This window comes from Duganella sp. LjRoot269 (genome assembly GCF_964254095.1).
In the GTDB taxonomy this organism is placed as follows: domain Bacteria; phylum Pseudomonadota; class Gammaproteobacteria; order Burkholderiales; family Burkholderiaceae_D; genus Rugamonas; species Rugamonas hordei.
In genome coordinates this window covers 1,031,210-1,088,463 of the sequence record NZ_CAXUSL020000001.1, presented here as the reverse complement: position 1 = coordinate 1,088,463, position 57,254 = coordinate 1,031,210, and the positions used below count along the sequence as shown (strand labels likewise).

The following is a 57,254-nucleotide window of genomic DNA, read 5'->3' as shown; positions in this document are numbered from 1 at the left end:
GATGGCGGATCTGCGTCGCCACCACGCCCGGATACGCCAGCGTCACGCTCACGCCCGCCGCTTTGAGTTCCGCCCGCAGCGCCTCGAAAAAGCCACCCATGGCGAACTTGGTGGCGCTGTAGGCGGTGCGCCCCGGCACCCCGACCAGCCCCGCCAGCGACGACACCGCGACGATGGCGCCGCGCGACTGCTTCAGATAAGGCAGCGCCGCGTGCGTGCACCACACGCTGCCCCACAGGTTGATCGTCATCAGTTCCTGGTACCACGCCAGGTCCGCGACCTCCTCGAACAGCGCATGCGCCGAGCGGCCGGCGTTGTTGACCAGCGCGTCGATGCGGCCGTAGCGCGCCACGCAGGCCTCCACCAGCGCCGCGCACTGCGCCTGCACCGCGACATCGGTCGGCACCACCAGGGTCTGGGCGCCGGCCGCCATGCATTCCGCAGAAACCTGCTCCAGCGTGGATCGATTGCGCGCCGCCAGCACCAGCGCCACGCCCGCGCCGTGGCGCCGCGCCAGCTGCCGCGACATCTCCGCGCCGATGCCGTCCGAACCGCCGGTGATGATGATGACCTTCATATGTCTCCCTGATTGTGTTGAACTACCGTGTAAGATAACCGGCTTCAGCATCGAATCACATCTTTTCGGAGTCAACATGCGTCTTCCCTTGTTCGCCATCGCCGCCACCCTCGCCCTGCAAGCGAGCGCCCAGCAAGCCCCCAAAGTGACGGAAGCGCCGCTGCGCGCCCACTTATCCTTCCTGGCGGACGACCTGTTCGAAGGCCGCGGCACCGGACAGCGCGGCGGCGACCTCGCGGTGCGCTATCTGGAGACCCAGGCCGCCATCATCGGCCTCAAGCCGCTGGCCGGCGGCGGCTACCGCCTGCCGGTGAAGATCGAGGGCACAAAGCTGCTGGAACGCAGCTTCGTGCGCTTCGACGCCGCCGGCGGCAAGAGCACGACGCCGAAGAACGGCAGCGAGATCGTCTTCGGCACCGCCGGCGGCAAGACCGACGTCGCCATCGACGCGCCACTGGTGTTCGTCGGCTACGGCGTCATCGCGCCCGAGGAAAAATGGGACGACTACAAGGGCCTCGACATGAAGGGCAAGATCCTGGTCATGATGGTCAACGACCCGCAGCCCACCGCCGAGGAACCGAACCGCTTCGCCGGCAAGGCCTACACCTACTACGGCCGCTGGCTGTACAAATATGAGGAGGCGGTGCGCCAGGGCGCCGCCGGCGTGCTGCTGATCCACACCACGCCGTCCGCCTCCTATCCGTGGAGCGTGCCGGCCAATGGCTTCAGCCACGAGCGCTTCCACCTGGCCGGCGGCGGCAATCCGGTCGAAGGCTGGCTGCAGGAAGACACCGCCCGCGCGCTGTTCGCCGCCGGCGGCCATGACCTGGACGCGCTGCGCGCCAGCGCCGAACGGCGCGACTTCAAGCCGGTCGACCTGAAAACCACGGTGCACGCCGAAGTGCACAGCGCGATCCGCCAGATCGAGCAGTTCAACGTGGCCGGCATCGTGCCCGGCAGCGACGCCAAGCTGAAGGAGCAGGCCGTGGTCTACTCGGCCCACTGGGACCACCTGGGCATCGACGAAGGCACGCGCCGCGACGACAAGACCGACCACACCTGGAACGGCGCCATCGACAACGCCTCCGGCGCCGCCGCGCTGCTGGCGATGGCGGCCGAAGCGGTCAAGCATCCGGCCAAACGCACCCAGGTCTTCCTGTGGCCGGCCGCCGAGGAACAGGGCCTGCTGGGCAGCGCCGCCTACGTGCAGAACCCGGCCTGGCCGCTGGCCCGGACCTCGGCCGACCTCAACCTCGACAGCATGAACTTCGTCGGCCTGACCAGCGACATCGGCGTCGCCGGCGCCGAGCGCAGCAGCCTGTATGAGGCGGCCGGCACGGTGGCCAGGCAGATGGGCCTGAAGCTGGCGCCAGCCATTCCCGACCTGTCCGGCGCCTACTTCCGCGCCGACCACTTCAACTTCGCCCGCGCCGGCGTGCCGGCGTTCAACGTCGGCTCGGCGGTGTTCTCCGGCGACGGCCACTTCAGCTTCGTCAAGGATCCGGTCAAATCGGCCGCGCGGCTGGTCGCCTTCAAGCAGGACTACCACCAGGTCACCGACGAATACCACGCCGACTGGGACCTGTCGGGTATGGTGCAGCAGGCGCAGTTCACGCTCAACCTGGGCTACGCGGTGGCCAACGCGCCGGCGATGCAGACCTGGAAGGCGGGCGACGCCTTCGGCAAGGTCAAGCGCTAACCCTGAGCAGGCGCATCGTCGTCGGATATATGCCACACGGCAACGCCCGGGAAACGCCTATAATTCAGGCAGGAATTTTCCGGTGTGAGCGGTGTGGGATATGAAACTCAAATTCGCGTGGCTTGTTCTTTCGACCATGTTGCTAGGAGGCCTGGCGCAGGCCGCCACGCTCGACTTCAATGGCGGCGCCGTGGCCGGCTGCACGTACAACAGCCCGACCAGCACCTATACCTGCAGCGCGCTGCTGCTGCCCGTCTATAACGACAGCGTGGCCATCGCCAGCGGGTATACCGTGGTGGTCAACTCGGCGGTGAGCCTGGCCTACAACCAAAGCCTGCAGATGAGCGGCAGCGCCAGGCTGCAAACTTCCGGCAGCAACAACCTGGACCTGTCGCAGATCAACCCCAGCCTGCTCAACGCCACCGGCAGCCTGGCGGCGGGCGGCAACTTTCTGCTGGGCTCCGGCACCTTCGGCGGCGCCGTCAGCGCCAACGGCCAGGCCAGCGTGGCCACCGGCGGCGCCATCACCGGCAGCGTAACCGCGGCCTCGCTGCAGACCGGCTCCTCGGTCAACATCGGCGGCACGGTGGGCGTCAGTGGCACCATCGACCTCGGTTCCAGCACCACGATAACGGGCGCCGTCAGCGGCGCCTCGATCAGCACCAACTCCAACGTCAACATCGGGGCGCTGACGGTCGGCGGCACCGTCAACCTGGGATCGGGCAACACCATCAACGGCCCGGTGGCCGGCAGCAGCATCAGCACCAACGCCAACGTGGTCATCACCGGTTCGGTCAGCGTCAGCGGCCTGGCCAACCTCGGCTCGGGCAACCAGATCGGCGGCAGCCTGAGCGCCGGCTCGGTGCAAACCAATTCGGGCACGCGCGTCGGCGCCGGCATCACCTCGGCCGGCATCGTCGACCTCGGCTCCGGCGCGACCGTGGTCGGCAGCATCAGCGGCACCACCATCACCAGCAACTCGTCGCTCAGCGTCACAGGCAACGTCAACGCCAGCAACTCCTTCACGCTCCCGTCCGGCAGCAGCGTGACCGGCAACATCACCGCGCCGACGGTGACGCTGAATCCGGCAGGCTCCACCGTCAAGGGCGATATCGTCGCCTCCAGTTCGCTCGAAGTCGGCAGCGGCAGCACCATCACCGGCAACATCTCTGGCGGCTCGCTGACCCTGCACTCGGCCAACGTGACCGTCAACGGCAACGCCACCTTCACCGGCGACGTCGACATCGGCTCCCAAGGCACCATCAACGGCGACCTGTCGGCCCGCGACGTCACCACTCACGCGTCGGGCGACTACATCAGCGGCAACGCCGCGGTCAATTCGATTTATCTGGACCACGGCGCCACCGTCGGCAAGACCATCACCTGCACCGGCGCCGGCGCCAGCAACTGCAGTTGCGTGACCAAGCCCAGCTCGTACAACTACAACCCCACCTGCGGCGCCGCCACGCCCAGCGGTCCCGACCACTTCCAGATCACCCACAACGGCACCGCGTTGACCTGCCAGCCGCAGACGGTCACCGTCACCGCCTGCGCCAACAGCGCGTGCACCGCGCCGCACTACAGCGCAGCGACCCAGGTCACGATGTCGCCGGGCGGCCAGGTGGCGACCATCAGCGGCAGCGGCACGGCCAGCGTGCAGCAGTTCACGGCCGGCAACGCCACGCTGTCGGCCAGCGCTGCCGGCGTGGCCAGCGCCAGCACCTGCGTCAATGCCGCCGCCAACAATACTTCGTGCACGATGGCCTTCAGCACCCAGGGCCTGACCGTGTCGGTGCCCGACCATCTATCGATGGCCAGCGGCGTCAATATGGTGGTGCAGGCGCTGCAGGCGCAGGGCAACAACCCCAGTTGCGTACCGCTGCTCAGCAACGTCACCGTGCCGGTCGCCTTCGGCTGCGGCTACACGGACCCCTCCAACGCCGCCGCGACGCCGGTGCAGATCCAGAACCAGAGTGGCAGCTACACCAGCGTGGCCTGCGGTGCCGCCACCAGCAACGTCACGCTGCACTTCGATGTCAGCGGCAGCGTCAGCACCGGCTTCCAGTACCCGGAGGTGGGCAAAGTCGGTCTGACGGCCAGCTACACCGGCACCAGCGCCCCCAACACTGGCTTCACCGCCACCGGCAGCACCTCGTTCACTGCGGCGCCGGCCCGGATCAAGATCACCGTGCTGCGGGTGAATAACACGCCGGTGATGGGACCGGGCATGTTCGCCAACGCCAGCGCGCCGTTCACCGTCACGCTGTCGGCGGTCAATACGCCAGGCAATGTCACCACCAACTTCGGCAAGGAAAGCACGCCGGAAAACTTCAAACCCACCTCGTCCATCCCCGCCACCAATCCGTACGGCGCCATCACCAGCGGCCTGTTCGGGCCGATCTCCAACGGTGTGTCCACCAGCGTCAGCGGCGCCACCGGCCAGTGGAGCTACAGCGACGTCGGCTACATCACGATTTCATCAGCGCTGACGAACGTCACCTCCAACTACATGGGCAACCCGGCGGCCGGCTTCAACACCCAGGGGACGCTGCAGGTGGGCCGCTTCATCCCCGATCACTTCGACGTACTGCTGCCGCCCAAGGCGGTTGCGCCGGCCGCGCCGGTGTGGGGCGAACTGCCATCCAGCCAGAATACCGGCGTGACCATGAAATGCTCGCAGGCAGGCGGCATGAACAACCCCTGCCCGGCGCCGTACGACGTCAGCGGCAGCTTCATCTACTCGAAGCAGCCGTTCTACGTGCTGATCAAGGCCTACAACGGCGCGGCCACGCCGGCGCTGACGCAAAACTACAGCAGCGCTCCGCCGTCGCCGGCCACCGCGTTTGCGAAAGCCATCACGCTGTCCGCCTGGACCGCGGCCGGCGGCAGCACCGCATGGCCGGCCGGCACCCTGGTCAATGCCAATACCGCCCCTCCCCCCCCGACCACCCCCGTCACCTTCGACAAGGGCGTCGGCATGGTGCTTGCCGCCAGCCTGCCCAACCTCGCCTTCACCAGCACGCCGACAGCGCCCAGCCTGGTCTACGTGCGCGCGATCGACGCCGACCTGGTCACGTCGGCACGCAGCAGTCCGGCCACGTCGACGGAAATCCCGCTGACGGTGGTCAGCGGCCGCATGCAGCTTGGCAACAACTACGGTTCCGAAACGTCCAGCATGCCGATGGCTGTGCAGTCGCAGTACTATTCGGCCGCAGCCGGCGCCTACGTGTTCAACGCCGCCTATACGGCCGACGCGCAGGGCATCGGCGCCAGTCCCGGCATCACCTTCACCAATTGCAAGAACGGCCAAGGCGTGGCGATCGCCTGCCCGGCGTTTACGGTCAAAAGCCCAGGCAGCCTGACTTTCAACAATGGCAAGGCCAGCTTCCTGATGGCCGCCCCCAACACGGCCGTCTCGACCGACGTGACGCTGAATCCCGCCAGCTGGTCCAACCTGTATCTGCCCGCCGTCCCCGGCCGCGCGACCTTCGGCGTCTACCGTTCCGGCCCGGTGATCTACACCCGCGAAGTGCACAACTGAGCTCCGCTGCAGCGCCGCGCAAAACGGAGTACGATGGCCGCTTTCTAAACCTGCGGTCAGTGCCGACATTGGCACACGAGTTCGTGCGCCAATGTCGGCACTGACCCCGCATTAAGGGAACACCATGGAAACCAACACCCAGTGGATCGATATCGCCGTCGCCGACGGCAGCTTCGGCGCCTACGTGTCGCTGCCGCGCGGCGGCAAGGGCCCCGGCATCGTGCTGTTGCAGGAGATTTTCGGCGTCAACCAGCATATCCGCAACGTGGCCGACCAGTACGCGGCCGACGGCTATGTGGTGATCGCTCCCGACCTGTTCTGGCGCAACGGCGCGCGCATCGAACTGGGCTATGACGACGCGGGCTGGAAGCGCGCCGTCGAACTGATGAACGCCACCGACTTCGCGCTGGCGCAAACCGACATCGCCGCCACCGTCAAGACGCTGCGCGCGCTCGACGGCGTGGAAGGCAAGATCGCCTCGATCGGCTACTGCTTCGGCGGCCGCCTGTCCTACCACACGGCCGCCAACGGCCTGGTCGACGCGGCCGTGTGCTACTACGGCGGCGGCATCCAGAACGCGCTGGAACGCGCCGGCCAGATCAAGGTGCCGATGCTGATGCACTTCGGCAGCGCCGACAGCCATATCCCGCTGACGGCCGTGACCAGCATCGCCGAACGCTTCGACGACAACGACCAGGTCGAGATCCACGTCTACGCCGACGCCGAACACGGCTTCAACTGCAACCACCGTTCGTCCTACAACCAGCGCGCCGCCGCCCAGGCGCACGGCAACACGCTGCTGTTCCTCGGCGAACAACTCTGACAACCGACACAAAGGCAGGCGCCATGGCACGCTTAAAGCTGGACTTCCCCGAAGATCAATATTACTTTTCCACGCAGCTGACCGTGCGCGTCACCGACATCAACGGCGCCAACCACCTGGGCAACGACTCGATGATCTCGATGATCTCCGAGGCGCGCGCCCGCTTCCTGTTCGAGTTCGGCGTGCAGGACAGCGGCGCCGACACGGGCGGCGTCGGCATCATCGTCACCGACCTGGCCACCACCTACAAGACCGAGGCGCATGCGCGCGACCAGCTGCTGTTCGAGGTCGGCGTGATGGACTTCAACCAGTACGGCGGCGACATCACCTTCCGCATCACCCGCCCGCGCGACGGCAAGCTGGTGGCGATGGCCAAGTCCGGCTTTGTCTTCTTCAACTACAAGACCAGCCAGGTGACGCCGATGGCGCCCGAGTTCCTGGCCAAGTTCCCCAAGGTGAACCGCCTCGACTGATCAGCTGATCAGCGGGCGGCCACCTTCGGCACGATGTTCTTGTCGAACCATTCGTCCAGCATCTGCTTCTCGTAGCGCAGCGGGTCGCCGTCCGAATAGCGGTTGATGCGCTGCTGGTACATCATGTTGGAGATGTGCTCGTCGCCGCTGCGCAGCACCTGGCCGTTCTGCTCCAGCGTATAGCGCAGATGGATGTGCGGCCAGTCGGCGCCGCCGTTCATCACGCGGATATCGTCGCCCGTGCGGCGCGGCCACAGCCGTCCGGCCAGGTCGATATCGAGGATCTCGACTTTCAGGTTCTGCCCGGCGGGCAGCTTCTTGTTGAGCGTCGCGAAATAGTCGCTGAAATCCTTCAGCGTGCGGTCGCGGTCGATGCTGTTGCGCGGCACGTCGGCAAACTCCTCCGGCTTGACAAAGGTGACGCTCACGTCGGCCCAGGCGGCGGCGCTGGCCAGCAGCACGGCAGCCGCCAGCATGGATTTGGTCATGGATCGCATTTGCTGCTCCTTCACAGTTGATGCTGACAATATAGACCTTTTCGCCGCCACTGGCCCGGGTGGAATAAGTTTGTTACCAAAGTTACCCCGCCACGCTCACGCCGCCGCTTTGTATCCTTTTGTATCGCCAAGTATCGCTTTGTCACGCCCCTGTCATACCAAATAGTTAAGCTTGCGGCCGTCGAGGTGCAGCCACCGCCTCGCATGATGCCGCGGCCGCGCGGCACATGGAACGGCCACAACTACAACAGGATTTATCATGACCGAGTCTCTCGATCTGTCCCGCCGCAGCATCCTCAAATTCTTGTCCGCCGGTCCCTTGCTGCCGCTGGCCGGCGGCAGCGCCACCGCCACCCTGCTGGCCGCCTGCGGTGGCGGCGACACCGCCGCCGCCGCGCCGCAGCTGATGTCCGTGACCTTCTCCGGCATGGCCGCGCCGACCCTGGCCGACGCCGCCAAGATGGCCACCACCACGGTCGGCTCGACCCTGAACGCCACCTATTCGGACGGCAAGACCCAGCCCTACCAGCTGGCCTACCAGACCTTCTTCGTCACCGGCGCCCTGGTCGCCAACGGCAGCGGCGGCACCATCCTGGCCGGCGGCTACTACGACATCAACAACAAGCCCATCGTCGACAAGACCGACGCCGGCCAGCGCCAATTCTTCTCCGACTGCCCGGACGGCACCTCGCTGCTGAAGCTGGCCGCGCCCACCGTCGCCGGCGTCAAGGGCAACACCGTGTTCGCCGTGGTGCAGTTCGAATACACCACCCGCAACGTCAAGGGCGACTCGATGTACGGCATGCTGCCGTCGCCGATCGCGGTGCTGACGCTGGACCAGGACAAGACCACCGGCGCGCTGTCGCTGGTCAAGTACCACAACGTCAACACCAGCGGCGTCAACGGCCTGTGGATCACCTGCGGCGCCAGCCGCTCGCCGTGGAACACCCACCTGTCGAGCGAGGAATACGAGCCGGACGCGACCGCCATCGCCAGCAACACCCAGTTCGCCAATTTCAGCACCAACCTGTACGGCGACGCCGCCAAGGCCAACCCCTACCACTACGGCCACATGCCGGAGATCACCGTCAACCCGGACGGCACCGGCAGCATCAAGAAGCACTACTGCATGGGCCGCATCTCGCACGAGCTGGTGCAGGTGATGCCGGACGAGCGCACCGCGCTGATGGGCGACGACGCCACCAACGGCGGCCTGTTCATGTTCGTCGCCGACAAGGCGCAGGACCTGTCCAGCGGCACCTTGTACGTCGCCAAGTGGAACCAGAAGAGCGCCGACAACGGCGGCTCGGCCACGCTGTCGTGGATCAAGCTGGGCAGCGCCACCAGCGCCGAGATCAAGGCCCTGGCCGACACGCTGAAGGCGGCCGACATCCTCAGCGTCAAGACCGCCGACCCGGCCGACGCCACCTACACCAGGATCCCGTTCAGCGGCAAGACCAACTGGGTCAAGATCGTGCCGGGCAAGGAAAAGGCGGCCGCCTTCCTCGAGACCCACCGCTACGCCGCGCTCAAGGGCGGCAGCATGGGCTTCACCAAGATGGAAGGCACGACGGTCAACGCCAAGGACAAGATCGCCTACTCGGCGATGAGCTACATCCAGGCCGCGATGACCAACGGTTCCGGCGGCATCTCGGTCAAGGGCCCGAACGCCGGCGTGGTCTACGCGCTGAACCTGAAGGCCGGCCAGGTGGACGACAGCGGCGCCGCCATCAACAGCGAATGGGTGCCGGTCGACATGGCCGCCGTGCCGGCGCTGGTGGGCGAGGACCTGGCCAAGGCCGACGCGCTGGGCAACCTGGCCAATCCGGACAAGATCGCCAATCCGGACAACATCAAGTTCTCGGAAAAGCTGCGCACGCTGTTCATCGGCGAAGACAGCGGCCTGCACGTCAACAACTTCCTGTGGGCCTACAACGTCGACACCAAGACGCTGACCCGTTTGCTGTCGACGCCGTCGGGCGCCGAATCGACCGGCCTGCACGCGGTGGACGACATTAACGGCTTCGCCTACATCATGAGCAACTTCCAGCACCCGGGCGACTGGGACGCGGCGCTGCACGCCAAGGTGCAGGCGACGCTGGATCCGCTGATCAAGGCCAACTACCGCGACCGCTTCGGCGCCGCCGTCGGCTACCTGACCGGCTTCCCGACGCTGAGCTAAGCGGCCCGTCCGCACCGGCCCGCCGCGCGCTCACGCGCCCGGCGGGCTTTTTTGCGTCCAGTGTTCCAGCTTGGCCGCAAGCAGCTGTTCGTCCGGCAGCAGCATCTGGTATTCGGCGGCGATAATCTTGTTAGGCAGGCCGTCCAGCGCATAGCGCGCCTCGGCCGCGCCCTTGGCCGCGCACAGGATCAGGCCGACGGGTGGATTTTCGCCGGGTTTGGTCCAATGCTCACGGGCATAGTTCAGATACAGATGCATCTGGCCGGCATCGGCGGCCTCGAACTTGCCGGTCTTCAGTTCGATGACAACGAGACATCGCAGACGGCGGTGAAAAAACAGCAGGTCTATACGGAACCAGGTATCGTCGAGCCGGAGACGGCGCTGGCGGCCGACAAAGGCAAAGTCATCGCCCAGCTCCAGTAGAAAATCAGCCATGTGCTGGATCAGCGCCTCCTCCAGATCGGACTCGGAGTACTCATCTTTCAAATCCAGGAATTCCAGTACAAAAGGGTCTTTGACCGCCTCTTCCGGTGTCGGCATCGGCGGCGCGTGCTTGCTTGCCTTGCGCCAGCATCTTGGTTTTATCCCGGGAAAGTGCGGTCCGTTCATAAAACTGGCTGTTGACCTGACGGTCTAACTGACGAACGGACCAACCGCCGCGCAGCGCCTCGGTTTCATAAAATAGGCGGGCATTCGGATTTTTGACAGACAACAGCCGTACGTAAGCAGACCATGGCAACCGCAATTCTCCAGACACTGTCTGGTGAATTTCCGGCCAGTACAAATAAAACTTACGCATCTGCAGTAAATTCTGCATGCTGAAGCCACGTCCAAAGCGCTTGCTCAAGTCTACGCCGAGGCGTTCAATCAGCTCCTCGCCATATGCGGCGCGTTCAGCTCCGCCCTGCTCGAACTTCACGATGCGCCGGCCTATTTCCCAATAGGCCGCAGTCATGACGGAATTGACGCTACGCGCGGCGGCCCGGCGCGAGGATTCCAGCAGCTCGACAATTTGCGCGTGTATGTCGGCATAGTTGGCGCTCAGCATTTTGGAGCCTCTCGCAGCATGAGAATAACCAAATCCTAGCGCCGGCTAACTGCAGACTTATAGAGCAAGCTCAAACGAACCCTATGTCTACGACAAAAACAAGCTGTTGTCCGCCGGGGCAAAATATTTTGCCAAGAGATAGCAATATTGCCAAAAACGAAGTATTGTTTCGGTTGCACATGGCGTTACAGAAGACTAACGCTGCGCCGTCGCGCAATGGTGCGACGTACAATAGGTTCAGCCCGGTTGGCGTGGGAAGTGTTGTGCAGAGCAACAGGTATTTTTATTGCCTGTTGTTAATAACTGTGGGTCGGACTACAATCGAAAAAAATCATACAGTAGTGCCATTTTGCGGAACTCGCCCTTATGTCTTTCTTGTCTTCTGCTACACCCAAGCTAGCCCCTTGGAAAGTCCTGTTGGTCGATGACGAACCGGACATTCATGACATCACCAAGCTGACGCTGAGCCGCTTCCGCCTCGATGGCCGCGCGCTGAGCTTCGTGCACGCCTACAGCGGCGCCGAGGCCAAGGAAGTGCTGGCGCGCGAGGCCGATGTCGCGCTGGTGTTCCTCGACGTGGTGATGGAAAAGGAAGACAGCGGCCTCGAAGTGGCGCGCTGGATGCGCGAAGACCTCGACAACCAGTTCACCCGCATCGTGCTGCGCACCGGCCAGCCCGGCCAGGCGCCGGAAGAACGCGTGATCGTCAACTACGACATCAACGACTACAAGGAAAAGACCGAGCTCGACCGCACCAAGCTGTTCACCACCACCTTCGCCGCGCTGCGCGCCTACCGCGACATCATGAAAGTCGAGGAAGCCCGTCGCCAGCAGCTGAACTACCGCGAAGGCCTGGAGCGCGTGATCGCCGCCTCGGCCCATATTTTCCAGCAGCGCAACCTGAAGGACTTCGCCAACGGCCTGCTGCAGCAGGTGGTCGCGCTGCTGCGCCTCGAGCACAGCATGCTGCTGCGCCTGCGCGGCGCCACCGCCATCAGCGGCGAAAACGAGTACGAAATCCTGGCCCAGATCGGCGACGAGGACGGCTCGCTGCTGAGTCCAGACGTGCTGGCCCAGCTCGACGTCGCCAAGAGCAACAAGATCTCGCGCGTCGAAGGCGACACCTACATCGGCTACTTCCCCAACAACAGCGGCAAGGCGTCGCTGCTGGTGCTCAAGGGCGTGGAGGAAATCTCCGAGATCGACACCAAGCTCTTGGAAGTGTTCTGCTCCGGCGTCGCCATCGCCTTCGACAACATCCTGCTGACCCAGGAGATCACCGACACCCAGGCCGAGCTGATCCTGCGCCTCGGCGACGTGGTCGAGTCGCGCTCGAACGAGGCGGGCAACCACGTGCGCCGCATGTCCGAGGTGTGTTACCTGCTGGCCCAGGCGTCCGGCATGCCGGACGACGAAACGGCCGTGCTGCGCCACGCCGCGCCGATGCACGACATCGGCAAGATCGCCACGCCGGACGCGGTGCTGCTCAAGCCGGGCAAGCTCGACGCGGCCGAATGGGAAATCATGAAGCAGCACCCGGCGGTGGGCCTGTCCATCCTCGACGGCTCGCAGCGCCCCATTCTGAAGGCGGCCGCCGTGATCGCCCACCAGCACCATGAAAAATTCGACGGCAGCGGCTACCCGCAGGGGCTCAAGGGCCACGACATCCACCTGTACGCGCGCATCGTCGCCGTGGCCGACGTGTTCGACGCGCTGATGCACAAGCGTTGCTACAAGGAAGCCTGGCCGATCGACAAGGTGGTCGAGCACCTGCAGGAAGTGGCCGGCCATCACCTCGACCCGGTCTATGTCGACCTGCTGGTGCAGAACATCGACCGCGCCGTCGCCATCAACGAGCGCTTCCCCGACTGATTATTTGCGCTTGATCTTGGGGAAGCGCAGCTTGTAGTGCAGCCCCATGCCCGGCGCGCTGACCACCTTGACGGTGCCGCCCAGCGCGCCCGTCACCAGGTTGTACAGGATGTGCGCGCCCAGCCCGCTGCCGCCCGTGCCGCGCTTGGTGGTGAAGAAGGGGTCGAACAGCTGCGCCAGCGTGCTGTTGTCCATGCCGGCGCCGTCGTCGCTGTAGTCGAAGTCGACGAAGTCGCCGTCGACCTTGCCGGTGATCCTGATCTTGCCCGACTGCCCCTCCTCGAAGCCGTGCACCAGCGAGTTGACCACCATGTTGGTGACGATCTGCGACACCGCGCCGGGGAAGCTGGCCATCTCGATATTGGCCGGGCAGTCGATCTCCACCACCACCGGCTTGCCCTTCAGCTTGGGCTGCAGCGACAGCAGCACCTCGTCCAGGTACTTGCGCAGGTTGAAGCTGCGGATGTCGTCGGACGACTGGTCCACCGCCACCTGCTTGAAGCTGCGCACCAGCGCCGCCGCCCGCTGCGTGTTGGTGGTCATGATGCGCAGCGACTGGTCGATGATGTCGAAGAACTGGTTCAGGCCGTCCTCGTCCAGCGTGCCGGCGGCCATGTCCTCGCGCGTCAGCTTCAGCTCTTCCACCAGGTGGCTGGTGGCCGTCACGCAGATGCCCAGCGGCGTGTTGATCTCGTGCGCCACGCCGGCCACCAGCCGGCCCAGCGAGGCCAGCTTTTCCTGGCGCACCAGCTCGCCCTGCGCATCCTTCAGCGACGTCAGCGCATTCTCCAGCGCCGCGTTCTGTTCTTCCAGCGCGTCCTTGGCACGGCGGATCTCGCTCTCGGCGCGCATGCGCGCGATCGCCACCGCCACGTGGCTGGCCATGAAGGCCAGGATGTCGAGGTCGGCCTGGGTGTAGATCACCGAGTCGTCATAGCTCTGCACGATGATCACGCCGTAGGCCGTGTCGCCCAGCAGCATCGGCGCGCCCATCCAGCTGGCGATGTCGACGCTGCCCAGCGGGTGCTCCAGCTCGCCGCTGGCGATCAGCGCGTTCAACGCGCCGCGGTCCAGCAGCATGGCCTGCTTGCGCTGCAGGATGTAGGAGGACATGCCGATGCCGAAATCGAAACGCTTGACCGGCGCCTGGGCATCCTTTTCATCGACAAAATACGGCACGCTGATTTCCCGGGTATCCGGGTGGTATAGCGCCATCAGGAAGTTCTGCGCCGGCACCAGCTCGCTGATGATCTGGTGCAGCCGCATGTTCAGGCGGCTGCCGCCGGTGGCGGTGGCCGACAGGTTGGCCAGCTCGTACAGCGCGCGCTGGATGTTCTCGGCGCGGCGCCGCTCGGCCACCTCGTGCTGCAGCTGGCTGGTGCGTTCGGCCACCGCGCGCTCCAGCCGGTCCATGCTCTGCAGGCCCTGCAGCGCGCTCGAGACCTGGGTGGCGATCAGCGCGAACAGCGCCTGGTCTTCCTCGCTGAAGGTGTGCTGCTTGTCGTAGCTCTGGATCACGATGGCGCCCAGCGCCTGGTGGTTCTGGTCCAGCAGCGGGCAGCCCATCCAGTGCTCGGCGATGGTGCCGATGCCGAAGGCGGCGTTGTGTTCCCGCCTGGAGACGTGTTCGGCCGCCGTCATCACCATGTTCTCGCGGCTCAGGATCACCGCCGCCGTCGGCGATTCGCCCGGCACCAGCTCGAACAGCTCGTCGCGGCTGGGCGGCTCGTCGACCTCGTCGACGAAATACACGAAGCGCACCATGTTGACGGCGCCGTCGCGGTCGCTCAGCGCCACAAAGAAATTGGCCGCATACATGATGCGGCCCAGCGCCGCATGCACGGCCTGCAGGAATTCGCTGATATCGGTGCAGCTGCTGGATTTCCGCCCGATTTCAAGCAGCATCGTTTGGACGGCTTCCAGGCGGGTGAGGCGACTTTCCATCGGGTTTCCTATGTAGGGTTCATGCACATGGGAAATACTATCAGGTCGGGCCCGGTCTGCACAAAAAAAAACAGCCAGGCCGTCCGGACGGCCTGGCTGTTTTCTTGAGCGCGGACGCTTAAGCGGTGTCGCCTGACTTGCGCTGACGACGGGCCGCCACCACGCCCAGCAGGCCCAGGCCGCCCAGCAGCATGCCGTAGGTTTCAGGTTCCGGCACGGCCGTCACGGTGGCGCTGCCGGTGTAGGCGCCGGCGGCTTTCGACAGCACGGTGCCGGTTACTTGCAGATAGTAGCTGCCTGCGCTCAGCGTATTCGAGCTCAGCTCCCATTGATCGGTTTTACCGGTCGACAACTGGGTGCCTTTCAGCACCAGGCCGTCCGCGTTGAACAGGCTCAGATCCAGGATGTCAAAGCCGTTCTTGGCGTTGCCGGAGGACGAAAAGGTGTCGGCGAAGAGGGTGCTGCCGGCAGCGAGGTTGAAGGTGTAGCGGTCGGAAAAACTGTTGCCGGCGTTGTTGCCGGTAATCTGGTGACCGAAGAAATCGGAACCGCCGCTCAGATCGAGCACGGCGCTAGGATTGCTGACATCGGCAGCCATCGCACCTTGCGATAACAGCGCCGCGCCGGCCATTACGATTGCACCAGCCAGGTTTTTTACTTGTCGCATAGAGATTCTCCTTAAATAACAGAAAGTGCGGCATGAAAGTCACCGCACAGGAGATCAAAATGTAGCAGGCACATCGATTTGGAACGGCCGCGCACGATAGGATGTTACATCCTCTTACACGTTTATTTAACGAAATCTTAATTCTAGTAAATAGAAAATGATGTAGGAAATTAGGGTTTTTTATAACTATTTTCTATCCAAGCCGAGGCGGTAGCCGGGCTCAGCTTGAACGTCGGCACCACCCGCACCTGCGCCAGTTGCTCGCCGTACTGATCGAACGCGCTCAGTTTGGCGTAGGGGTCGTCCTCGTCCGGCACGATGTCCAGCGTGACCTTGACCTGGCCGTCGTCGGTGCTGATGAACAGGTTCTTGTGCAGTTGGGCATGCAGCTGCTGTTCGTGGCGGCGCAACACTTCATTGGCGGTCTTGACCAGCGTGTTGAAGGCATTGACGTCCAGCGGCTTGGGATTTTTCTTGTCGCGGCCCATGGTCCACGGACCGACCAGCGCCGGCTCCGGCTCGCCATCCTTGATCATCGCCACCGCCCAGCCCTCGTCGTCCTCGTTCTTGATCACGCGCGCGGTCCAGCCATTGCCCTGCCAGACGCGGTCTTGCTGGATCGGTGCGTCGTCGTCCTGCTGCTGATCCGGATCGGGGTAGTGATTACTCATGCTTATGGCTCGTGTCGAAATATGGGTGGGGGTGAAATAATAAGCGCCACGCTGGTTAACAACAATAGAAAGTCGTCAATGAAGCGCAATCTCGTCCCGATCCTGGTCCTGGTCCCCTCCGTGCTGGCGACGGCCGGCCCTGCCCATGCGCAAGGCGGCGACGTGCAGGTATATGGCCGCCTCAACCTCGGCCTCGAGAGCATGCACAGCACGGCCGACGCCAGGGGCCAGGCCGTCAGCATGGTGCGCGAAAGCAACTACCGCTCGGTGCTGGGCTTTCGCGGCAGCGAGGACCTGGGCGGCGGCCTGAAGGCCATCTTCCAGATCGAAGGCACGCTGTCGCCGGACACCGGCGCCGGCAGCCCGGCCGCGCGCGACACCCGCGTCGGCCTCGAAGGCGCGGCCGGCACGCTGTTCGCCGGCAACTGGGTCACGCCGTACAACGGCGCCACCGCCGGCCTCGACCCGTATTACCCGACCACGGCCGGCTACATGAGCATCATGGGCAACGGCTCGGCCTCCACCAGCGACAACGTCAGCGACACCTCGTCCTTCGACCGCCGCCAGCAGAACAGCGTGCATTATTGGTCGCCGCAGTGGCATGGCCTGCAGTTGCGCCTGGCCCACGGCTTGAACGAGGAACGTCCAGCCGGCGGCGCCAGGCCTGCGCTGACGTCGGCGGCGGCGGTCTGGGAGCGGGGTCCGTGGTATGCCGCCGCGGCATACGAGCGCCACCACGACTACCAGGGCAGGGGCGGCAACGACAGCGGCGCCAAGATCGCGGCGGCCTACCGCTTCGGCGACACCCGGGTGGCGCTGATCGGCGAACGGCTCAAGTATGAAACCGCGGCCGGCACGCTGGAGCGCAACGCGGCGTATATTGCCGTCACCCACCAGATCGGCCCGCACGGCCTGCGCCTGGGCGTGGCGCGCGCAGGCGACGGCACCGGCAGCGCGCCGGACGGGCAAAAGGTCGGCTTCATCCGCAAGGGCGAGGACACCGGCGCCACCCATTACACGGCCGGCTACGACTACGCCCTGTCCCGGCGCAGCAGCCTGTTCCTGTTCTACACCCGGCTGGCGAACCAGCGCAACGGCAGCTATGACTTTGCCATCAACGGACTGACGGTCAGCCCGGGCGCCACCGTCCGCGGACTGGCGCTGGGCATGCGCCACGCCTTCTGAGCGGCCAGCACAAAAACCCGCGGGCGCGGTTTTTTGTGCAACCAGGACCGTGGTCTTAACAGGTCATGCAAGGCGGCCGTTCGGCGATCGGCGGCCGCAGCGGCGTGATGCGCGGATCGATGGCCGGTTCCGGCATCTGATAACTGAATGGCGTAATGATGATAGGCGGAATCGTCGGCGGTGCCGATGGCGGGCCCTTGGGTCCCCCGCCGGAAAGGTGCTGGACGCTACGCTGGCGCCTCGTACGGTTGCAAACCGAGGATATCGATTGACCCTCGCTCAATTCTAGCCAAGCCATGTTAAAGCCCTCCCTGCGCAAGTCAGGTTATCAGTATAGGCAGGGATAACTTTAAATCAAGGAACATTCGTCCCTCATCCCGCTCGTCGCCGCTGGATGTCGTTCCATCCCGCAAATTTGCCGGTCTGTCGCAATCCGCTGGCTGGCGCCGGGGCGCCCCGGTACAGTTCAACCATGCCAAACGGCAAACGAACAAAAAACGAATAAACCACCGACGAGGTCAGCCATGAACAGCAAAGCAAAAAAACTGGTTTTCGCAGCCTTTATCCTCCTGCTGGCCGTGGCCGCCTGGCAGTCCATCCTGGGTGACGGCATGCACGTCAACATCGACGGCGACGAGATCGACGGCCCGCTGGGCGCCCTGCTCGGCATCGTGTTCGCCGGCGGCGGCGTGCTGATCGCGGCGGTGGCCGTCACCTGCGCGGCGGTGTTTGTCGGCGTGCTGTTTGCCGGCCTCGGCATCCTGATGGTCAGCGCCCTGGTGCTGGGCGCCGTGGTGCTGCTGGCGGCAATGTCGCCACTGATGCTGCCGCTGCTGATCCCGGTCGGCATCTACTGGATCTTCGCCGGCCGCTCCCGCAAACAACGCCAGCGCGCCATGATGGAACACGCCGTCTGAACCGGCATCACGCATAGCACCACCGTTTCAATCGGAAGCGGCCGGGACCTGAACTCCCGGCCGATCCGCCTCTTGCTCCATCAGTTCCACCCGGTTGCGGCCGCCATGCTTGGCGCAGTACAGGGCCTGGTCGGCCCGCACCAGCGCCGCGTCGCCGCTCGCATCCTTCCCCGCCACCACCGCGATGCCGATGCTGACAGTGACGGTCACCGTCCGCCCGGCGTCGCCGTCGAGCCGCATCGGCGTCGCGGCCACGCGCTGGCGCAGCCGCTCGGCATACACCGCAGCATCGTCCAATCCCGTGCCCGGCAATAAAATCGCGAATTCCTCGCCGCCGATGCGGCCCGGCATGTCGATCTTGCGCTGGCCTTCGCGCATCAGTTCGGCCAGCTGGCGCAGCACGGCGTCGCCGGCCGCATGGCCGTGCTCGTCGTTGATGCGCTTGAAATGGTCGACGTCGAGCAGCAGCACCGCCGCGCAGCCGCCGATGTCGCGCCGCAGCCGGTCCTGCTCGTCGGCCAGCCGCCGCATGAACTCGCGCCGGTTCGGCAGGCCGGTGAGGAAGTCGGTGGTGGCCAGCACCCGCAGCTCGTCGTCCATGCGCCGCCGCTCGGTGATGTCCAGGGTCGAGACGATGACGAAATCCAGGCTGTGCGTATGGCCCGGCATCACCAGCAGGGTCAGCTGGTTGAGGCGGGCCACGCCGTCGAGCCGCTCGAAGCTGCCCTCGCAGGCGAAGAAATGCTGGCCCTGGGCCAGCGCGGCCAGCGCCATGGCAAAGCTGGGCATGGCGCTGGCGTCGAAATTCTGTGCCAGGCTCAGCTGCGAGATATCCTTGCGCCCCGGCGCCGCGCCGACCTGCTGCAGCGCGGCGGCGTTGACGTCGAGGATGCGCACCAGCGCGGCCAGCTGCCGCAGCTGGCTGACGTTGGCCTGCAGGTAGCGGCCGATGTCGTCCACGCCGGACAAGGTCAGCTCCGCCAGCGCCGCCCGCACGGCCGACCAGTCCTGCTCCCACAGCGCCACCGGCGCGTGGTCGTACAGGCTGCGGAAGCGGGCCTCGCCGGCGCGCAGCGCGACGGCCGCCTGGGCCTGCTCGATGGCGATGCCGGCCAGCCGCGCCGCCTGCTCGATCAGCGCGATATTGGCCAGGCTGGGCACGCGGGCGTCGCGGTGGTAGATGGCGAACGTGCCCAGCACGCTGCCGTTGGCGCTGAAGATGGGATCGGACCAGCACGACCCCAGCCGCGCCTGCAGCGCCAGGTCGCGGTACTCGATCCAGCTGGGCGCGGCGCGGATGTCTTCGATGACCACGCGGCTGCGGGTCAGCACCGCCTCGCCGCAGGCGCCCTTGCCGTCGCGGATAGAACGTCCGTGCACGGCGGCGTTGAAGAAGGCCGGCAGGCTGGGCGCCGCGCCGACCAGCAGCCGCTCGCCGGTCTCGTCGAGCAACAGGATGCTGCACAACATTTCCTCGTTGTCCGCCTCGACGCCCAGCACCACGCTCTCGAGGATGGTTTGCAGCGGCGCGCCGGTGGCCAGCAGCTCGAGCACGTGGCGCCGGGTCTGCTCGCGCTGCTCGGCCTGGGTGCGCTCGGTGATGTCGCGGAACGACCAGATGCGCGCCGGCTCACTGCCCAGCTGCAGGCCGCGCGTGTGCTGCTCGATGACGCGGCCGTCCTTCAGCTGCAGCAACTCGTGCCGGGACTCCAGCGGCGTGCCGCGCTGCAGCCCCGGCAAGGTGTGCTGCGGCGTGTCCAGCGGCAGGCCCTGGCCCGGGTGCAGCATCTGCCGCGCCATGTGCTCCATCAGCACGGCGCCGTCGCTTTGCCAGTCCAGGTGCTCGGGCAGGTTCCACAATTCGCGAAAGCGCCGGTTGGCGTTCAGCACCGAGCCCTTCAGGTTGTCCACCAGGATGCCGTCGATGGTCGAGTCCAGTATGCTGCGCAGCATCGCCTGGCTGCGCTGGGCGCCGTCGGCCAGCACCAGCAAGGTGGCCTGGCCCTCCCGCAGTTCGCCGGCCAGCACCTCGGCGCGGGCCAGCGCGCTGCGGGCCCGCACGCGGCCGCGTGCCAGCAGCCAGGTCAGGCCGGCCAGCAGCAGGCTGAGCGACACACCGGCCGCGGTGATCTGCAGCGCCTTGTCGCGCACCGCCACCGCGCCCGGCACGGCCGTCGCCCGCAGCGTCCAGCGGTGGCCGGCAATGCTGAACTGCTGCCGGCTGCTGCGCCGGCCGGCCGCGCCGCCCGGATGACTGTCGTACATCAGCGCCTGCGGCGCGGTGCCAGCCCCGTCGAAGATTTCCACGTGCAGCGCGGCGGCGCGCGGTCCGCCCAGTCCGGCCATCAGGTCGCCGACACGGAACGGCGCATAAACCCAGCCGTCGATGGCGGCGCGGCGCTCGGCCAGCGTGCCGGTTTGCTGCCGGTGGCGGTACAGCGGCAGCACCATCAGGAAGCCCGCCTGCGCCGGCTCGGCCGTCTCCTGCACCAGCCGTATCCTGCCGCTGACGGCGGGCCGGCCGGAATCGCGCGCCTGCTCCAGCGCGGCGCGGCGCACCGGCTCCGAGGCCGGGTCGAAACCGAAGGCGCGCCGGTTGTTCTCGTCGAACGGTTCGAGGTAGACGATGGGCGCGTACCACTCGCGGATGCCCTCGGGTTGCACGCGGTAATCGGGATAGCCGCCGAGCCGGATTTTCTGCTCGTGCGCGGCGCGGCGCGCCTGCGGCACCAGCGCCATGTAGCCGATACCGTGGATGCCGGGGAAATGCTGGTTCAGCTCCTGCCCGGCCAGGTAGGTGGGGAACTCCTCGCGCTCGACCTCGCTGGAACTGGCGAACAGCCCCTGCACGCCGTACAGCACCTGCAGATAGGTTTGCAGGCGCTGGTCGAGGTTGTTGACCAGTTCGCGCGTGCGGCTGTCGAAGTCGGCCTGCGCATCCTGCTCGGCGTCCTGCTGCGCGCCCTGCCACAGCATGCCGGTCGCGCTCAGGCAGCCGGCCAGCACCAGCACCGGCAGGACGCCCGGCGTGAGCATTTCCTGCAGCAGCCGGCGCAGCCGTGCCTGGGCGGCGGGAGCCATCTACACCTCGGTGCCCGCGAACTGGCGGTAGCCGCGCGCGCGCAGGGCGCAGGCCGGGCAGGTGCCGCAGCCGTAGCCCCAGTCGTGCAGCGCGCCGCGCTCGCCCAGGTAGCAGGTGTGGGTGCCGTCGCGGATCAGGTCGACCAGCGCCTGGCCGCCCAGTTCCTGCGCCAGTTCCCAGGTCTGTTTTTTGTCGCGCCACATCAGCGGCGTTTCCAGCTTCATGCGCGTGTCCATGCCCAGGTTGAGCGCCACCTGCAGCGCCTTCATGGTGTCGTCGCGGCAGTCCGGATAGCCGGAGAAATCGGTCTCGCACATGCCGCCGACCAGCACCGTCAGGCCGCGCCGGTAGGCCACGGTGGCGGCCACCGTCATGAACAGCAGGTTGCGGCCGGGGACGAAGGTGTTCGGCAGGCCGTTGGCCTGGGTTTCGATGGCGATGTCGTGGGTCATCGCCGTCTGCGAGATTTTCGAGATCAGGGACAGGTCGATCATGTGGTCATCGCCCAGCCTGGCGTTCCACTCGGGCGAGTGCGCGCGCAGGCGCTCGATGACGGTCGGACGCACGGTGAGCTCGACGGCGTGGCGCTGGCCGTAGTCGAAGCCGATGGTTTCGACACGGGCGTAGTGCTTCAGTGCCCAGGCCAGGCAGGTGGTGGAATCTTGTCCACCGCTAAACAGGACCAGAGCGGAATCGGTAGGCAGCATTACTCTTCTTTCTTGCAACGTTATAAGTACGCCATCTTTTGAAGCATTCCGGTAACATGACAGCTAGCGTACACCCTGATGGAGTCTCATGTTACCGGCATCGCCAGCAAATATATTGGCAGGATCACGAATTTTGGCACAAGTTGTGGCAAAAGTATCCGGCGGCCTCGTTGCGGCGGTAGCCCTGGCCGGCCTGACTCTGCCCGTGGCGGCCGAGGAGCTGAAGTACGACGTCCGCATCGACGCCCCCGGCCCGCTGCGCGAACTGCTGGAGCAGAATCTCGACCTGGTGCGCTTTCGCGGCAACGCGCGCATGGACCGCGAACAGCTGCAACGGCTGGTGCGGGTGGCGCCGGAGCAGGTCAAGACGCTGGTGTCCACCGACGGCTACTACTCGCCGGTGGTGAGCGCGCGGCTGGAGCGCAAGGGTGAGAACGACACCCCCACCGTGCAAATCAGCGTGCAGCCGGGCGAGCCGGTCCGGGTCGGCGAGATCGACCTGGTGCTGCAGGGCTTTGCGCCGGTGCCCGGGCTGGCCGCCGACAAGCAGTTCGACACCCAGGCGCTGAAGGCCGGATGGACGCTGAAAAAAGGCATGGTGTTCCGCCAGGTCGACTGGGAACAGGCCAAGCGCGGCCTGCTGCGCCAGGTGGTGCAGACGCGCTACCCGCGCGCGCAGCTGACCGAAAGCCTGGCGACGGTCGATCCGGAAAACCATCTGGCGGCGCTGCGCGTGGTGCTCGACAGCGGCCCGGAGCTGCGCTTCGGCGAATTGCGCATCGAAGGCTTGAAGCGCTACCCGCCGGCCATCGTCAGCAACCTGAATCAAATCCATCCCGGCGACTACTACAGCGAAGCGGCGCTGCAGTCCTACCAGTCGCGCCTGCAGGACACCGGCTACTTCAGCAGCGTCGAAGTGAGCGCCGACACCAGCGCGATCCTCAACGAGCAGCTCGATGCGGCCGGCGCCACGCCGGCGCAAAACGCCGGATCGGCGATGGCGCCCCTGCCGCTGCTGGTGCGCGTGACCGAGAACAAACGCAAGAACGTCAGCGCAGGCCTGGGTTTCAGCACCAACACCGGCAACCGCGCATCGCTGACCTATGACGACCTGTCGGTGTTCGGACTGCGCATGAAAAGCGCGCTGACGCTGGAGACCAAGAAGCAGACGGCGCGCAGCGACTTCTACTTCCCCACCACGGCGGACGACTACAACGACAGCGTCGGCGCGTCGTTCGAGCGCAGCGACATTTCCGGCGAGGTGACCAGCGTGGCCAGCGTGGCGGGCAAGCGCGCCTGGGGCACGCCGCTGCTCGAACGCAGCCTGACGCTGGAGCTGCTGACCGAAACCAAGACCGTCGACGGCCTCCCTTCGACCACCAGCAAGAGCTTGCCGCTGACGTACGGCGTCACCTGGCGCAAGCTGGACAACCTGCTGTTCCCGACCAAGGGCTACGCGCTCAACGCGCAGCTGGGCGGCGCGCTGCTGCCCATCCTGACCGACGAAGCGTTCGTGCGCGGCTACGCGCGCGCCGTGTGGTACCGGCCGCTGGGCGTGAGCACCAACCTGATACTGCGCGGCGAACTCGGCGCGCTGGCCTCGCGCGACAAGAACGGCGTGCCGGCGGTGTACCTGTTCCGCGCCGGCGGCGACCAGTCGGTGCGCGGCTACGCCTACCAGGAGTTGGGCGTGCACGAAGGCGACGCCATCACCGGCGGACGCTATTTGGCCACCGCCAGCGCCGAGTTCCAGTACTGGTTCAAGCCGTCATACGGCGCCGCGGTGTTCTACGACGCCGGCAACGCGGGCGACACGTTCAGCGCGCTGCATCCGAAGTCGGGCTACGGCGTCGGCGGGCGCTGGAAGAGTCCCGTGGGACCGATCAACGTGGACGTCGCCTACGGCCACGCGGTGAAAAAATATCGCTTGCACTTCTCACTTGGATTTACCTTCTGATGGCTGACAATAACGACAAGCCGGCAGCCGAAGCCACCGCCGCGCCGCGCCGCCGCTGGCCGCGCCGCGTGCTGATTTCGCTGGCCGTGCTGGTGGCGCTGCTGGCCGGCGCCTTCTGGCTGCTGGGCCGCGAATCGACCCTGCAGCAGCTGGTGCAGCGCATCGCCAACGCCAGCGGCGGGCAGGTGTCGGTGAGCGGCGTCAGTGGCTCGCTGTACCACCGCATGCATATCGGCCGGCTGGTATATCGCAGCAAGGACAGCGTCGTCACGGCCGACAACATCGACATCAACTGGTCGCCGCTGCAGTATTTTTCCGAAGGCCTGGCGATCAGCGAACTGCACGTCGCGGCGCTGACGGTGCAAAGCCTCGGCCCCTCCGAGCCGGCCAAGATGCCCGAATCGCTGGCCGCGCCGTTGCGCCTCAACGTCTCCGACGCGCGGCTCGACAAGCTGATGCTGACCGGCGCGACCGGCAGCAACGTGATCGAGCGCCTGCGCTTCAAGCTGTCCGGCGACAAGAGCGGCTGGCACCTGCAGGACGCCAGCGCCTCCACCGCGTTCGGCATCGCGACCGCCGACCTCACCATCGGCGCCGACAAGCCGTTTGCCCTCAAGGGGCGGGGTCAGTTCCGGCATTCTGACACGAGCTCGTGTCAGAATGCCGGAACTGACCCCGCCCCTTGTGCTAATGTCGGCACTGACCCCGGGGTGGGGGCTGCGCAGCTGACGCTGGAGGCCGGCGGCAACCTGGCGCTGCTGACCCTGAAGGCGCAGGGTTCGGCCGGCGCGGCAAGCGGCGGCGGCACGCTGGCGCTGGCGCCGTTCGATCCCATCATCCTGCGCGCCATCGACCTCACCGGCCGCGACCTCGATCCGGCCGGCTTCAACACCGGCTGGCCGCAGGCGAAGTTCAGCCTCAAGCTCAGTGCCGCGATCGCGCCCGACCAGAAGCTCTCCGGCCAGTTCGCCCTGCTGAACCAGGACAAGGCCGCGCCCATCGACCAGCACGGCCTGCCGCTGCAAACCTTCAGCGGCAAGCTGGCCGGCACGCTGACCGCCTCCGTGCTGGAAAACGTGCTGCTGGACCTCGGCCCGGCGGGCCGCTTCACCGGCGGCGGCAACGTGCAGCGCAGCGGCCCTGAGGCCGGCATCGACGCGGCGCAATTCAAGCTGCACACCGACCGCCTTGACCTGAAGAACATCCACAGCGGCATCAACAAAACCAGCGTCGCCGGCGACATCGTCCTCGCCAGCACGCCCACCAAACAAAGCCTGATCGCCAACCTGGCCCAGGACGGCCTGCGCCTCGACGTGCAGGCGACGCTGGCCGACGCGCTGCTGCAATTGCATCAGGTACGCCTGCTGGCGAAGAAAGGCAGCATCACCGCCACCGGCCAGGCCAGCCTGAAAGACAAGCAGGAATTCAGCGCCAAACTGCGCGCGGACCACTTCGATCCATCCGCGCTGAGCCCCGGCCTTCCAATCGCCGACCTGAATGCCGACATCAACGCCAGCGGCCACATCGCCCCGGCATGGCAGGTGGCGGCGAACTTCGAATTAAAGACCAGCAAACTGTTCGGCCAGGCGCTGTCCGGCAACGGCAAACTGAATGCCGACGCACAGCACCTCAGCGGCGTCGACGCGCATCTGGCGCTGGCGCAAAACACCGCCGACATCAGCGGCAGCTTCGGCGCCGCTGGCGAACAGCTGCGCTGGAAAGTCGACGCCCGCCAGTTGTCGGCCGCGATGAGCGATCTGCAGGGCGCCGTCAGCGCCAGCGGCACCATCGCCGGCACGATGGCGGCGCCTCGCGCCAACTTCGAAGCGGACGCCAAGGGCTTGGCGCTGGCTTCCGCCAAACACCCTGCGGCCGATAGCCTGATCCATGCGGCGGGCGACGTCGCGCTGGCCGGCCCGAAGAAAACACCCGAGTTGAAAATAAATGGCACCATACAGCGCCTGAATCCAGCGGCATTCGGCACGGCGCAGGCAGGAGCCGTCAACGCCACCTTTGCCGCGAACGCCAGCCTGGCCGCCGACTGGCGCGCTGGCCTCGACCTGAGCCTGCAGCCGTCCACCTTCGCCAACTCACCGTTGTCGGGCTATGCGAAATTCAACGCCGCCAAGGGCAGCATCAGCAACGCCGATATCGATCTGCGGCTGGCGTCCAACAGCCTGCAAGCCAAGGGCAGCTTCGGCAGCGCGCTGGACAAGCTGGAATGGAAGCTCAACGCGCCGCAGCTGGCCGCGCTGGGTCCGCAGTTCGCCGGCGTGTTGCGCGCGAACGGCACGCTGTCCGGCACCAGCGCCAAGCCGGCGCTTGCGCTCACGCTGGACGGAACCAACCTGCGTACACCGGGGCAGCAGCAGATCGGCACGATACGCGGCAGCGCCACGCTGGGCAGCACCATCGCGGCACCGGCCACCACCACCACGGCCGCACCTGCCCTGGCCGCAGGCGGCACGAATGCCCGGGGCGCGGCGCCGCGCGGCACAGCCAATGCCGACGTCATGGCCGACGTGCCGCTGGTCAGCGACATCGAAATCACCCGCTACGTCTCGCCGTCGCTGACGCTCGACAAGGCGCGCCTGCAAACCAGCGGTACCCGCAGCGGCCACACGCTGCAAGTTGGCGCCAGCAACGCCGACTTCGACGCCGTCATGCGCGTCAAAGGCGGCTGGGCCAACGACAGCTGGACCGGCACCATCGACACGCTGCAAAACCGTGGCCGCTTCGCCCTGACGCTGGCCGCGCCGGCGCCGCTGAAACTGAGCGCCCCCGCCGGCAGCGGCGTGGCCGGCCTGCTGCATCCGGAGCAGATCGCACTGGGCGGCGCCACCATCAAGCTCCCGGACGGCAGCATCCGCATCGACTATCTCGAGAAAACCGGCCCCGCCTGGCGCAGCAAGGGCCTGGCCGCAGGCGTGCCCGTCAACTACCTGGCCCAGCTCTCCGACGCCTGGCGCGAAAACGTCCGCAGCACAATGACCATCGGCGCCGAGTGGGGCCTGACCCTGCAGGCGGCCGGCAAGACCACGCCGCCCGTCCTCGGCGGCATGCTGCACGTTTACCGCGAGCAGGGCGACCTGACCATCACCGGCGCCGACCTGCCGCAGCCGCTCGGCCTGCGCACGCTGGACGGCCGCGTCGACGTCAACGACGGCACGCTGCGGCTGCAGCTGAACCTCGACGGCACCCGCGCCGGCCAGGCCCGCATCGACGGCACCGCGCAGCTGCACGACGGACGCCTGGACGAGAGCAGCGCCATCACACTGAGCGGCAACGCCAACATGGGATCACTGGCCTGGCTGGCGCCACTGGCCGGCCAACCCGGCCTGGAAATCGACGGTACGCTGAAACTGGCCGTTACCGGCAACGGCACCATCGGCGCGCCGCAACTGAACGGCGACATCACCGGCGACAAGCTGGTGGTGAACTGGGTCGACCAGGGCATCAAGCTGCGCAACGGCCAGCTGCAGGCACGCCTGAGCGGCGACCAGTTGCAGCTGCAAAAACTGGCCTTCGACGGCGCCGAAGGTCACGCCCAGGCCGACGGCTGGATACGCTACGCCGGCAACGAGGCGACCATGAACCTGAAACTCAGCGCCGACAAACTGGAAGTGCTGGCGCGCCCCGACCGGATCCTGGTCCTCAGCGGACAAAGCACGCTGACGCGCGACGCCAAGCGCTTCCAGCTGGACGGAAAGTTCCGCGCCGACCGCGCCATCATCGAGCTGGCCGGCGAAAACACGCCCACTCTCAGCGACGACGTGGTCATCGTCGGCAAGGGCGCAGCGCCGGTCAAGGCCGCGCAAGGGCAGCCGCTGAGCATCGACCTGGAGGCGGACCTCGGCGACAACTTCAACCTCAAGGGCAAAGGGCTGGACGCGCAACTAGCCGGCACGCTGCGCATCCGCGTGGCCGACCGCCGTCCGCCGCGCGTCAACGGCAGCATCCGCGTGGTCAACGGCACCTATGCGGCGTATGGACAAAAGCTGGCGATCGAGCGCGGCGTGATCAGCTTCTCCGGCGCCTACGACAATCCCGGCCTGAACATCCTCGCCGTGCGGCGCGGTCCGGAAGGCGAAGCAATCAGCGAGACCAATGTGGAAGCCGGCGTGGAAGTGCGCGGCACGGCGCTGGCGCCGGTAGCCAAGCTGGTGTCGACGCCGGCCGTGTCGGACAGCGACAAGCTGGCGTGGCTGGTGCTGGGCCACGGCATCGACAGCACCGGCGGCAACGACATGGCGCTGCTCAGCGCCGCGGCGGGCGCGCTGTTCGGCGGCGGCCAGGGCAAGCTGGCCAACGCACTGGGCGTGGACGAGCTGGGCGTGGGCCAGGCGGCCGGCACCACGGCGGGCGGCGCCGCGACCGGCTTGCAGACGACGGTGGTCACGGTCGGCAAGCGGCTGTCGTCGCGCGCCTACCTGAGCTTCGAACAGGGCGCGGGCACGGCGACCAGCCTGGTCAAGCTCAAATACAAGCTGAACCCGCGCATCACGCTGCAGTTCCAGACCGGCACCAACAACGCGCTGGACGTGCTCTATACCTGGGCTTTCGACTAACTCGGATTGTGGTCCGGTACCGGGTCATCCTGCGGAACGGGATGCGGAACGGCCGGCGGCGTCGGGTCGTCCGCAGGGACGGGATCGGGGGCGCGGTGAGAGGTGGCATTCATGGTCAACACTCCGGGAGGTGGCTCGTCAACCATTCTACGCCGTTACAAAATTAAGCAAAAAACAGTTGTAAGGTTTCGTCATCGGTCTCAGACCAAGCTGCAATTCCTTGCGCGAGGGGTTGCCTCTTAACCCAACCTGAGATCGATATGACCACCAAACCATCTACCGGCATGGCGCTGCGCCTTGCCCTGGCAAGCGCATTGGCGCTGGCCACTCCCGCGCTGTTTGCATCCGACCTGACCGTCAGCGTCACCAACCTGACGCGCGGCACCTGGTTCACGCCTTTGCTGGTCAGTGCCCATCCGGCCAGCTTCAAGGCATTCACCGAAGGCACGGCCGCCAGCGCGCAGATACAGAGCGTGGCCGAGGCAGGCGACACCACCGGCGTGCAGGCCCTGCTGCCGAGCGGCGCGGCCAAGGTGATCAATCCGAACGGCGGTCCGCTGAAGCCCGGCGGCAGCGTCACCAGCGCCGTGTTCCAGGGCGGCGCCGGCACCGCCAACACGCAGCTGACCATCCTCGCCATGCTGGTACCGACCAACGACGGCTTCATGAGCCTGAACGCGATCGACATCCCGACGGCACCGGGCACCTATACCTACAACGTCTCCGCCTATGACGCGGGCACCGAAGCCAATGACGAAAAGGCTGCGGCGGCGGGCGGCGTCAACCAGCCGGGCATGATCTTCCCGGCCTTCCTGAACGACGCAAGCGGCAAGCTGGCAGCCAACATCAACACCGGCGCCACCGGCTTTACCAACGCCACCAAGGAAGGCTTCGTGCACATCCACCGCGGCATCGTCGGCAGTGTGCCGGGCGGCCCGAGCGCCCTGGACAACACCGTCTACCGCTGGCTCAATCCAGTGGCCCGCGTTGTGCTGACCGTGAAATAAGGGGGCGACATGACGCATTCTTCACAACTCCGCGCGCCGCTGGCGGCGCTGGCGGCGGCGCTGCTTCTGGCGGCCTGCAGCGGCGGCTCTTCGATGCCGGAACCGGACATCAAACCGCCGCCGCCCGTGGTCGTCGCACCGACCACCGCCATCTATGAAGTCACGCTGGTCAACCTGACGGCGGGACAGCCGCTGTCGCCGATGGTGGCGGTGGCGCATAACGACGGCTTCAGCGTCTTCAATGTCGGCGAAGCGGCCAGCGTCGCGCTGGAGCACCTGGCGGAAGCTGGCGAATCCGCGCCGCTGGCGGCGTTGGCGAACGACTCCAAGTCGGTGTATGCGGCGGCGGTCGCCGCCGGCGGGCCGCTGGTGCCGGGCGCAGACAACAAGGCGACCGTGACGCTGACGGTGCCGGCGGCCAGCCTGCCGACGCTGCGCCTGTCGATGGCCAGCATGCTGGGCAACACCAACGACGGCTTTGCGGGCCTGGCCGGCCAGTCGCTGGCGGCGCTCGACGTGGGCGCGTCCACCACCGTGCGGCTGCTGAGCTATGACGCCGGCACCGAACGCAACACGGAGAGCGCAGACACCGTGCCTGGTCCGGCCACGGCCAACTCCGGCGGCAAGCGCGAAGGCTTCAACGCGACGCGGGACGACGTGATCAACACGGTGCACCTGCATCCGGGCGTGGTCAGCAAGGATGACGGATTGCCGACATCGGCGCTGACGCAGGCGCAGCGCTGGGACAATCCGGTGGCGCTGCTGACCATCAAGCGTACGCAGTAAACCCTTCAGCTGCTACGTCGCCTTCGCGTGGCGGACGTATTTGTCCAGCCACGCGTTGGTCTCGTACAGCATGTGCAGGATCGATTCGCGCGCGCGGTAGGCGTGCGATTCGTTCGGCAGCATCACCAGCCGCGCGGTGCCGCCCAGGCCTTTGATGGCCTGGAACATGCGCTCGCTTTGCAGCGGGAAGGTGCCGGAGTTGCTGTCCTCGGCGCCGTGGATCAGCAGCATCGCATCCTTGATCTTGTCGGCGTTATTAAACGGCGACATCGCCTGGTACACCTCCGGTGCCTGCCAGAACGGCCGCTCCTCGGACTGGAAGCCGAACGGCGTCAGCGTGCGGTTGTAGGCGCCGCTGCGCGCGATCCCGGCGCGGAACAAGCGCGTATGCGCCAGCAGGTTGCCGGTCATGAAAGCGCCGTACGAGTGGCCGCCGATGGCGATGCGGTGGCGATCGGCCACGCCGCGCCGCACCACCTCGTCCACCGCCGCCTGCGCGTCCGCCACCAGTTGCGACAAATAGGTATCGTTGGGTTCATCGTCGCCGCTGCCGATGATCGGGAACGAGGGGTTGTCCAGCACCGCATACCCCATCGCCAAAAAGGCCGCCGGCCCCCAGTAGCTGACCGCGTTGAAACGGTACGGCGAACCGGTGGTCTGGCTGGCCGCGCCGGCCGATTTGAATTCCTGCGGATAGGCCCACATCAGCAGTGGCAGCGGACCGTCGCGCGCCGGGTCATACCCCGGCGGCAGCATCAGCGTGGCCGTCAGTTCGACGCCGTCGTTGCGCGGATAGCGGATCTGCTCCTTGCCGACATCTTTCAGCTGCGGCGTCGGATGCGGATAGTTGGTCAGCGCCGTCAACTGCTTGTGTTCCGGCTTGCTCAGGTCGCGCAGATAATAGTTCGGCCGCTCGGTCGGCGATTCGCGCGTCGTCAGCAGCAACGTGCCCTCGTCGTTCAGCACCGCCGCGACGTTTTCAAAATACGGCGCGGCGCTCTGGAACAGGCGCACCTTCTGCCTGGTGGTCAGGCTCAGGCGGTCGATGAACGGCCGGTCGCCTTCCGGCGTGGCGCCGGCGCCGTCCAGCAGCACCGTCGTATCGGGACCGATCAACAGGCGCGGGAAGCCGCAGGCGTCGGCCCGCATCACCGGCGAACCGGGGCTGCTGTAGCGGTCCTCGTACGAGCCGGCATAAATCAACTCCGGCGGCGCCGACAGGTGATCGGGCTGTATCATCCACTGCTTGTAGTCGCGCGTCTTGTGCCAACGCTCGTTGATCAGCGCGACATCGCTGCGTCCCCAGGCGATGCCGGCGTAGCGCATCGTCAGCCGCGCCAGCACCAGCGGCGGTTCGTGGAACGGCGCCGCATGCATGTAAACCAGGTCGCGGATATGGTCGATCACCGGACGCGCGGGATCGCCGCCATCCTGCGCCTCGGTCCACACCAGCGTGGCCGGCGCGTCGGCGCGCCACGACACATGGCGCACGCCTTCGGACACCGCGTCGTTCCCCGGCGGCAGGCCCTCCTCCAGCGGCAGCGTCGCCACCGTGTGCAGCAGCTGTCCGTTCAAATCGCGCACATCGATACGCTCGCCGAAACTGGACGCGGGCACGATGTAGGAATACGGCCGCGTGATGCTTTGCGTGAGCAGGTACTCTCCGCCCGGCGCGATCGAGGTGCGCGAGTATTGGCCCGGCACACCGATCGGGCGCGCCTTGCCGTGCAGGTCCAGCAGCACCATCTGCACCGTCACGTAGTATTCGAACAGGCGCGCGTCGGCCTCGTTCTTCAGCAGGTCCTGATAGGTGCGCAGCTGTCGCATGCTGCCACCGGGCTCGCTGTCCTGCTGGATCGGGCCGAACGGAACGCCGTCCGATTGCGGCGGCTTGCCGATGCCGGCCGGACGCCAGTGCACCAGCAGCCCGCTGCCGTCTGGCAGCCAGTTGAAGCCGCGCGTCAGCACCGCCGACAGGGGCTGCGACGACAGCCGCGTGGCCTTGCGCGCCGCGATATCGACCAGCCACAACTCCACCGCGCCGCGTTCGCCCTTGTACGCCACGTGCGAGAACGCCAGGTGGCGCTGGTCGGGCGACCAGCTCAGGTCCGCCAGCCGCAGCGCGCGCGGCAGGCCGCGGATGCGGCTTTCCTTCTGCGTGGCGATATCGAGCAGGCTCAGGTCCGTGCCGAATGAAAAACGGGAAGAGGAACAGGTGCGCGGATTGATGCGCAGGCCGGCCAGTTTCAGCTCCGGCTGCGCCACTTCGGCGATGCCCGGCAGCGGCGGCGTCTGCACCACGGCGGCGAGGTTGCGTTGGGGGCTGAGGCTCAGCGCCGGCGCGCGCGGCGCGTCGACGATTTCCAGCAAGGCGGCGGGAGGCAGCCGGTAACCGCCCTCCAGTGCGCCGGCTTGCGGCGAGGCAGCCATCAGGCCGAGATTGAGGGGCAGCATCGGTAACGGTTTGTTCATGGAATTCCTTTCGGTCCAGAAGCGGGGCTGCTGCGGTTCAGTTTGCTTATGCTATCCCTGATTGTCAATCACTGCCGCTTATCTGGTGACAATCTGTAACGCTGGCGTACAATCGCTGTTCCTGAAATCACGCTGTACGGAATCGCTTATGGAAATGACTACTATCACCCTGTTGCTGCTGGTGCCGCTGGCCATCTGGCGCATCTACACGCGCCTGAAGCGGCTGATGGGCCGCACCAGGTCCGAACTGTGGCGCCACTACTTCGCCGCCGTGGTGATGTCCGGGGTGCTGGGGGTGCTGGCAGCGACGCTGCTGGGCAAGTGGGATGCCTTTGCCGCACTGGTGGTCGGCGGCGTCGTCGGCGCCGCGCTGGGCTACCGCAACATGCAGCTGACGCGCCTGGAAAACACGCCGGAGGGTTTCTTCTACACGCCGAACCGCCGTCTCGGCCTGCTGGTGGCGATGCTGTTCATCAGCCGCCTGATCTACCGCCTGTTCGAGGCTTACCTGCACATGCACGACCATCTGCCGATGGACCCGGATTTCGTCGGCAATCCGCTGACGGCTGTGCTGTTTGGCCTGCTGGCCGGCTTCTACGCCTGCTACGGCGTGCTGCTGATACGCTGGCGCCGTGCCACCAAGCCGGTGCCGCGCCCTATCGACATCTTCGACATCAAATAAGCGCCGCATTTTTAGCGACAGTGCTACTGTAATCGTGTTGTGCGCGGGATATTTGGTGGTATGCTGAATGTATCCGCAAGGCAATTATTTGCACTGTTATGAATACGTCCATATACGATAAGACCGCAAAAGGCAGGGAGGAGATCGCGACGCGCAAGTATCAGCTTGCGCCGCGCCTGCGTACCTTGCTGGTGTTGGTCGACGGCCATCGGTCGGAAGAGGAACTGCTGCGCAACGTGGCGGGGCTGGGACTGACCGCCAGCGCCATGACCGAGCTGCTGGACGGGGAATTCATCGTGCTGTCGACCAGCTACGCGTCGCTGGCGCCGGTGCCGGAAGTGCCGGCGGAGCCGGAGGCTCCTGCGGCGGTGCCCTCACCTGCCACCACACCCGGGCCGCAGCTTCCCAGCGCCGCGCATATAGAGCAATTCCGTTCACTTTATGATTTCTACAACAAGACCATCAAGAGCACGATAGGCCTGCGCGGCTTCACGCTGCAGCTCAAGGTGGAGAAGGCCAGCTCGGTCGAGGATTTCCGCGAGCTGCGTATGCCCTACCTGGAAGCGGTACAGAAAGCCAAGGGCAACTTCACCGCCGCCTCGCTCGCCGAGCAGCTCGATCAGCTGCTCGACGGTCCGTCCGCTCAGGCTTAAGCCACTTTCGCCACTTCGACAGGCCGGCGCTGCAGCACGAAGATAGGCGCCGCCCACTCCGTATCCTTCTTCTTTTTACTCGTGATGAGCGTCAGTTCCGAAGGATCGTAGACGTCGGTGTTGTGCGTCAGCGGCGTCGTCATCAGGTACTGGGCGTCGGTGTTCTTCAGGAACTCGCCGACCAGCTGGATGTTGCGGATATCCAGGTGGGCGAACGGTTCGTCGATGAACACGAAGCCGCCGGAACCGTCTTCCGACTTCAACAGGCCAATCAGCAGCACCAGCGACTTCATCACCTGCTGGCCGCCGGACGCTTCGCCGTCGTTCATGCCGATGATGCCCTTGCCGTCGAACTTGAAGCGCACGTGCAGGCCAGCCTGCGACAGCTGCGTATCGTCGTTCTCCAGCCGCACCGGATCCGAGTGCACCTCGATGCCGGCCAGCTCGCCCAGCTCCTTGATGTTCTTGGAGTAGGTCTTGATGGTGTAGCGCAGCCGCTCGATGTAGGCGCCGCGCGCATTGCCGGTCGCCTCGATCGCGCGGTTGTTCTGGTAGCGGCGCTCCTCGGTCTCGGACTGGCGGCCGTGCAGCTGCTCGTTCAGGCGCTGGTACTGGTCGATGACGGTGGCGTCCAGTTCCCAGTCGCTGCGCGCCAGGCTGGCTTCCAGCGCATGGATGCGCAGCACCACCTGGTGCGAGTTCTGGTGCTCGCTGACCAGGCGCGCGCGGCGGTCCGGACGGCGCCAGCTTTTCGGCAGGTGGCGCCAGGTCTTGCGCAGCGCCAGCAAGGCGCGCGCGTGATCGGAACGCTGCTCGATCTGGCGCTTGTTGTTCAGGCGCAGGCCGGCTTCCGATTCGGACAGCGCGAAGCGCGCGTTCTGCCACGTCGTGTCGGCGCGCGTGCGCGTGACGACGGCGTTCTTGATCAGCGATTGCAGCTCGCCCAGGCGGGTGCCGACTTCGTTGCGCTCTTCCTTCAACGGCACGGCGTTGCGTGCCGTTTCGTCGAATTCCTCCTGGCGCGCGGCCAGCTCCTTGGCCGCGTCAACGCCGGCCAGGCGCGTCTTCAGCGAACTGATCTCCGAGGCCAGCTTCGATACGATCAAGGTCAGCGCATCTTCCTGCGCCTCCAGCGCCGGCAGCGACTTCTGGATCGCTTCCATACGCTGCGTGCGGCCGGCGGAACCGAAGCGGTAGCGCGACGCTTCGACGAACAGCGAGCGGCCGCCGCGGCGTTCGCGGTGATAGGCTTCCGGCGTGATCCACTCGTCGTGGCTGCCGAGCTTTGCGCCGGCGTCGACGTTGTCCACGCGGGTGATGCGCGACAGCTGCTCCACCAGCCAGGACGGCACCTTGGCCGAGAACTTCACCACCGACATCAGCGTGTTGTCCTTGACCGTAGGCGCGTGCACCAGGTCCGGCACGATGAAGTGGCGATAGCGCTCCTTCTCCGCCAGGCGATACGCGGCCGAAGCGTCGGACGATTTATCCAGCAGCACCACCGAGGCATAGCCGCCAAGGACGCCTTCGATCGCGCCCTGCCAGCGCGCATCGGTCACTTCGACGATATCGGACAGCATGGCGTGGCCGATGCCGGCGTCGTTCAGCGCGCGGCGCATGCCGCGTTGCGCTTCCGGTTCCGGCATCGCGGTCTTGCCCTGCAGCGCGGCGATGGTCGATAGTTCGCCCGCGATCTTCGAAGCGATGGCGTCGCGCGACTGGCGCTGGCGGGCCAGTTCGATTTCTTTTTCCTGCAGCTGCTGCGCCACTTCGGCCAGGTCGGCGCCGGAGTCGGCGGCCAGCTTCTGCAGGCGCACCTTCTGTTCCAGCAGGCTGTCCAACGGCTTCAGCTTGCCGTTGATCTGGTTCAAACGGCTTTGCAGCGCGGTCGATTCCTGCTCCAGCACCGTTTCGTGCTGCTGCGCCTCGGTCAGCGCCTTCGCCTGCGCGGCCAGCGCGTTGCGCTTGTCGGTCAGCTGCTGGTCGGCCTGCATCAGCGGCTTGCGCGCGTCGCGCAGCTGGCGGCTGACGTTGCCGTGCTTCTCGCGCGCTTCGTGGTACTCCAGCGTCGGCAGCACTTCCTCCTGCAGGTTGCGGCGCTCCTTGTTCAGGTCTTCCCACTGGTGGTAATTGGCCACGCGCAGACGCAAGCCTTCCAGGTTGGTCTTGGAAGCTTCCAGTTCGGTTTCAAAGCGTTTCAGTTCGACTTCGGTGTCGCGCTGGTGGCGCTTGGCCTCGTCGTACGCATCCAGCACCTCCTTGTCGCCGAAGACCTGGAACACCAGGTCCAGCAACTGGCGCGGCGCGTATTCGCACAGCTTGTCGGTCTCGCCCTGCTCGAGCGCCAGCACTTTCGCCATCGCCGGCGACAGGCCGGCGTTGGCGAGGCGCTTGCGGTAGTTCTCGACACCGAGCCAGTCGTTGCCGGCATCGCCGATGTCTTCGATCTGCACGTTCCCCGGGCGCATGAGGTACTGGCGCTTCCAGTCGCCGCCGTTCTTCTGGATCTGGCAGAACAGCGTGACCTCGTCGTCGCTGAAGAAGCCGGAGCTGCGGAACGGGCGGTTCGACAACTGCTTGCCGACGTTCTTGTTGTCGACCACGGCGCGCAGCCAGGCGGTCTGCTGGCCGCTGTGGCGTGCGTAGTGCTTGTAGGTGCGGCCCATCGAGCAATCGAGGCCGAACAACGTGCGCAGCGCGTCGAGCAAGGTGGTCTTGCCGGAGCCGTTCTGGCCCGCGATGGTGATGATCTTGGCGTCCAGCGGGATGTTCTTGATGCGCTGCCAGTAATCCCAGTGGACCAGTTCTAGTGATTTGATGTGAAACATGGCTTAGTCCTCGGCTGGATGTTCGGGGCCGCCGGCGGCGGTGCCGGTGTCGGCCACGTCGGGCATGGCGTCGACCGGCGGATCGAACGCCGGTATGGCGTCGCTCTCGCTGTCTTCGATGCCGGCGGATGCCGTCGCTTCATCGTCGTTGGCGGCGATGGGCGGCGAGCTGCGCGGCACCGGGATGATCTGCGCCGGCGAGCGCTTGAACACGTCGGCCAGCGCGCCGTTGATGATGCGCTCTTTCAGCTGGTCGGTATCCATCATCAGGTCCAGCAGCGGGCCTTCGACGATGATGTCGCCGCGGCGCTCGATGAAGCCCAGCTTGGCCAGGATGCCGAGGTTCATGTCCAGCCGCGTCTTCTTGCCCAGCTTGTCGCCGAAGTCGGCCAGCAGCGCCTTGTAGGCGATGCCGATCGACGTGTCCTCGGCGCGCGGCAGCGGCTTCTCGACGCCGAACATGTCGTTCTGGTCGTCCGACGCGTGCTGGTGGGTTTCCTGGCGTTCCCGCTTGGGCAGGATGATCTGCGCCCACAGCACGACCAGCAGGGCCACGCCGTCGCGCGACAGGCCGAAGTTATTGTTTTGCCAGACGTCGCGCGCGCCGAAGATCTTCGGCTCGATGGCGCGCGTCAACGCCAGGGTCACATGGTCGGCGTAGACGTTGTCGAGCAGTTTGAGGCCGGTGGCCAGCAGGCGCGCGTCGACCTCGGCGCGGAACAATTCGTCCGACAGCACGCGCTTGACCAGCTTGTCGTCGCGGCGCAGGGTTTGATGCGTCAACAGGCGCGCGATCAGGATTTGGGAATCGTCATTCATCGGACTTGTCGCCTTCCGGATTCAGAATAAGTGAGAGGGAGGCTAACGACATCGCTGCCACGTGCAGGTCGGGCAGCTGGACCATTTCGTCGCTCGGCATGAACTTCACCGGCAGGCGCGCCAGTTCGGCGGTGGCGCCCTGCAGGCGCGCTTCGTCGGCGTCGCCCAGCAGCGGCAGCAGCGAGGCGCGGTACGAGGCCACGGCGAAGGTCGCCGGCAGCAGCGAATCCTGCACCGGGATCGATTTCGGCGCCTCCTCGGCGATGCTGGGGAAGTTGCCCAGCGCGGCGAAGTCGGACAGGCGGGCCAGCCAGTCGTCCAGCTCCTGCTGCATCTGCGGGCCTTCGCTGATGGTGGTCGGCGCGTCGGTGCCGGTGGGCAGGCCGCCGGCGACGGCGGAGACCGCGCGGTCGGACAGCAGCTCGGTCTCGGCCACGTCGATCATCTCGGCCGGCGTGATGAACAGCGGCACCACCGGCTGGTCGATGGCGCCTTCGGCCAGCGACGCCAGGTCTTCGTGCAGCAGCAGCCAGCGCTTGATGTCGGTGGTCGACAGGCCGGACTGGCCCAGGTGCACGCGCTGGCGCTCGATCTGGTTCAGCGCGCGCGAGAACATGCCCTGCATGTTGAGCAGCGCCGATTGCGCGCGGCCGATCGCCTGCGCGGCACGGTGGGTGGCGCTGTCGGCGTTTTCATCGGAGGTGATCGCGCGCAGAATCTCCGAGCCCTTCTCGACCCAGTCGCAGGCCATGTGCCACTTCGCCTGCGACGCGCGCAGGCGGAACTCGGAACCGGAGGCGATGGCGTCGGAGAACTCCTCGGTCAGGTCGACCAAGCGGCCCAGCAGGTGGTTCAGCTGGTCGACGGTGACGCCGCCCATGACCTGGGCGCCGGCCACCTGCGACAGCAGGAAGCCCATGTCGGCTTCGTCTTCCTCTTTGCCCAGCGTCAGCAGACCGTCGATGGCCGACAGCACGTTGCGCGCCATCGGCGTGACGCGGTACACGGCTTGCTGCGCGTCCCACGCCAGCAGCTGGTTCGAGCGCAGGCGCATCAGCACCGTTTCCAGCGACTCGGGCAGCAGGTAGGCCAGGCGGGTGTTGATGTCGGCGCGCGAAAAGGTGGACGAGGCGGTGTCCGCCGCCAGCTCGCGCAGCACCAGCAGGCGCACCAGGACGCCGTCGAAGCCGCCGTGGAACAGCGCCGTGAACACCTGCAGCAGGGGCTGGGCGCGTTTCAGGTGGTAGACCTGCTCGATCTCGTCGGCCGAAATATTCGGCTGGAAGTGCGCCTGCAGGCTGTCTTGCTGCTGTTGCTGATCCAGCGCCGGCTCCGGCGCGGGCTCACTTGTCATAGGTTCTATCATTCTTTGCCATAAAACAGCGGGGGTCAGGTCCAGATCCGGGGGCAGATCCGACTTTTGGACACGAGCTCTGCTGTAGCGGCCGCTACAGCAGAGCTCGTGTCCAAAAGTCGGATCTGACCCCGGATCTGGACCTGACCCCGGATTTGGGTTGCTCAACGCGATTACAATTATTGCAACAAAGCATTATCATCGCGGGGGCGTCAGTATAGCAGGCGGCTACTTCTTCACGACCTTTTCCAGTGTCTGGTCGACAAAGTCGCCGTCACTGTCGTTGAAGCGTACGCGGACCGGGTACCAGTCCATGGACGGCGCCAGCCACAGGTCGACCTGCTGGCCTTCCTTGTCCGGCGGCGGCGCCTTGACCAGGTGGACGGCCTGCACCTCGCCGGTGCCGATCTGCACCGCCTCGGTCTTGACCACCTTGAAGGTCCACGGCTCCGCGTCGCGGCGGCCGGCGACGAAGTACTGCCATTCGCTGCCCGGCTTGAACTTGTCCGGCGTGGCGCGCGCCTGGGCCGCCAGCTGCCACTGGGCGCTGGAGCGATCCTGCTCGCCGCCCTTGATCGGGTAACTGACGTCGCTCTCGGTGAAGGTGATGGTCTTGGCGTCGCGCTTGAACGACGTCGTGTACGGCTCCTTGCGGAAGCGCTTCTCGTAGAACGTGGCCGGCGCCAGGCCGAAATCGTCGATCGCGCCTTCGCTGCGGTTTTCCACCACCTTGCCGAAGATCGCGGCGCGGCTCTCGGTGACGATCGAGTACTTGCCCTCGCCCGCGCGCCACTGCACGCTGGCCTGGCCGTTGAGCGACAGCCCGCTCTGCTTGATCTTCAGCGAGTAGCTCAGGTCGGCCGACGGCGGCATGCTGGTCGGACGCTTGACGCTCGGGTGGTCGCCCGGCGCGTCGGCCGCTTGCGCGGCGCCCGCCAGCAGCACGGTGGCGCCCAGCAGGCCAAGGATAATAGAGGTTCGCATGCGTTTCACTTTCCAGGTTCGGTCTTGATGATCTTGGTGACGGTCTGCGTGGTCAGCGCGCCGCTCGCTTCGGTATTACGGAATTGGATCGGGTACCAGTTCAGCCCCGGCGCCAGCCAGATGTCGAACCGCGACGAATAACTGCCGGGACGCGGCGGCCGGCTCAGGTGCCAGGTCACGATCTTGCCCATCCTGGTGTCCAGCTCTTCCTCGCCGACCAGCTGGAAGCGGAAAATCGTCGCCTCCTTGTCCTCGCCGACTTGTATCTCGATATCGCTGCGGAACTGGTTGACGTCGGCCCGGCCGATGCCGCCCAGCTGGAACGGCACCGTGGTCTTGTCCTGCGCGCCCGCCAGCAGCGGGTAGCTGCGCTCGGACGCGGAAAACGTGATGGTGCCGGCGTCGCGGTTGAAATGGGTCGCGGTTTCGGCGCGGCGCGCGCGCTTTTCCGTGGCCGTGTCCGGGGAGATGCCGTAGTCGTCGATCGTGCCGCGGCTGCGCGCGACCAGCAAATTCAGGCGCGTGACCAGCAGGCTGATGCCCGCCTCGGCCGAGGCTTCGTACTTGCTGCCGTCAGTATGCCACGTCATGCCGGCGGAGCCCGTCCAGTTGGTGCCGTCGGCATCGACCCGCGCCACGTCCATCTCGAAACGCGCGGACGGCGGCAGATTGACCTTGTAGCGGCGCGCGCTCCTGGGCTCCTCCTCGGCCGCCGCGACCGGCGCGGCCGGCTTGGCCGCTTCCGCGTCGGCCGCCGGCGGCGCCGCGGTTTGCGCCTGCGCGGCGCCGGACTGGTTGGCGCCGGCGTCCGGCGTGGCGGCAACCTCTCCCGCCGCCGGGGTTGATGCGCCGGCATCCGCCGCAGCCGCGCTGCTGGCGGCCGGAGCCGGCTCTTCCGGCTGGTCCAGCACCGGTTCGGGTTCGGGCCTGGGTTTCGGCTTGCGCGGCGGCTTGGCGGCGGGCGGCAAGGGTTGCACCTCGGCCGACGGCGGCGTGTCGACATGCTTGGGCAAGGTCAGCCGCAATTGCGCCGTCATCAGCGACGGCTGCGGCATCGGCCGCGCCGCCTCGTTGCCGAGCCGGTTGTCCACCCAGTCGATCGCCACATAATGCAGCGCCACCGTTGCTGCGCATAAAATCAACAGGCGGCGGCGGTGGAATAGATGGGTGAATAAGCTCATGGCCGCTAGTTTAACGCTTTCGGCCGCGATACGCGGCGGATCAGAAATGTTGTCAAAATCTTTTGAATGCCATCGCGTTATCTGCTACGCTGAACGCTATTCCCACAGGAGACTTTTCATGGCCAATACGCAAATGCCGAACATACCGGGCGCCGGTGTGATGAACGATACGCTGGACTTCGTCAAGAGCCTGTGGGGCACCATGAGCGTGCCCGGCCTGACTGCGCCGACGCTGTCGGTCGAAGAACTGGACAAGAAGATCAACGACCTGAAGGCCGTCGAGACCTGGCTGAACCTGAACATGAGCATGCTGCGCGGTACCATCCAGGCGCTGGAGGTGCAGCGCGGAACCATCGCCACGCTCAAATCGGTCGGCGCCAGCCTGGCGGCGGCGGTCAACCAGCCGACCGGCAACGACAAGTCGATCTTCGACGCCAATCCATACGCCTCGGCCTTCTTCCACCACGCCCGCGAGGCCGACAAGGAAAAGACCGCGACGCCGGCAACGCCCGCACCGGCGCCGGAAGCCAAGCCGGAAGCCACCGCCCCGGCCGACAAGCCGGGCGCCGATGCGGCGGCCGCGCAGATGGCCAATCCGGCTGTCTGGTGGAATATGCTGCAGGATCAGTTCAAGCAGGCCGTATCGACGGCCATGGCGTCCGAATCGATGATGGCCAGCGCCGCGGCGCGCGCCACCGACACCGCCGCCAAGTTCGCGGCGGCGGCCACCGCGCCGGTCAAGGCCAAGCCGGCCGCCGAAGCAGCCAAGCCGGCGGAGAAAAAAGCACCGGTCAAGCGGCCGCCCGCCAAGGCCAAGCCGGCGGCGGCGGACAAGTAACAGCCGGGCGGGAACGCCGAACCTAAGCCAGGCGCTGGATGCGGATCGCGTCGATCAGGCCATCCGCCTGGCGCTGCACTTTTTCGATATCGATCAGGCCCTCTTCTTCGAGCAGCTTTGCGCTGTCGTGGGCGGCCTGAAAACTGTCCAGGGTATCCCCTTTGGCGGCGACCGGCCGTATCCAGGCCACGCTGCCCACTTTCATCTTCACGTACACTTCCTTGGCGATATCGCGCATATTTTTGTGCCCTTTATTTGCCCTCAATATTGACAGCGAATCAAGGCGCGGACAGAGCCGCGCCGCGATCCAGTGTAATCATTTGCCGATCCGGAAACAAGTTCGCTGTTGCGTCCATCCGTCACGCTGCGCACTCATTCCGGCACGGCGCCGTTGGCCGCTTCGTACTCGCTGGCCGCCGCCGCCGCCACCACGCCGGACACCGGCGCCAGCATCGCCAGCTGCTCCATCAGCTGGGCGAAACGCTGCTGCCCCGGCGCGATCGCGTCGACATGCATCAGCACACCGATGGCCTCCTCGGCCAGCTCGCGCACATAGCCGGTCTGCTGCAATTGGGAGATCAGTATCTGCGCCGAATTGAAGAGAATGCGCATATTGTGCGGCAGCGCCTTGCGCGCCACGCGCATCCACTCGACCGCCTCGACCAGCTTGCCGCTTTTCCACAGCAGCACGCCCTTGTTCATCATGTCGGACGCTTCCTTGCGCGCCGACTTGATCAGCTCCATGCCCTCGTCGCCCATGCGCGCCTTGTCGAAGATCTTCTGCACATCGTCCAACAGCGGCGTGTTGTCATGGTTGTTGCGGGTCACGTACACCAGCAGCCCGACCGGCGCTTCCTTGACGCCGACGGCGAACATCAGGCTCGCCATGTCGAGACAGGTGTCGGTGTCCGGCCGCGGTTTGTTCTCATCGGCCAGCAAGGCTTCCAGCTCGTCGCCGGCCTTGCGCGCGCGGCGATAGTCGCCGCTTTCGTGATACACCAGCCCTTCGGTGATCTTGGCGCGCAGCGTGACCTGGTCGCCGCCGAACTGGTGGACCGCCGCGTTCAGCAGGCGGATGGCTTCCTTGATGTCGTTCTTCTGCCCGCACACGCGCGCCAGGCCGAAAAATGCGTCGACCGTTTTCAGCACCGAGTACTCGCCCATCTCTATGCATTTGCGGAAGGCCTTTTCCGCCACCGGGATGTTGCCCAGCTTGAGCGCCGTCTGTCCCAGCGCACGCTGGCGCGGCACTGAGTTCGGCGACAGCTTGGCCGCCTTCTCCAGCACGTCGAACGCTTCCTCGGTCTTGCCCTGCAGCTGGAACGACTGCGCCAGCTGGTCGAAGGCGTCGATGTAAAAGCGGTTGTCGGTGATCACCGACTGGAACATCTGCCGCGCCGATTCCAGCTCGCCGTTGTTCATGCGGATCTTGGCCAGGCCGCAGCGCGCCCAGTTGTAATCGCGGTCGTCGAGCACCTTTTCGTAGACCGCGCGGGCCTGTTCCGGCTCGCCGCTTTTCAGCAGCAAGGTCGCCTTCATGCGCAGCAGGTCGACGGCGTGCAGCGGATAGTGGACGATCTGTTCTTCGCACAGCTTGGCCGCGCGCAGGTAGTCCTTGTCGGCAAAGGCCTGGTCGATTTCGCTGAAGATCTGCTTCTTGTTCCACGCGCGGTTCAAGCGCGTCAGCAGCACGCCTTCGGTGATCGGCTTGATGATGTAGGCATCCGGCTGGTGCTCGGCCGCGCCCATCACCGACTCGACGCTCTTTTCGGCGGAGACCATCAGCCATACGCTGCTCGGCATCATCAGGTTGCGGATGCGCGCCTCCTCCAGCACCTGCTGGCCGTTCTTGCCGTCGCCGAGGTTGTAATCGCACAGCACAACGTCGTAGCGGGTCTTCGACAGCAGCATCATCGCCTCGCCGCCGCTGGCCGCCTGGTCGATATGCTTGGCGCCGAGATTGCGCAGCGATTCGCGCAGCAGCTGGCGGATGCCGACGAAGTCGTCGATCAGCAGATAGCGCTTCTCCGCCCAATCGACGCCGCCGGTGGCCGCATGCTCGACGACGCTCATGGAAGCCGCAGCACGAAGCAGCCGCCACCCAGCGCGCCGCCGTTTTCCAGCGCGATGCTGCCGCCGCGCTGGCGGTGCTTGTGCATCTTCGCCACTTCGCTGGAGAAGTAGAGACCGAGGCCGCTGCTGTTGCTGATGAAATTGACGCCGCTGCGCCGGTTGCCCATCGCGCTGACACCCGCTTCGAGCAGGGACGGCGGGAAGCCGCCGCCGTTGTCCTCCACCCGCAGTTCGAGGTAGTCGCCGTCGATGCGGACCGCCAGGCGGATGCGGTCGCGCGTGTAGCGGATCGCGTTGTTGATGGCGTGGACCAGCACACCGATGATCAGGTCTTCGTCCAGCGTCCAGATGGCGTCCGGCGGGAAATCGAGATCGAGCGCGATGCCGCGCGACTGCAGCAGGATGCGCGCCTGCCCCGCCACCTGCTGCACCAATTCGCTGATGCTTTGAGCGGCCGGGTCGAACGGGTAACCGGGCTTGCCGACGTCCTTGTACAGCGCCAGCAGCTGGATCAGGTTGTCGTTGAGGCGCTTGGTTTGATACAGCATCTGCGCCAGCTGGTCGTAATCGGGCGGCTCGGGAACGGCGGCGGGTTGGCCCGCGCCGGCCAGCAAGTTCTCCAGCGTGCCACTGAGGACGCTGATGGAATTTTTCATGTCGTGCACAGTCGATGCCAGGAACATGAACAGCTCCGGCGATCCTTCATGGTGCTGCGCATCGTCTTCATCCATCGTTCGGCTCTCCGTGGACGGCATTGGTATGGTGTTCGGATTATATCCTGTCGGACATGACAGCGCCAACGCAAGGATGCCTGCGCGTTTGCGCGAACGCAACGACTCTATTGGCTGCGGCGACGCTGTTTGAGCAGGAAGCGGCCGGGATCGAGCGCCTCGACCAGCGTGGCCTCCAGCGGCGGCGGCGCGTTTTCCAGTTGCGCGACCAGCAGTTCGGCCATCAACGGCGCCCAGATCAGGCCACGCGACGCATAGCCCAGCAGGCAATGCAGGCCGGGATGGCGCGGCACGTCGCGCAGGCGTTCAAGGCGGCCGGCGGAAGGGTAATCGGGCAGCGCGCCCGCCAGCGGCAGGCGGTCCGGCGCGGCGCAGCGGAAGCCGACGCGGCCCGCCAGCGGCGCACTGGCCGCCAGCGCGGCCACGGCGTCGCCGGGCACGATCTCCGCGAGACGGGTGATGTTTTCCAGTTGGCTGGTGGCGCGCAAGGATGGATCGCCGTCGTTGTCGTAGGTGGCGCCGGCGCAGACGATGCCGTTCGCCGGTGGCGTGACATAGGCTTCGCGGCAGACCACCAGCGACAATTGCGGTGCGTCCTGCGCCGCAAGGTGGGTGACCTGGCCGCGCAGCGCGGCCAGCGGCAGTTCGGCGGCCTGCGCCACGTTGACGGCGCCGGTGCCGTTGGCCAGCACCACCGTCGGCGCTTGCGCCAGCAGTTCGCCATCGCGCCCGCGCACCTGCCATTCGCCATCGACGCGCCGCAGGTCCAGCGCCTCGGCGCAGAACACGCGGAACAAATGGTCGCCACATGCCAGCAACATCGCCTCGCACAACGATGACGGACGCACCCATCCTCCCAGTTCGAACAGCCAGCCGCCGTCGGGCGTCGCGGCGCCCAGCAGTTCGCCGGCCGCGCCGGCATCCAGCCAGCGCGCGTACTCCGGCGGGTAGTTCCAGGCTTCGACTACCTCCCGCTGGACCTTGGCATGCGCGGCGTCGCGCGCCAGCTGCAGCACGCCGCAACGCTGGCCGTCGAACGCAGCGCCGACGCCGCCCAGCCGCTGCCACTCGCGCAGGGCGAACAGATAGGCGGCGCGGCTCAGCCGCGTGGGGATGTTGTCGTCCTTCGACAGCAGCGGCATGAAGATGCCGGCCAAATTGCCGGACGCCTCCTGCGCCGGTTCCGCGTGCCGTTCGATCAGCGTGACTTGCCAGCCGTTCGCGCACAGGCGCTGGCAAGCGGAGGAGCCGGCCAGTCCGGCGCCGATCACGATGGCGCGGCGTACCGGTTCCGGCGGCGCGGCTGGCTGCGGCCTGCGGCTTTGGTAGACGGCGCCGACATCGTGCGTGCCTTCGATGGTCTGGCAGCTAAAGCCTGCCGCGGTCAATGCCCACACCAGCGCTTCGTCCGGCGCCTCGGCGCGCAGGCTCGCGCCCTGCACCGCCAGCTTCGCCAGGCCGCGCGCCAGAGCCGTCGCACTCGGCGCGGGCATCGCCGCGACGTGGAACGCATCGACGCGCGCATCTATCTGCGGCAGCACCGCGTCCAACGCGCCGGCCAGCAGGTCCAGCGTCACGCGGCCATCGTCGAGCAGGATGCGGTGTAAGCCCGGCACATTCAGCGGCCACAAGGAGCGCAGCTGCGCATCGGCTATCTGCGCCGCCGGCGGCACTTGAGCCACCACCGCCACGTAATGCAGTTTACTTTGCAGGCCGCCCTTCTGCGCGCGCTCCCGCCATGCCGCCATGAAGCGCTCGCCGAGTCCGAAATCGGTATCGAGCACCACCCGGCGAGTCCGCTGTGTCATTACTTGCGCGCCCTGCAGAAGCAGGCCGGATCGTGATCGTTCACCATGCCGATGCCCTGCATGTAGGCGTAGATAATCGTCGAGCCGACAAACTTGAATCCCAGCTTGGCCAGGTCCTTGGAGATGCGGTCCGACAGCTCCGTCTTCGCCGGACGCGGACCCTTGCCATTGACCAGCGGTTTGCCTGCCACGTATGCCCACAGCCACTGGTCTAGCGTCGTTCCGCTGTCGCGCAGGCGAAGGTAGGCCTGGGCATTGGTGATCGCCGCCGCCACCTTCAGGCGGTTGCGCACGATGCCGGCATTGGCCAGCAGCTCGGCCACCTTGTCCGCATCGTAGGCGGCGATTTTTTCGGCGTCCCACTGGTCGAAGGCGGCGCGGTAGTTCTCGCGCTTGTTGAGTATCGTCTCCCAGCTCAGGCCGGCCTGCGCGCCTTCCAGGTTCAGCATCTCGAACAAACGGCGCTCGTCGTGGCAAGGCACGCCCCATTCCTTGTCGTGGTATTCAAGATAAAGGGGATTGGCCGGATTGGCCCAGCTGCAGCGCGTCTTGGTCATGGCGTAGGGTGCGAGGGGATGAGCCGACAGTATATCAAGTAAAAGCGCAAGCAAAACGCAAGCAAAGGGTTATCATATGGGCCATCTCATCGAAGGAGCGGAATATGCAATTCGAAGCACAGGTGGAGTGGAACCGCAACGGGCAGGATTTTCACGGGCAGCGCTACAGTCGCGCGCACGCCTGGCATTTCGACGGTGGCGCCACGGTGCCCGCCTCCTCCTCGCCGCTGTCCGTGCCGCTGCCGATGTCCGACGCCGCCGCCGTCGATCCCGAGGAAGCGCTGGTGGCCGCCGCATCCAGCTGCCATATGCTGTTCTTCCTGTCGATCGCGGCCAAGCGGGGCCACACGGTCGATGCGTATCGCGACAACGCCATCGGCCTGCTGGGTAAAAACGCCCAAGGGAAAATGGCGATGACGCGCATCACGCTGCGCCCGGCGATCACCTTCGCCGGCACGGCGCCGCCTGGTGCGGAAGAGTTGGAGGCGATCCACCACGAGGCGCACGACAAGTGCTACATCGCCAATACGCTCAATTGTGACGTGGTGGTGGAAGCGCCTTAGGTTTCCAGATCGCTCGACAGGCCGACGCGGCGACGCTCGCCGTCCAGTACCAGCGGCCCGGTCAAATTGCTTACCAGCCGCACCTCGCCGTCCGTCAGCGCCTGGTCCAGCTGTCGCATCAGGCGCGGGAAGATGCCGTCCGGCCGCGAGGCCTCGGTGCTGTACAAGGCCGCCCAGGCATTGCGGCCGGAACGCTTGGCGATGTACAGGCCCTGATCGGCCAGTTCCACCACCTGCGACCAGGACAGCAGGCGCGGTTGCTCCGGCATGAACGGGAAGCAGGCAAAGCCGATCGAACAGGTCTTGGCCAGGCGGCCGCCGTCCGGCAGGTCGAAGTCGCGGTCCGCCACCGCGCGGCGCATGCGCTCGGCCACCGCCCGCGCCTCGTCGCGATGCGTGGCGCGCGCCAGCACCAGGAATTCCTCGCCGCCCCAGCGGATGACGTAGTCCGATTCGCGGAACACCTCGCGCAGGCGCTCCTGCATCTGCACCAGGATCGCATCGCCGGCCGCGTGGCCGTAGCGGTCATTCACTTCCTTGAAGTGGTCCAGGTCAACCATGAAGAACACCAGGTCGTTGGCCGCCTGCAGATCGCATTCGGTCAGCTCGCGGTGCTGGCCGGCGTCGTAGCCGCGCAGGCTCATGGCGACATCGGCGTCGACATTCTGCAGGAAGAAGCGGCGGTTGCGCAGGCCCGTCAGCTGGTCGGTCAGGCTGACCTCCTCCAGCGCCTTGTAGGCCCGCTCCAGTTCCAGGTTCTTTTCCAGCAGCTGTTCCTGCGTCGTGCTCAGCGTCTTCAGCGTCGCCGCCACCTGGCGGTAGGCGCTGGCGTTGTCGAGCGCGATCGCACCGTAGGCGCACAGCGTGCGGAAGATCAGCCGTTCGCGTTCGCCGTAGGCGCCCGCCCGCAGCGACTGCACCGTCATCACGCCCAGCACGCGGTCGCCCACGCGCAGCGGCGCAAACAGCAGGCTCAGAGTCTGCAGCGTGCCGGGGATCAGGTTCGGCGTGACATCCTCCTCGCCCAGCTCCACCAGGATCTCGCGGCGCTCGCGCACGCAGCGCGCCGAATTGGCGTTCGGATCCGACAGCGGCACGCGCACCGCGGGCAGCGGCCTGCCCACCTCGACGCCGAAGGCGCAGGCCAGCCACTCGCCACCGGGCTCCAGCAGGAAGATCGAGAAGTGGGTGGCGTCGAGCAGGCCGTGCACGTGGCGGTCCAGCGCACGGAACACCGCCGCCGCATCCAGGTGCGCGGTGATCTCCTGGCCGATCGCGCTCAGATGCTCCAGCGTGGCGCTGGTCTGCTGTAGCACTGCGGCGCGCTGCGCCTCGGCGGCGGCCAGCTGGCGGTGATGCTCGCCCTCCGTCTGCGCGCGCTCGGTCTGGTATTGCACCTGCATCGCGATGGCGCGGTTGGTGGCCTGCTGGCTGTGCGTCAAATCGCGCGAGGCGCTGGCCTGCAGCGAGATCGCATAGGCGCGTTCGAAATCGCCGATGGCGGCATGCTCGCGCGCGGTCGCGTCGAGCAGCGATCCCGGCACCGTGTAGCCTTCGATGGTGGCGGCGATTTCCAGCGCCAGCTGCAGGTAATGCAGCATCGGGTTGGCGGCCTTCATGTCGGCCGGCGCCGGCAGCCGGTGGCGCGCATGGATGTCGGCCAACACGCTGAGCGCGGCGATCTGGCTGGAGGCGTCGGCATGCTCGCGCGCCAGCGTCAGCGCGCCTTGCGCAGCCGCCAGCGCCTCGGCGGGACGCGCAAGGTGCGACAGCGCGTGTGCCTGGCCGCGACGCGCGCTGCTCTGGAAATCGCTCTGGCCCAGCGCATCGCCGCGCGAGGCCAGGCGGGTGAAGCTGTCCAGCGCCGCCGCGTGGTTGCCCAGGTCCAGCGCCAGGTCGCCCTGGTATTCCAGCGCCACCGCGTAGGCGCGCGAACCTGACAACGGCGCCAGCGTCGCCAGCGCTTCGCGCAGCAGCGATTGCGCCGCTTCGCGCTGGCCCAGCTGGCGCAGCGTTTCGGCGGTCTGCATCAGGCACATGCCGATGCTCAGCGGCCAGCCGGTGGGGCGCGCCAGATCGAGGCCGCGCTGCATCCAGTCCAGCGCCGCTTCATGCGCGTTCAGGCTGGTGAAGCCGTTGCCGATGTTGGTGGCGACGATGACCGCGCGGCGTATCTGCCCCGTCGCCAGCGCGGTTTCAAAACTGAGCATCAGGTGGCCGATGGCGCGGCCGTACTCGCTGCGCTGGAACGCGCAGGTGCCGAAGAAGTCACTGATCCAGCCGGCGGCGATGGGCGCCACGCCGTCCAGGCCGGCGCTGAAGCGGCCGCTCCAGCGTTGCTGCGCAAGCTGCCAGTCGCCGAAGGTGTCGCAGATGCCGGCGGCGGCGTCGATGACGTCGACGCGCACCGGATCGGCGCCGGCGCGCGCGGCGGCGGCCGCCCGTTCCAGCCAGCCGTCGCCGGTGGAGCTGGCGCCGCGATCGTTGGCGATCCAGGCCAGCACCCAGCAGGCGTCGGCGCGGCCCAGGCTGGACTCCTCCGGCAGCACGGCGGCGGCTTGGTCACACAGCGCCAGCGCCTGTTCGGCCTGGTACTGGGCGGAGTCAAGCTGGCCGTTGAGCCATTCGGATTCGGCGGAGATCAGCAGCAGTCGGGCGCGGCTCAGCGTCACGTGCGACGGCGGCAGCAGGTCCAGCAGCGGAACAATCTCTGCGGAAAGGGCTTGCGCGCGCTCCGGGTCGCGCTGGCGGTTGTGCCAGGCGAGCGCCGTCAACAGCCGCAGGCGGGGCAAGCCTTGCGCTTCCGACAACTCCTCCTGCCACTGCGCCAGCTCTTCATCGAGCGCAAACATATCCACCAAATGACTTCCTTTTCCTGTGGGCCGCAGCCCATTGCCTGGGCGCATATAACGCCATAGCCGGCATTATTCCACAGTTTACGGACGGCACTATTCCTCCCTTCCAAGTCCCTGAAATCAAAGAGAATTTAGTTCCACACGGAAATTATCTTGCTGGAAGAAATATCCGGCGCTACTGTTTGGAGTTGCCGCCGGCCGCCATTGCTTGCACGGTTTGCAAGTGCTGGTCGACGGTCGGCTGCAGCTTGGCGGCCAGCGCCTTGACGTCAGGATCGCTGGCTTTCTTTTGCGCGCTGGCGACCAGCTTGTGCGCCTCGTTGTGGTCGCGCACGCCGGCATTGGCCAGGTAGGCCTTGTCGAAGGCCGTGCCGCTCAGGCCGTTGAGCTTGTCGGCCATTTTCTTGTGCCTGGCGTCCGGCTCGGTCGGCAGCGTGACGTTCTTGCTGCGCGCCACGTCCTGCACCGCTTGCAGGCCCTTGGTGTGATCGTCCACCATCTGCTGGGCGAAGGTCTTGACCTCCTGCGACGACGCTTTTTCCAGTGCGATCTTGCCGGCCGCGATCTCGGCCATATTGGCCTGCGCCAGCTGTGCGAGTATGTGCTGATCGCCCTTGTTCAGCGTTTGGGCGTAGGATGACGTCATTGCCGCAGCGGCCAGGCTGGCGGTGATGATGCGATGGAGTTTATTCATGTTGTTCCCCTCTCAAGATGAACTGATCGGAGATTTATTTTACGGTCGCGGGAATATACGGGCCGTCCCTTACGTATACGCAATTGCAACGTCCGCAGTTCACTCAACCATACCAAGGAAAACGCCATGAAAACCATGATACGCCTGACCTCCCTCCTCGCCGCCGCGCTGCTGGCCGGCGCCGCCCATGCCGACGACGTCATGAAAAAGGACGGCGTGCTGGTCAACAGTGCCGGCATGACCGTCTACACCTTCGACAAGGACAGCGCCGGCAAGAGCGCCTGCAACGGTCCGTGCAGCGAGAACTGGCCAGCCGTGGCACCGTCCGCCAGCGTGGCCCCGCCGTATTCGGTGATCACCCGTGACGACGGCGCCAAGCAGCTGGCCTACAACGGCAAGCCGCTGTACACGTTCAAGAAGGACGTCAAGCCGGGCGACCGCAACGGCGACAACTTCAAGGACATCTGGCACGTCGTCAAGGACTAAGCCCATCCATGTCGCTGCAAGACGACGGCGAGCGCCTGGTCGCCTGTATCCCGCGCCTGCGCCGCTACGCGCGGGCGCTGCTGGGCGGCCGCGCCGACGCCGACGACCTGGTGCAGGACACCATCGAACGCGGCTGGGACAAGCTGTCCTCGTGGCGGCGCGGCAGCGACATGCGCGCCTGGCTGTTCGGCATCATGCACAACCTGCATGTGGACAGCCAGCGCCGCCCGGCGCTGGCCACCGAAGCGCTCGATGACGACCTGCCGTTGGCCGGCGTCGATGGCGCCGCCGGCCGCCTCGCCCTGCGCGACATGGACCGGGCGCTGCAACAATTGCCGCCCGAACAGCGCGACGTGCTGCTGCTGGTGGCGCTGGAAGAATTGAGTTACGACGAAGTGGCCGCCGCGCTGGATATTCCGCTGGGCACCGTGATGTCGCGCCTGTCCCGTGCGCGCGAAAGGCTGCGCCTGATTATGGCGGGCCAGCCCCTGCCCTCTCCGCTAAAGGTCGTCAAATGAACGCCACCGTAACCGAAGCCGAACTGCAAGCCTGGGTCGATGGCCGCCTGCCGCCGGCGCGCGCCGGCGCGGTCGATACCTATCTGGAACTGCATCCGGCCGAAGCGGCCCGGCTGCAAGCCTACCGCGAACAAAACGCCGCACTGCGCGCGGTCTTCAACCCGCTGCTGGACGAGCCGGTGCCGGCGGCGATGACGGCGCGCCCGCCAGGCCGGGGCCCAGGCCCAGCCCCAGCGTGGCCGCTGCCGCTGCGCGCCGCCGCGATGCTGGCGCTGACGCTGGCCGGCGGCGGCGCCGGCTGGCTGCTGCACGGCGCCGCCGACCAGGCCGCGCTGCAGGCGCTGTCGGCCGACAATGCGCCGAACGCGGCCGCCAGCCTGGCCGCGCTGCCGCGCCGCGCCGCGCTGGCCCACGTGGTCTACACGCCGGAAGTGCGGCACCCGGTCGAAGTGGGCGCCGACCAGCAGGCGCACCTGGTGGCCTGGCTGTCGAAACGCCTGGGCGCGCCGCTGAAACCGCCGCAACTGGCGGCGCAGGGCTATGAGCTGGAAGGGGGACGTTTGCTGCCCGGTCAGAGCGGGCCGGTGGCGCAATTCATGTACCGCGACGCCGGCGGCGCGCGCCTGACGCTGTATGTATCGACGGAACAAACGCACAACCGGGAAACCGGCTTCCGCTTTGCACAGGAAGGCCAGGTCGGCGTGTTCTACTGGATAGACGGGCAGTTCGGCTATGCCCTGTCCGGCAACCTGGACAAGGCGGCGCTGGCCAAGGTGGCCAACGCCGTCTACTCCCAGCTGGAACCGGCGTTGTAGCGTGTCAGGAAGCGTGCTTGCTGATTTCGATCAGGCGCGTGCGCATCACGTCGGTGGCGGCAGGTCCCGGCGCGAACATATAGTCCTCGTCGTTGATGGCCAGGCCGCTGTTGGCGTCGACCAGCACCTGGTCGGCCGGTTTGCCGGTTTCGCGGCTGACCACCAGCAGGCTGGCGCCTTCCGGTGCCAGGTGGTCGTTGCCCCAAGCGATGAAGGCCAGCAGCACCGGCTTGAAATCGCGGCCGGACTTGGTCAGCACATATTCGTAGCGCGGCGGACGGGTGCTGTACAGGCGGCGCTCCATCAGGCCGCCTTCGACCAGCCCGGCCAGGCGGCGGGTCAGCATGTTCGGCGCGATCTTCAGGCTCTTTTCAAATTCGTCGAAACGCGACAGGCCATAAAAGGCGTCGCGCAGGATCAGGATGCTCCACCACTCACCCACCTTGCCCAGGCTGCGTGCGATGGGGCAGGACATGCGACCAAAATCGGTATGTTTCATTTTTTGACTCCTCTGTTCCAGATTAGCAAACAAAAATTGCATTTTGCACAATAGGATTGATTCTTCTACGATTTTCCGGGTCGGCGGGCGCCGCCCTGAACAGTCGATTTCATTATTAACGATCCAGGAAACACGTGCTTTTGCCACAGGCGGCTACGGTTTTGCTAGCGTAGAAATCTATGAAAAATATTTTGAGGATAGGCAAAATTTGCAACAACCATGCAAGCCGAGCTCTACAGGAGAAAACTATCAAAAAATTTTAAAAGATAGGCATAATACGCAACAGGGCGTGACAAAACCTTATCAACCATGTATCAGGGCCGGCCATGCAAAATGCCAGCGACAGCCAACAGCGCAAGATCCTCATCGTGGACGATTCCGCGTTCGAACAGCGGGTGCTGGTCGACCTGCTGAGCGAATTGCCGTATCGCGTGTCGGTCGCCTTCAACGGCCTGCAGGGCTACCAGCTGGCGCTGGCCGATCAGCCCGACCTGATCCTGCTCGATGTGCGCATGCCCAATATGGACGGCTACACCGCCTGCCGGCTGCTCAAGGCCAATCCCGTCACCGAACATATCCCCATCATCTTCCTCAGCGGCGCCGATGCCGACGAGGAGCGCATCATGGGCTTGTCGATAGGCGGCGTCGATTTCGTATCCAAGCCGTTTTCATCGGGGGAACTGGCGGCGCGCATCCAGGTGCACCTGAACCTGGCGCGCCGCGCCAGCCAGGCGCAGTCGCAGGCACAGGCACACTCGCCCGCTCAGCCGGCGGCCGCCGGCACCCCGGACGCCGAACCGGACGCGGTCATCGTCAACGCCGCCAAGCGCCTGATCGCCGACAACCTGGCGTCGCTGCCCGGCCTGGCCGAGATCGCCCGCAACGTCGGCACCTACCGCGAAAAATTGTCGCAGGTCTTCCGCGAGCAAACCGGCATGACGGTGTTCGCCTACATCCGCGAGGCGCGCATACGGCGCGGCGAGGAGCTGCTGAGGGAAACCGACATCGACGTGCAGGATATCGCGCTGCTGATCGGCTTCAACAACGCCGGCAACTTCGCCACCGCCTTCCGCGAGCGCATGGGCATCACGCCCAGCGCCTTCCGCCAGGCCAACCAGCTGCGCAAGACGCCGCAGGGCTGACGCCGAGAGTCAGCGCAGGCGGAACACGCTGACCACGCCGGCCAGGCTGGCGGCCTGGTCCTGAAGCGCGCCGGCGGCCGCCGCCGCTTGCTCGACCAGCGCGGCGTTCTGCTGCGTCACCTCGTCCATCTGCACGATGGCCTTGTTGACTTCCTCGATGCCGGTGCTCTGCTCGCTGCTGGCGGAGGAGATTTCCGCCACCACGTCGCTGACCCGCTGCACGCTGGCCACCACGGCCGCCATCGTGCTGCCGGCTTGCTGCACCAGCGCCGTGCCGCTGTCGACCTGCACTACCGAATCGTCGATCAGCGCCTTGATTTCCTTGGCCGCCGCCGCGCTGCGCTGGGCCAGGTTGCGCACCTCGGTGGCCACCACGGCGAAGCCGCGTCCCTGTTCGCCGGCGCGCGCCGCCTCGACCGCCGCGTTCAGCGCCAGGATGTTGGTCTGGAACGCGATGCCGTCGATGACGCTGATGATGTCGACGATCTTGCGCGACGACGCGCTGATCGATTCCATCGTCGCGATCACCTCGCCCACCACCTTGCCGCCGTCGGCGGCGGTGCCGGACGCCGATTGCGCCAGCTGGTTGGCCTGGCGCGCGTTGTCGGCGTTCTGCTTGACGGTGCTGGTCAGTTCCTCCATCGCCGACGCGGTTTCCTCCAGCGAACTGGCCTGGCCTTCGGTGCGGCTGGACAGGTCCAGGTTGCCGCTGGCGATTTCCGCCGACGCCGTGGCGATGGTGTCGGTGCCGCTGCGCACCTGGCCCACCACCCGCAGCAGGCTGTCGTTCATGGCCTTGAGCGCGTCCATCAGCTGGCCGGTTTCATCCCTGGCATGGCTGACGATGTGGCCGGTCAGGTCGCCGTCGGCGACGCGCTGGGCGATCGTCACCGCCTCTTCCAGCGGCGTCGAGACGATGCGCGCCACCGCCGTCGCCAGCACCATGCTGACCACGATCAGCACCGCCAGCGTGCCGAGGATCAGCCTGCGCGACATCGCGTAGGTGTCGCCGGCGGAGCGGTCGGCGCCGGCGCTGCCATCGTCGTTGATCTTGATCAGCGCGTCGAGCTGCTCGTTGGCCTGGCGGAACAGCTTGTTGGAGCCGCCGCGGAACAGCGCGCGCGCCTCATCCTTCTTGCCTTCGCGCGACAGCGCGGTCAGCTTGCCGCTGGTGGCGAGGTAGTCGTCGAGCGACTTCTGCAGCTCGCCGTAGATGCGCTTTTCCTCCGGCTCCGACACCAGCGCCGCGTACGCGGCCTGCTGCTTGCGCAGCGTCTCGAGCCGGGTCGCCATCGACTTGTCGGTGGCCGTCATTTCGCTGTCTTCCGCCAGCAGGATGTGGGTCGCCTCGGAGATGCGGTAGCGCGACATCGACGCCTGCATCTGTCCCAGGTAGCGCACCGCCGGCAGCCAGTTGGTGGCGATGTCGGTGGACGCCTGGTTGACCTTGGCCAGCTGCCCCAGCGAGAACAGGCCCAGGAAACAGGTCAGCGCAATGACCAGCGCGAACGCCAGTATCAGCTTCCTGCCGATTTTCAGGTCATAGAACCATTGCATGATGTCTCCTTTGTCATTTGGCGGCGCCAGAACAACCACGAGACCAGCGCATTGAGCCAATAAGCCGCATACAGCACGGCGGTCAGATACAGCCCCCGGCTGGCGTACAGCGGCACCGAGATGGTATTCACCAGCAGCCAGAACGGCCAGGTTTCCAGCCGCCGCCCCATCAGCAGCAGTTGGGCCACGATGCTGAACATCAGCACGGCGGAATCGATGAAGGGGGCGTAGGCGTTGGTGTAAGCCTGCAGCATCAGGCCGTAGACGACGGTGGCGGCCAGGCCGACGGCGACCATCCAGCCCAGCGCGCCCAGCCGCGCGCGGCTGATCGGCAGCGCGGAACCGGCGTCGCCGCGCACCCAGCGCAGCCAGCCGATCAGGCAGGTGACGATGAAGAACAGCTGCAGCGCGACGTCGGCGTACAGGTTGACGCCGTAGAACAGCGCGGCAAACATCGAGCAGCCCACCACGCCCAGCCACCACGAGTGCACATTGTTGCGCCCCGCCAGCACGATGGAAACCGTCATGACGACATTGGCGGCGATTTCCAGGGCAGAGGTCAACGGTATCCTTGCGTTAGTTGCGGCAGTCCGGCGGCAGCACGCGTGCGGGAATTTCCTCGCTGCCACATTGCCAGACGACACGCTTATTCTCGTCCACTCTTGGCGTGAAAGCAATAGCCTTGCCGCGGTAGCCGGGATCGGCCGGGAACACGCGCACCATGCCGTTGCCGGCGTCGACGGTGGCCTCCTGCACCACGTGGCTGGGGTCGTCCATCGCATAGCCGGCCTGCGCCAGCGTGGCCGGGCCGCGGCCGTTGGCGTAGAAGTAGCGCTCCACCGCCGCCGTCGCGCCGTGGCCGACCGCCACCACCTGGGCCATGCGGGCGCGCGCCGTGTAGTCGCTGTAGGCGGGAATCGCCACGGCGGCCAGCACGCCGGC

The 57,254-nt window shown here is 66.2% G+C and carries 44 protein-coding genes and 1 pseudogene (2 of these 45 running past the window's edge); 20 read left to right on the top strand and 25 right to left on the bottom strand.

The genetic code is table 11. The features are described 5' to 3' along the window. Positions 1-577, bottom strand: the 5' portion of a protein-coding gene (locus ACSQ3S_RS04730) for an SDR family oxidoreductase (protein WP_436141702.1). It extends 230 nt beyond the left edge of the window; 577 of the gene's 807 nt are visible here — the first part of the coding sequence; it begins with the start codon at positions 575-577; its stop codon lies off the left edge, out of view. A 76-nt stretch (positions 578-653) separates the two neighbouring features. Here ACSQ3S_RS04730 and ACSQ3S_RS04725 point away from each other — a divergent pair, with 76 nt between their 5' ends. The 4 genes from ACSQ3S_RS04725 to ACSQ3S_RS04710 all read left to right on the top strand — a co-directional run bounded on the left by ACSQ3S_RS04725 (position 654) and on the right by ACSQ3S_RS04710 (position 7,113). After that, entirely contained in the window at positions 654-2,276 is a 1,623-nt protein-coding gene (locus ACSQ3S_RS04725; protein ID WP_436141701.1) for a M28 family peptidase, read from the top strand. Positions 2,277-2,376: 100 nt separating this feature from the next. Continuing rightward, complete coding sequence (locus ACSQ3S_RS04720) at positions 2,377-5,817, top strand: DUF6701 domain-containing protein (protein WP_436141700.1); 3,441 nt, start codon at positions 2,377-2,379, stop codon at positions 5,815-5,817. Between the two features lie 124 nt (positions 5,818-5,941). Next, entirely contained in the window at positions 5,942-6,640 is a 699-nt protein-coding gene (locus tag ACSQ3S_RS04715) for a dienelactone hydrolase family protein (protein ID WP_176655398.1), read from the top strand. 23 nt (positions 6,641-6,663) lie between these two features. Continuing rightward, positions 6,664-7,113, top strand: a complete 450-nt coding sequence (locus ACSQ3S_RS04710) for a thioesterase family protein (protein ID WP_176655397.1) — start codon at positions 6,664-6,666, stop codon at positions 7,111-7,113. Positions 7,114-7,121: 8 nt separating this feature from the next. Here the strand turns inward: ACSQ3S_RS04710 and ACSQ3S_RS04705 are convergent, their stop codons facing one another. Beyond that, positions 7,122-7,601, bottom strand: a complete 480-nt coding sequence (locus ACSQ3S_RS04705; RefSeq protein ID WP_436141699.1) for a DUF3016 domain-containing protein — start codon at positions 7,599-7,601, stop codon at positions 7,122-7,124. Positions 7,602-7,869: 268 nt separating this feature from the next. Here ACSQ3S_RS04705 and ACSQ3S_RS04700 point away from each other — a divergent pair, with 268 nt between their 5' ends. Beyond that, positions 7,870-9,792, top strand: a complete 1,923-nt coding sequence (locus tag ACSQ3S_RS04700) for a PhoX family protein (RefSeq protein WP_436141698.1) — start codon at positions 7,870-7,872, stop codon at positions 9,790-9,792. Positions 9,793-9,822: 30 nt separating this feature from the next. Here the strand turns inward: ACSQ3S_RS04700 and ACSQ3S_RS04695 are convergent. Further along, positions 9,823-10,840, bottom strand: a pseudogene (locus ACSQ3S_RS04695) (PDDEXK nuclease domain-containing protein). Positions 10,841-11,206: 366 nt separating this feature from the next. Here ACSQ3S_RS04695 and ACSQ3S_RS04690 point away from each other — a divergent pair. After that, entirely contained in the window at positions 11,207-12,712 is a 1,506-nt protein-coding gene (locus ACSQ3S_RS04690; RefSeq protein ID WP_176655393.1) for a DUF3369 domain-containing protein, read from the top strand. Here the strand turns inward: ACSQ3S_RS04690 and ACSQ3S_RS04685 are convergent, their stop codons facing one another. The 3 genes from ACSQ3S_RS04685 to ACSQ3S_RS04675 all read right to left on the bottom strand — a co-directional run bounded on the left by ACSQ3S_RS04685 (position 12,713) and on the right by ACSQ3S_RS04675 (position 15,994). After that, positions 12,713-14,656 carry a GAF domain-containing sensor histidine kinase gene (locus tag ACSQ3S_RS04685; protein ID WP_353404108.1) on the bottom strand — a complete coding sequence of 648 codons (1,944 nt, stop codon included), beginning with the start codon at positions 14,654-14,656 and terminating at the stop codon, positions 12,713-12,715. Positions 14,657-14,774: 118 nt separating this feature from the next. Continuing rightward, positions 14,775-15,323: an FxDxF family PEP-CTERM protein gene (locus ACSQ3S_RS04680; RefSeq protein ID WP_436141697.1), complete on the bottom strand. Its 549-nt coding sequence runs from the start codon at positions 15,321-15,323 to the stop codon at positions 14,775-14,777. A gap of 170 nt (positions 15,324-15,493) precedes the next feature. Continuing rightward, positions 15,494-15,994, bottom strand: coding sequence for a hypothetical protein (locus ACSQ3S_RS04675; RefSeq protein ID WP_436141696.1), 501 nt, complete (start codon positions 15,992-15,994; stop codon positions 15,494-15,496). Between the two features lie 78 nt (positions 15,995-16,072). Between ACSQ3S_RS04675 and ACSQ3S_RS04670 the strand changes: the two genes are divergently transcribed. Both ACSQ3S_RS04670 and ACSQ3S_RS04665 read left to right on the top strand, forming a co-directional pair. Beyond that, positions 16,073-17,179 (top strand): porin, encoded by a 1,107-nt coding sequence (locus ACSQ3S_RS04670; RefSeq protein ID WP_436141695.1) that lies wholly within the window; start codon positions 16,073-16,075, stop codon positions 17,177-17,179. A 524-nt stretch (positions 17,180-17,703) separates the two neighbouring features. Then, positions 17,704-18,096, top strand: a complete 393-nt coding sequence (locus ACSQ3S_RS04665) for a hypothetical protein (protein ID WP_176655388.1) — start codon at positions 17,704-17,706, stop codon at positions 18,094-18,096. Between the two features lie 27 nt (positions 18,097-18,123). On the opposite strand, the gene ACSQ3S_RS04660 is transcribed toward ACSQ3S_RS04665, so the two are convergent. Together ACSQ3S_RS04660 and queC are read right to left on the bottom strand one after the other, a co-directional pair. Then, a complete protein-coding gene (locus ACSQ3S_RS04660) occupies positions 18,124-21,177 on the bottom strand; it encodes a CHASE domain-containing protein (RefSeq protein ID WP_436141694.1) in 3,054 nt (1,017 codons plus the stop codon). After that, on the bottom strand, positions 21,178-21,885 hold the full coding sequence (gene queC / locus ACSQ3S_RS04655; RefSeq protein ID WP_436141693.1) for a 7-cyano-7-deazaguanine synthase QueC: 708 nt from the start codon (positions 21,883-21,885) through the stop codon (positions 21,178-21,180). Positions 21,886-21,973: 88 nt separating this feature from the next. Here queC and ACSQ3S_RS04650 point away from each other — a divergent pair, with 88 nt between their 5' ends. From ACSQ3S_RS04650 to ACSQ3S_RS04635, 4 genes are all read left to right on the top strand, one after another. Continuing rightward, positions 21,974-23,842, top strand: coding sequence for an autotransporter assembly complex protein TamA (locus ACSQ3S_RS04650; protein ID WP_436141692.1), 1,869 nt, complete (start codon positions 21,974-21,976; stop codon positions 23,840-23,842). After that, positions 23,842-28,410 carry a translocation/assembly module TamB domain-containing protein gene (locus ACSQ3S_RS04645; RefSeq protein WP_436141691.1) on the top strand — a complete coding sequence of 1,523 codons (4,569 nt, stop codon included), beginning with the start codon at positions 23,842-23,844 and terminating at the stop codon, positions 28,408-28,410. The genes ACSQ3S_RS04650 and ACSQ3S_RS04645 overlap by 1 nt, the downstream gene beginning before the upstream one ends. Before the next feature lie 260 nt (positions 28,411-28,670). Continuing rightward, positions 28,671-29,417 (top strand): spondin domain-containing protein, encoded by a 747-nt coding sequence (locus ACSQ3S_RS04640; RefSeq protein WP_218088001.1) that lies wholly within the window; start codon positions 28,671-28,673, stop codon positions 29,415-29,417. A 9-nt stretch (positions 29,418-29,426) separates the two neighbouring features. After that, entirely contained in the window at positions 29,427-30,203 is a 777-nt protein-coding gene (locus ACSQ3S_RS04635; protein WP_436141690.1) for a spondin domain-containing protein, read from the top strand. 12 nt (positions 30,204-30,215) lie between these two features. Here the strand turns inward: ACSQ3S_RS04635 and ACSQ3S_RS04630 are convergent, their stop codons facing one another. After that, positions 30,216-32,675, bottom strand: coding sequence for a S9 family peptidase (locus ACSQ3S_RS04630; protein ID WP_436141689.1), 2,460 nt, complete (start codon positions 32,673-32,675; stop codon positions 30,216-30,218). Between the two features lie 148 nt (positions 32,676-32,823). On the opposite strand from ACSQ3S_RS04630, the gene ACSQ3S_RS04625 reads away from it, so the two are divergent. Continuing rightward, positions 32,824-33,357, top strand: coding sequence for a hypothetical protein (locus ACSQ3S_RS04625; protein WP_176655381.1), 534 nt, complete (start codon positions 32,824-32,826; stop codon positions 33,355-33,357). A gap of 98 nt (positions 33,358-33,455) precedes the next feature. Beyond that, positions 33,456-34,010 (top strand): hypothetical protein, encoded by a 555-nt coding sequence (locus tag ACSQ3S_RS04620; protein ID WP_436141688.1) that lies wholly within the window; start codon positions 33,456-33,458, stop codon positions 34,008-34,010. Here the strand turns inward: ACSQ3S_RS04620 and ACSQ3S_RS04615 are convergent. From ACSQ3S_RS04615 to ACSQ3S_RS04595, 5 genes are all read right to left on the bottom strand, one after another. Next, on the bottom strand, positions 34,007-36,838 hold the full coding sequence (locus ACSQ3S_RS04615) for an ATP-binding protein (protein WP_436141687.1): 2,832 nt from the start codon (positions 36,836-36,838) through the stop codon (positions 34,007-34,009). The genes ACSQ3S_RS04620 and ACSQ3S_RS04615 overlap by 4 nt on opposite strands. A 3-nt stretch (positions 36,839-36,841) precedes the next feature. Continuing rightward, positions 36,842-37,657: a hypothetical protein gene (locus ACSQ3S_RS04610; RefSeq protein ID WP_436141686.1), complete on the bottom strand. Its 816-nt coding sequence runs from the start codon at positions 37,655-37,657 to the stop codon at positions 36,842-36,844. Continuing rightward, positions 37,650-39,023 carry a hypothetical protein gene (locus ACSQ3S_RS04605; RefSeq protein ID WP_176655378.1) on the bottom strand — a complete coding sequence of 458 codons (1,374 nt, stop codon included), beginning with the start codon at positions 39,021-39,023 and terminating at the stop codon, positions 37,650-37,652. The genes ACSQ3S_RS04610 and ACSQ3S_RS04605 overlap by 8 nt, the downstream gene beginning before the upstream one ends. 216 nt (positions 39,024-39,239) lie before the next feature. Next, positions 39,240-39,995, bottom strand: a complete 756-nt coding sequence (locus ACSQ3S_RS04600) for a DUF3108 domain-containing protein (RefSeq protein ID WP_436141685.1) — start codon at positions 39,993-39,995, stop codon at positions 39,240-39,242. A gap of 5 nt (positions 39,996-40,000) precedes the next feature. Then, complete coding sequence (locus ACSQ3S_RS04595) at positions 40,001-41,176, bottom strand: DUF3108 domain-containing protein (protein ID WP_436141684.1); 1,176 nt, start codon at positions 41,174-41,176, stop codon at positions 40,001-40,003. A 118-nt stretch (positions 41,177-41,294) separates the two neighbouring features. Between ACSQ3S_RS04595 and ACSQ3S_RS04590 the strand changes: the two genes are divergently transcribed. Continuing rightward, the gene (locus ACSQ3S_RS04590) at positions 41,295-42,014 is read left to right on the top strand and encodes a PhaM family polyhydroxyalkanoate granule multifunctional regulatory protein (RefSeq protein ID WP_176655375.1); all 720 of its coding nucleotides are present in this window, start codon (positions 41,295-41,297) and stop codon (positions 42,012-42,014) included. A 22-nt stretch (positions 42,015-42,036) separates the two neighbouring features. On the opposite strand, the gene ACSQ3S_RS04585 is transcribed toward ACSQ3S_RS04590, so the two are convergent. From ACSQ3S_RS04585 to ACSQ3S_RS04565, 5 genes are all read right to left on the bottom strand, one after another. After that, a complete protein-coding gene (locus tag ACSQ3S_RS04585) occupies positions 42,037-42,252 on the bottom strand; it encodes a hypothetical protein (protein WP_176655374.1) in 216 nt (71 codons plus the stop codon). A gap of 134 nt (positions 42,253-42,386) precedes the next feature. Next, positions 42,387-44,087 carry a tetratricopeptide repeat protein gene (locus ACSQ3S_RS04580; RefSeq protein ID WP_176655373.1) on the bottom strand — a complete coding sequence of 567 codons (1,701 nt, stop codon included), beginning with the start codon at positions 44,085-44,087 and terminating at the stop codon, positions 42,387-42,389. After that, positions 44,084-44,818 carry a sensor histidine kinase gene (locus tag ACSQ3S_RS04575; protein ID WP_436141683.1) on the bottom strand — a complete coding sequence of 245 codons (735 nt, stop codon included), beginning with the start codon at positions 44,816-44,818 and terminating at the stop codon, positions 44,084-44,086. The genes ACSQ3S_RS04580 and ACSQ3S_RS04575 overlap by 4 nt, the downstream gene beginning before the upstream one ends. Positions 44,819-44,925: 107 nt before the next feature. Beyond that, a complete protein-coding gene (gene mnmC / locus ACSQ3S_RS04570) occupies positions 44,926-46,626 on the bottom strand; it encodes an FAD-dependent 5-carboxymethylaminomethyl-2-thiouridine(34) oxidoreductase MnmC (protein ID WP_436141682.1) in 1,701 nt (566 codons plus the stop codon). Further along, positions 46,626-47,183: a DNA-3-methyladenine glycosylase I gene (locus ACSQ3S_RS04565; protein WP_176655370.1), complete on the bottom strand. Its 558-nt coding sequence runs from the start codon at positions 47,181-47,183 to the stop codon at positions 46,626-46,628. The genes mnmC and ACSQ3S_RS04565 overlap by 1 nt, the downstream gene beginning before the upstream one ends. Before the next feature lie 104 nt (positions 47,184-47,287). Here ACSQ3S_RS04565 and ACSQ3S_RS04560 point away from each other — a divergent pair, with 104 nt between their 5' ends. Further along, complete coding sequence (locus ACSQ3S_RS04560) at positions 47,288-47,746, top strand: OsmC family protein (RefSeq protein ID WP_436141681.1); 459 nt, start codon at positions 47,288-47,290, stop codon at positions 47,744-47,746. Here the strand turns inward: ACSQ3S_RS04560 and ACSQ3S_RS04555 are convergent. Next, the gene (locus ACSQ3S_RS04555) at positions 47,743-50,598 is read right to left on the bottom strand and encodes a diguanylate cyclase (protein WP_436144993.1); all 2,856 of its coding nucleotides are present in this window, start codon (positions 50,596-50,598) and stop codon (positions 47,743-47,745) included. The two genes, ACSQ3S_RS04560 and ACSQ3S_RS04555, sit on opposite strands and share 4 nt — an antisense overlap. Positions 50,599-50,776: 178 nt before the next feature. Next, a complete protein-coding gene (locus tag ACSQ3S_RS04550; protein ID WP_436141680.1) occupies positions 50,777-51,295 on the bottom strand; it encodes a DUF4142 domain-containing protein in 519 nt (172 codons plus the stop codon). A 126-nt stretch (positions 51,296-51,421) separates the two neighbouring features. Here ACSQ3S_RS04550 and ACSQ3S_RS04545 point away from each other — a divergent pair, with 126 nt between their 5' ends. From ACSQ3S_RS04545 to ACSQ3S_RS04535, 3 genes are read left to right on the top strand one after another with little or no spacing between them, the layout of a single operon-like run. Then, a complete protein-coding gene (locus ACSQ3S_RS04545) occupies positions 51,422-51,781 on the top strand; it encodes a COG4315 family predicted lipoprotein (RefSeq protein WP_176655367.1) in 360 nt (119 codons plus the stop codon). Between the two features lie 14 nt (positions 51,782-51,795). Further along, positions 51,796-52,299, top strand: a complete 504-nt coding sequence (locus ACSQ3S_RS04540) for an RNA polymerase sigma factor (RefSeq protein WP_436144992.1) — start codon at positions 51,796-51,798, stop codon at positions 52,297-52,299. Continuing rightward, positions 52,296-53,114 carry an anti-sigma factor family protein gene (locus ACSQ3S_RS04535; protein WP_436141679.1) on the top strand — a complete coding sequence of 273 codons (819 nt, stop codon included), beginning with the start codon at positions 52,296-52,298 and terminating at the stop codon, positions 53,112-53,114. Before ACSQ3S_RS04540 ends, ACSQ3S_RS04535 begins: the two co-directional genes overlap by 4 nt. Before the next feature lie 4 nt (positions 53,115-53,118). Here the strand turns inward: ACSQ3S_RS04535 and ACSQ3S_RS04530 are convergent, their stop codons facing one another. Continuing rightward, on the bottom strand, positions 53,119-53,613 hold the full coding sequence (locus tag ACSQ3S_RS04530; protein ID WP_176655365.1) for a winged helix-turn-helix transcriptional regulator: 495 nt from the start codon (positions 53,611-53,613) through the stop codon (positions 53,119-53,121). Positions 53,614-53,939: 326 nt separating this feature from the next. Between ACSQ3S_RS04530 and ACSQ3S_RS04525 the strand changes: the two genes are divergently transcribed. Continuing rightward, entirely contained in the window at positions 53,940-54,755 is an 816-nt protein-coding gene (locus tag ACSQ3S_RS04525; RefSeq protein ID WP_413448745.1) for a response regulator transcription factor, read from the top strand. A 9-nt stretch (positions 54,756-54,764) separates the two neighbouring features. Here the strand turns inward: ACSQ3S_RS04525 and ACSQ3S_RS04520 are convergent, their stop codons facing one another. The 3 genes in view from ACSQ3S_RS04520 to ACSQ3S_RS04510 are tightly spaced (at most 13 nt apart) and all read right to left on the bottom strand, a layout consistent with a single transcriptional unit that may run on beyond the window. After that, a complete protein-coding gene (locus ACSQ3S_RS04520; protein WP_176655363.1) occupies positions 54,765-56,312 on the bottom strand; it encodes a methyl-accepting chemotaxis protein in 1,548 nt (515 codons plus the stop codon). Beyond that, positions 56,291-56,875: a nicotinamide riboside transporter PnuC gene (pnuC, locus tag ACSQ3S_RS04515; RefSeq protein WP_353405049.1), complete on the bottom strand. Its 585-nt coding sequence runs from the start codon at positions 56,873-56,875 to the stop codon at positions 56,291-56,293. The genes ACSQ3S_RS04520 and pnuC overlap by 22 nt, the downstream gene beginning before the upstream one ends. Positions 56,876-56,888: 13 nt before the next feature. After that, positions 56,889-57,254: the final stretch of a M48 family metalloprotease gene (locus ACSQ3S_RS04510; RefSeq protein ID WP_436141678.1), read on the bottom strand. Its footprint extends 843 nt past the window's final position; the window shows 366 of its 1,209 coding nt (coding positions 844-1,209); the start codon falls outside the window, past its right edge; it ends in the stop codon at positions 56,889-56,891.

What these genes read in the sequence shown, in the direction of transcription:
- ACSQ3S_RS04725 (WP_436141701.1), top strand. Translation starts at nt 654, where the DNA reads ATGCGTCTTCCCTTGTTCGCCATCGCCGCCACCCTCGCCCTGCAAGCG.
- ACSQ3S_RS04720 (WP_436141700.1), top strand. Translation starts at nt 2,377, where the DNA reads ATGAAACTCAAATTCGCGTGGCTTGTTCTTTCGACCATGTTGCTAGGA.
- ACSQ3S_RS04715 (WP_176655398.1), top strand. Translation starts at nt 5,942, where the DNA reads ATGGAAACCAACACCCAGTGGATCGATATCGCCGTCGCCGACGGCAGC.
- ACSQ3S_RS04710 (WP_176655397.1), top strand. Translation starts at nt 6,664, where the DNA reads ATGGCACGCTTAAAGCTGGACTTCCCCGAAGATCAATATTACTTTTCC.
- ACSQ3S_RS04705 (WP_436141699.1), bottom strand. Translation starts at nt 7,601, where the DNA reads ATGACCAAATCCATGCTGGCGGCTGCCGTGCTGCTGGCCAGCGCCGCC.
- ACSQ3S_RS04700 (WP_436141698.1), top strand. Translation starts at nt 7,870, where the DNA reads ATGACCGAGTCTCTCGATCTGTCCCGCCGCAGCATCCTCAAATTCTTG.
- ACSQ3S_RS04690 (WP_176655393.1), top strand. Translation starts at nt 11,207, where the DNA reads ATGTCTTTCTTGTCTTCTGCTACACCCAAGCTAGCCCCTTGGAAAGTC.
- ACSQ3S_RS04685 (WP_353404108.1), bottom strand. Translation starts at nt 14,656, where the DNA reads ATGGAAAGTCGCCTCACCCGCCTGGAAGCCGTCCAAACGATGCTGCTT.
- ACSQ3S_RS04680 (WP_436141697.1), bottom strand. Translation starts at nt 15,323, where the DNA reads ATGCGACAAGTAAAAAACCTGGCTGGTGCAATCGTAATGGCCGGCGCG.
- ACSQ3S_RS04675 (WP_436141696.1), bottom strand. Translation starts at nt 15,994, where the DNA reads ATGAGTAATCACTACCCCGATCCGGATCAGCAGCAGGACGACGACGCA.
- ACSQ3S_RS04670 (WP_436141695.1), top strand. Translation starts at nt 16,073, where the DNA reads ATGAAGCGCAATCTCGTCCCGATCCTGGTCCTGGTCCCCTCCGTGCTG.
- ACSQ3S_RS04665 (WP_176655388.1), top strand. Translation starts at nt 17,704, where the DNA reads ATGAACAGCAAAGCAAAAAAACTGGTTTTCGCAGCCTTTATCCTCCTG.
- ACSQ3S_RS04660 (WP_436141694.1), bottom strand. Translation starts at nt 21,177, where the DNA reads ATGGCTCCCGCCGCCCAGGCACGGCTGCGCCGGCTGCTGCAGGAAATG.
- queC (WP_436141693.1), bottom strand. Translation starts at nt 21,885, where the DNA reads ATGCTGCCTACCGATTCCGCTCTGGTCCTGTTTAGCGGTGGACAAGAT.
- ACSQ3S_RS04650 (WP_436141692.1), top strand. Translation starts at nt 21,974, where the DNA reads ATGTTACCGGCATCGCCAGCAAATATATTGGCAGGATCACGAATTTTG.
- ACSQ3S_RS04645 (WP_436141691.1), top strand. Translation starts at nt 23,842, where the DNA reads ATGGCTGACAATAACGACAAGCCGGCAGCCGAAGCCACCGCCGCGCCG.
- ACSQ3S_RS04640 (WP_218088001.1), top strand. Translation starts at nt 28,671, where the DNA reads ATGACCACCAAACCATCTACCGGCATGGCGCTGCGCCTTGCCCTGGCA.
- ACSQ3S_RS04635 (WP_436141690.1), top strand. Translation starts at nt 29,427, where the DNA reads ATGACGCATTCTTCACAACTCCGCGCGCCGCTGGCGGCGCTGGCGGCG.
- ACSQ3S_RS04630 (WP_436141689.1), bottom strand. Translation starts at nt 32,675, where the DNA reads ATGAACAAACCGTTACCGATGCTGCCCCTCAATCTCGGCCTGATGGCT.
- ACSQ3S_RS04625 (WP_176655381.1), top strand. Translation starts at nt 32,824, where the DNA reads ATGGAAATGACTACTATCACCCTGTTGCTGCTGGTGCCGCTGGCCATC.
- ACSQ3S_RS04620 (WP_436141688.1), top strand. Translation starts at nt 33,456, where the DNA reads ATGAATACGTCCATATACGATAAGACCGCAAAAGGCAGGGAGGAGATC.
- ACSQ3S_RS04615 (WP_436141687.1), bottom strand. Translation starts at nt 36,838, where the DNA reads ATGTTTCACATCAAATCACTAGAACTGGTCCACTGGGATTACTGGCAG.
- ACSQ3S_RS04610 (WP_436141686.1), bottom strand. Translation starts at nt 37,657, where the DNA reads ATGAATGACGATTCCCAAATCCTGATCGCGCGCCTGTTGACGCATCAA.
- ACSQ3S_RS04605 (WP_176655378.1), bottom strand. Translation starts at nt 39,023, where the DNA reads ATGATAGAACCTATGACAAGTGAGCCCGCGCCGGAGCCGGCGCTGGAT.
- ACSQ3S_RS04600 (WP_436141685.1), bottom strand. Translation starts at nt 39,995, where the DNA reads ATGCGAACCTCTATTATCCTTGGCCTGCTGGGCGCCACCGTGCTGCTG.
- ACSQ3S_RS04595 (WP_436141684.1), bottom strand. Translation starts at nt 41,176, where the DNA reads ATGAGCTTATTCACCCATCTATTCCACCGCCGCCGCCTGTTGATTTTA.
- ACSQ3S_RS04590 (WP_176655375.1), top strand. Translation starts at nt 41,295, where the DNA reads ATGGCCAATACGCAAATGCCGAACATACCGGGCGCCGGTGTGATGAAC.
- ACSQ3S_RS04585 (WP_176655374.1), bottom strand. Translation starts at nt 42,252, where the DNA reads ATGCGCGATATCGCCAAGGAAGTGTACGTGAAGATGAAAGTGGGCAGC.
- ACSQ3S_RS04580 (WP_176655373.1), bottom strand. Translation starts at nt 44,087, where the DNA reads ATGAGCGTCGTCGAGCATGCGGCCACCGGCGGCGTCGATTGGGCGGAG.
- ACSQ3S_RS04575 (WP_436141683.1), bottom strand. Translation starts at nt 44,818, where the DNA reads ATGGATGAAGACGATGCGCAGCACCATGAAGGATCGCCGGAGCTGTTC.
- mnmC (WP_436141682.1), bottom strand. Translation starts at nt 46,626, where the DNA reads ATGACACAGCGGACTCGCCGGGTGGTGCTCGATACCGATTTCGGACTC.
- ACSQ3S_RS04565 (WP_176655370.1), bottom strand. Translation starts at nt 47,183, where the DNA reads ATGACCAAGACGCGCTGCAGCTGGGCCAATCCGGCCAATCCCCTTTAT.
- ACSQ3S_RS04560 (WP_436141681.1), top strand. Translation starts at nt 47,288, where the DNA reads ATGCAATTCGAAGCACAGGTGGAGTGGAACCGCAACGGGCAGGATTTT.
- ACSQ3S_RS04555 (WP_436144993.1), bottom strand. Translation starts at nt 50,598, where the DNA reads ATGTTTGCGCTCGATGAAGAGCTGGCGCAGTGGCAGGAGGAGTTGTCG.
- ACSQ3S_RS04550 (WP_436141680.1), bottom strand. Translation starts at nt 51,295, where the DNA reads ATGAATAAACTCCATCGCATCATCACCGCCAGCCTGGCCGCTGCGGCA.
- ACSQ3S_RS04545 (WP_176655367.1), top strand. Translation starts at nt 51,422, where the DNA reads ATGAAAACCATGATACGCCTGACCTCCCTCCTCGCCGCCGCGCTGCTG.
- ACSQ3S_RS04535 (WP_436141679.1), top strand. Translation starts at nt 52,296, where the DNA reads ATGAACGCCACCGTAACCGAAGCCGAACTGCAAGCCTGGGTCGATGGC.
- ACSQ3S_RS04530 (WP_176655365.1), bottom strand. Translation starts at nt 53,613, where the DNA reads ATGAAACATACCGATTTTGGTCGCATGTCCTGCCCCATCGCACGCAGC.
- ACSQ3S_RS04525 (WP_413448745.1), top strand. Translation starts at nt 53,940, where the DNA reads ATGCAAAATGCCAGCGACAGCCAACAGCGCAAGATCCTCATCGTGGAC.
- ACSQ3S_RS04520 (WP_176655363.1), bottom strand. Translation starts at nt 56,312, where the DNA reads ATGCAATGGTTCTATGACCTGAAAATCGGCAGGAAGCTGATACTGGCG.